Source organism: Psychrobacter sp. H29, assembly GCF_059073055.1.
Window position 1 is genome coordinate 3,056,590 of the sequence record NZ_JCACRY010000001.1, and the last position, 57,671, is coordinate 3,114,260.

At 43.7% G+C, this 57,671-nt stretch carries 48 protein-coding genes (2 of these 48 only partly in view); 29 read left to right on the forward strand and 19 right to left on the reverse strand.

Translation table 11 applies throughout. The features are described 5' to 3' along the window. Positions 1-949, reverse strand: partial view of a tRNA (N6-isopentenyl adenosine(37)-C2)-methylthiotransferase MiaB gene (gene miaB, locus AC5JP1_RS12550; RefSeq protein WP_493844344.1) — the 5' portion only. Its footprint begins 545 nt before the window's first position; 949 of the gene's 1,494 nt are visible here — the first part of the coding sequence; its start codon is at positions 947-949; its stop codon lies beyond the left edge, outside the window. A 347-nt stretch (positions 950-1,296) separates the two neighbouring features. On the opposite strand from miaB, the gene AC5JP1_RS12555 reads away from it, so the two are divergent. From AC5JP1_RS12555 to AC5JP1_RS12570, 4 genes are all read left to right on the forward strand, one after another. Further along, complete coding sequence (locus tag AC5JP1_RS12555) at positions 1,297-3,429, forward strand: lytic transglycosylase domain-containing protein (protein WP_493844345.1); 2,133 nt, start codon at positions 1,297-1,299, stop codon at positions 3,427-3,429. Positions 3,430-3,951: 522 nt separating this feature from the next. Next, a complete protein-coding gene (locus tag AC5JP1_RS12560) occupies positions 3,952-4,593 on the forward strand; it encodes a T2 family ribonuclease (protein ID WP_493844346.1) in 642 nt (213 codons plus the stop codon). A gap of 364 nt (positions 4,594-4,957) precedes the next feature. Beyond that, positions 4,958-5,947: a malate dehydrogenase gene (locus AC5JP1_RS12565; protein WP_443525722.1), complete on the forward strand. Its 990-nt coding sequence runs from the start codon at positions 4,958-4,960 to the stop codon at positions 5,945-5,947. 293 nt (positions 5,948-6,240) lie between these two features. Then, positions 6,241-6,480, forward strand: a complete 240-nt coding sequence (locus tag AC5JP1_RS12570) for a DUF2789 family protein (protein ID WP_319051398.1) — start codon at positions 6,241-6,243, stop codon at positions 6,478-6,480. A gap of 81 nt (positions 6,481-6,561) precedes the next feature. On the opposite strand, the gene ribF is transcribed toward AC5JP1_RS12570, so the two are convergent. Then, positions 6,562-7,629 carry a riboflavin biosynthesis protein RibF gene (ribF, locus tag AC5JP1_RS12575; protein WP_493844347.1) on the reverse strand — a complete coding sequence of 356 codons (1,068 nt, stop codon included), beginning with the start codon at positions 7,627-7,629 and terminating at the stop codon, positions 6,562-6,564. Positions 7,630-7,875: 246 nt separating this feature from the next. Here ribF and AC5JP1_RS12580 point away from each other — a divergent pair, with 246 nt between their 5' ends. After that, the gene (locus AC5JP1_RS12580; RefSeq protein WP_493844348.1) at positions 7,876-8,481 is read left to right on the forward strand and encodes a GNAT family N-acetyltransferase; all 606 of its coding nucleotides are present in this window, start codon (positions 7,876-7,878) and stop codon (positions 8,479-8,481) included. Between the two features lie 15 nt (positions 8,482-8,496). Here the strand turns inward: AC5JP1_RS12580 and AC5JP1_RS12585 are convergent, their stop codons facing one another. The 3 genes from AC5JP1_RS12585 to ampD all read right to left on the reverse strand — a co-directional run bounded on the left by AC5JP1_RS12585 (position 8,497) and on the right by ampD (position 11,586). Further along, the gene (locus AC5JP1_RS12585) at positions 8,497-9,135 is read right to left on the reverse strand and encodes a hypothetical protein (protein WP_493844349.1); all 639 of its coding nucleotides are present in this window, start codon (positions 9,133-9,135) and stop codon (positions 8,497-8,499) included. 145 nt (positions 9,136-9,280) lie between these two features. Next, positions 9,281-10,831 (reverse strand): murein biosynthesis integral membrane protein MurJ, encoded by a 1,551-nt coding sequence (gene murJ / locus AC5JP1_RS12590; RefSeq protein ID WP_493844350.1) that lies wholly within the window; start codon positions 10,829-10,831, stop codon positions 9,281-9,283. A gap of 149 nt (positions 10,832-10,980) precedes the next feature. Next, on the reverse strand, positions 10,981-11,586 hold the full coding sequence (ampD, locus tag AC5JP1_RS12595) for a 1,6-anhydro-N-acetylmuramyl-L-alanine amidase AmpD (RefSeq protein ID WP_493844351.1): 606 nt from the start codon (positions 11,584-11,586) through the stop codon (positions 10,981-10,983). Between the two features lie 240 nt (positions 11,587-11,826). Between ampD and AC5JP1_RS12600 the strand changes: the two genes are divergently transcribed. The 12 genes from AC5JP1_RS12600 to lpxC all read left to right on the forward strand — a co-directional run bounded on the left by AC5JP1_RS12600 (position 11,827) and on the right by lpxC (position 27,183). Further along, positions 11,827-13,929: an Lnb N-terminal periplasmic domain-containing protein gene (locus tag AC5JP1_RS12600; protein ID WP_493844352.1), complete on the forward strand. Its 2,103-nt coding sequence runs from the start codon at positions 11,827-11,829 to the stop codon at positions 13,927-13,929. A gap of 94 nt (positions 13,930-14,023) precedes the next feature. Continuing rightward, positions 14,024-14,863: an SDR family oxidoreductase gene (locus AC5JP1_RS12605; RefSeq protein ID WP_493844353.1), complete on the forward strand. Its 840-nt coding sequence runs from the start codon at positions 14,024-14,026 to the stop codon at positions 14,861-14,863. A 94-nt stretch (positions 14,864-14,957) separates the two neighbouring features. Continuing rightward, entirely contained in the window at positions 14,958-15,968 is a 1,011-nt protein-coding gene (locus tag AC5JP1_RS12610) for a hypothetical protein (protein WP_493844354.1), read from the forward strand. Positions 15,969-16,029: 61 nt separating this feature from the next. Then, complete coding sequence (pyrE, locus tag AC5JP1_RS12615) at positions 16,030-16,734, forward strand: orotate phosphoribosyltransferase (RefSeq protein WP_443525737.1); 705 nt, start codon at positions 16,030-16,032, stop codon at positions 16,732-16,734. Positions 16,735-16,798: 64 nt separating this feature from the next. Continuing rightward, positions 16,799-17,770, forward strand: a complete 972-nt coding sequence (gene gshB, locus AC5JP1_RS12620; RefSeq protein WP_493844490.1) for a glutathione synthase — start codon at positions 16,799-16,801, stop codon at positions 17,768-17,770. A 277-nt stretch (positions 17,771-18,047) separates the two neighbouring features. Beyond that, positions 18,048-19,133 (forward strand): undecaprenyldiphospho-muramoylpentapeptide beta-N-acetylglucosaminyltransferase, encoded by a 1,086-nt coding sequence (murG, locus tag AC5JP1_RS12625; RefSeq protein WP_493844355.1) that lies wholly within the window; start codon positions 18,048-18,050, stop codon positions 19,131-19,133. An 85-nt stretch (positions 19,134-19,218) separates the two neighbouring features. After that, positions 19,219-20,658 (forward strand): UDP-N-acetylmuramate--L-alanine ligase, encoded by a 1,440-nt coding sequence (gene murC / locus AC5JP1_RS12630; RefSeq protein ID WP_493844356.1) that lies wholly within the window; start codon positions 19,219-19,221, stop codon positions 20,656-20,658. A gap of 23 nt (positions 20,659-20,681) precedes the next feature. Beyond that, on the forward strand, positions 20,682-21,755 hold the full coding sequence (locus AC5JP1_RS12635; RefSeq protein ID WP_493844357.1) for a D-alanine--D-alanine ligase: 1,074 nt from the start codon (positions 20,682-20,684) through the stop codon (positions 21,753-21,755). Between the two features lie 432 nt (positions 21,756-22,187). Further along, the gene (locus tag AC5JP1_RS12640) at positions 22,188-22,991 is read left to right on the forward strand and encodes a cell division protein FtsQ/DivIB (RefSeq protein WP_493844358.1); all 804 of its coding nucleotides are present in this window, start codon (positions 22,188-22,190) and stop codon (positions 22,989-22,991) included. Positions 22,992-23,130: 139 nt separating this feature from the next. Then, positions 23,131-24,456 (forward strand): cell division protein FtsA, encoded by a 1,326-nt coding sequence (gene ftsA / locus AC5JP1_RS12645; RefSeq protein ID WP_493844359.1) that lies wholly within the window; start codon positions 23,131-23,133, stop codon positions 24,454-24,456. Positions 24,457-24,741: 285 nt separating this feature from the next. Next, positions 24,742-25,941, forward strand: coding sequence for a cell division protein FtsZ (gene ftsZ, locus AC5JP1_RS12650; RefSeq protein ID WP_443525746.1), 1,200 nt, complete (start codon positions 24,742-24,744; stop codon positions 25,939-25,941). A gap of 324 nt (positions 25,942-26,265) precedes the next feature. Next, on the forward strand, positions 26,266-27,183 hold the full coding sequence (lpxC, locus tag AC5JP1_RS12655) for a UDP-3-O-acyl-N-acetylglucosamine deacetylase (protein ID WP_493844360.1): 918 nt from the start codon (positions 26,266-26,268) through the stop codon (positions 27,181-27,183). A 298-nt stretch (positions 27,184-27,481) separates the two neighbouring features. Here the strand turns inward: lpxC and AC5JP1_RS12660 are convergent, their stop codons facing one another. After that, positions 27,482-27,997: a hypothetical protein gene (locus AC5JP1_RS12660; RefSeq protein ID WP_493844361.1), complete on the reverse strand. Its 516-nt coding sequence runs from the start codon at positions 27,995-27,997 to the stop codon at positions 27,482-27,484. 241 nt (positions 27,998-28,238) lie between these two features. On the opposite strand from AC5JP1_RS12660, the gene AC5JP1_RS12665 reads away from it, so the two are divergent. Continuing rightward, positions 28,239-28,967 carry a CHAP domain-containing protein gene (locus tag AC5JP1_RS12665; RefSeq protein WP_319051416.1) on the forward strand — a complete coding sequence of 243 codons (729 nt, stop codon included), beginning with the start codon at positions 28,239-28,241 and terminating at the stop codon, positions 28,965-28,967. Between the two features lie 154 nt (positions 28,968-29,121). Here AC5JP1_RS12665 and AC5JP1_RS12670 read toward each other — a convergent pair whose 3' ends face one another. Continuing rightward, on the reverse strand, positions 29,122-29,838 hold the full coding sequence (locus AC5JP1_RS12670) for a DOMON domain-containing protein (RefSeq protein WP_319051417.1): 717 nt from the start codon (positions 29,836-29,838) through the stop codon (positions 29,122-29,124). 209 nt (positions 29,839-30,047) lie between these two features. After that, positions 30,048-30,359: a YhbY family RNA-binding protein gene (locus tag AC5JP1_RS12675; RefSeq protein WP_319051418.1), complete on the reverse strand. Its 312-nt coding sequence runs from the start codon at positions 30,357-30,359 to the stop codon at positions 30,048-30,050. A 340-nt stretch (positions 30,360-30,699) separates the two neighbouring features. Between AC5JP1_RS12675 and AC5JP1_RS12680 the strand changes: the two genes are divergently transcribed. The 6 genes from AC5JP1_RS12680 (at position 30,700) to AC5JP1_RS12705 (ending at position 36,554) form a co-directional block, all read left to right on the forward strand. After that, positions 30,700-31,332, forward strand: coding sequence for an RlmE family RNA methyltransferase (locus AC5JP1_RS12680; protein WP_493844362.1), 633 nt, complete (start codon positions 30,700-30,702; stop codon positions 31,330-31,332). A gap of 399 nt (positions 31,333-31,731) precedes the next feature. Beyond that, positions 31,732-33,627, forward strand: a complete 1,896-nt coding sequence (gene ftsH, locus AC5JP1_RS12685; RefSeq protein WP_493844363.1) for an ATP-dependent zinc metalloprotease FtsH — start codon at positions 31,732-31,734, stop codon at positions 33,625-33,627. Between the two features lie 156 nt (positions 33,628-33,783). Further along, a complete protein-coding gene (folP, locus tag AC5JP1_RS12690) occupies positions 33,784-34,677 on the forward strand; it encodes a dihydropteroate synthase (protein WP_493844364.1) in 894 nt (297 codons plus the stop codon). Positions 34,678-34,810: 133 nt separating this feature from the next. Then, positions 34,811-35,092 (forward strand): FAD assembly factor SdhE, encoded by a 282-nt coding sequence (locus tag AC5JP1_RS12695; protein WP_443525756.1) that lies wholly within the window; start codon positions 34,811-34,813, stop codon positions 35,090-35,092. A 52-nt stretch (positions 35,093-35,144) separates the two neighbouring features. Continuing rightward, positions 35,145-35,594 carry a hypothetical protein gene (locus tag AC5JP1_RS12700; RefSeq protein WP_493844365.1) on the forward strand — a complete coding sequence of 150 codons (450 nt, stop codon included), beginning with the start codon at positions 35,145-35,147 and terminating at the stop codon, positions 35,592-35,594. A gap of 246 nt (positions 35,595-35,840) precedes the next feature. Continuing rightward, complete coding sequence (locus tag AC5JP1_RS12705; RefSeq protein WP_493844366.1) at positions 35,841-36,554, forward strand: YidB family protein; 714 nt, start codon at positions 35,841-35,843, stop codon at positions 36,552-36,554. Between the two features lie 131 nt (positions 36,555-36,685). Here the strand turns inward: AC5JP1_RS12705 and AC5JP1_RS12710 are convergent, their stop codons facing one another. The 3 genes from AC5JP1_RS12710 to trmB all read right to left on the reverse strand — a co-directional run bounded on the left by AC5JP1_RS12710 (position 36,686) and on the right by trmB (position 40,743). Next, entirely contained in the window at positions 36,686-37,771 is a 1,086-nt protein-coding gene (locus AC5JP1_RS12710; protein WP_493844367.1) for a regulatory protein RecX, read from the reverse strand. A gap of 46 nt (positions 37,772-37,817) precedes the next feature. Then, positions 37,818-38,861 (reverse strand): recombinase RecA, encoded by a 1,044-nt coding sequence (gene recA / locus AC5JP1_RS12715; protein WP_319051426.1) that lies wholly within the window; start codon positions 38,859-38,861, stop codon positions 37,818-37,820. A 1,042-nt stretch (positions 38,862-39,903) separates the two neighbouring features. After that, positions 39,904-40,743, reverse strand: coding sequence for a tRNA (guanosine(46)-N7)-methyltransferase TrmB (trmB, locus tag AC5JP1_RS12720; RefSeq protein ID WP_493844368.1), 840 nt, complete (start codon positions 40,741-40,743; stop codon positions 39,904-39,906). A gap of 195 nt (positions 40,744-40,938) precedes the next feature. On the opposite strand from trmB, the gene AC5JP1_RS12725 reads away from it, so the two are divergent. Next, on the forward strand, positions 40,939-41,868 hold the full coding sequence (locus AC5JP1_RS12725) for a pilin (RefSeq protein WP_493844369.1): 930 nt from the start codon (positions 40,939-40,941) through the stop codon (positions 41,866-41,868). 16 nt (positions 41,869-41,884) lie between these two features. Here AC5JP1_RS12725 and AC5JP1_RS12730 read toward each other — a convergent pair whose 3' ends face one another. From AC5JP1_RS12730 to gmk, 8 genes are all read right to left on the reverse strand, one after another. Then, positions 41,885-43,768: a monovalent cation:proton antiporter-2 (CPA2) family protein gene (locus tag AC5JP1_RS12730; protein ID WP_443525768.1), complete on the reverse strand. Its 1,884-nt coding sequence runs from the start codon at positions 43,766-43,768 to the stop codon at positions 41,885-41,887. Between the two features lie 80 nt (positions 43,769-43,848). After that, a complete protein-coding gene (locus tag AC5JP1_RS12735; protein WP_493844370.1) occupies positions 43,849-44,556 on the reverse strand; it encodes a hypothetical protein in 708 nt (235 codons plus the stop codon). A 680-nt stretch (positions 44,557-45,236) separates the two neighbouring features. Next, positions 45,237-46,406 (reverse strand): cation diffusion facilitator family transporter, encoded by a 1,170-nt coding sequence (locus tag AC5JP1_RS12740; RefSeq protein WP_493844371.1) that lies wholly within the window; start codon positions 46,404-46,406, stop codon positions 45,237-45,239. A 233-nt stretch (positions 46,407-46,639) separates the two neighbouring features. Beyond that, positions 46,640-48,928 carry a primosomal protein N' gene (locus tag AC5JP1_RS12745; RefSeq protein ID WP_493844372.1) on the reverse strand — a complete coding sequence of 763 codons (2,289 nt, stop codon included), beginning with the start codon at positions 48,926-48,928 and terminating at the stop codon, positions 46,640-46,642. Positions 48,929-49,087: 159 nt separating this feature from the next. Continuing rightward, positions 49,088-49,468 (reverse strand): RidA family protein, encoded by a 381-nt coding sequence (locus AC5JP1_RS12750; protein ID WP_493844373.1) that lies wholly within the window; start codon positions 49,466-49,468, stop codon positions 49,088-49,090. Between the two features lie 176 nt (positions 49,469-49,644). Beyond that, a complete protein-coding gene (locus AC5JP1_RS12755) occupies positions 49,645-51,843 on the reverse strand; it encodes a RelA/SpoT family protein (protein ID WP_493844374.1) in 2,199 nt (732 codons plus the stop codon). Between the two features lie 318 nt (positions 51,844-52,161). Continuing rightward, positions 52,162-52,422 (reverse strand): DNA-directed RNA polymerase subunit omega, encoded by a 261-nt coding sequence (rpoZ, locus tag AC5JP1_RS12760; RefSeq protein WP_319051436.1) that lies wholly within the window; start codon positions 52,420-52,422, stop codon positions 52,162-52,164. A gap of 173 nt (positions 52,423-52,595) precedes the next feature. Beyond that, on the reverse strand, positions 52,596-53,222 hold the full coding sequence (gene gmk, locus AC5JP1_RS12765; RefSeq protein ID WP_493844375.1) for a guanylate kinase: 627 nt from the start codon (positions 53,220-53,222) through the stop codon (positions 52,596-52,598). A gap of 375 nt (positions 53,223-53,597) precedes the next feature. On the opposite strand from gmk, the gene ispH reads away from it, so the two are divergent. From ispH to htpG, 4 genes are all read left to right on the forward strand, one after another. Next, positions 53,598-54,554, forward strand: coding sequence for a 4-hydroxy-3-methylbut-2-enyl diphosphate reductase (gene ispH, locus AC5JP1_RS12770; RefSeq protein WP_443525780.1), 957 nt, complete (start codon positions 53,598-53,600; stop codon positions 54,552-54,554). 56 nt (positions 54,555-54,610) lie between these two features. Further along, complete coding sequence (locus AC5JP1_RS12775; RefSeq protein WP_493844376.1) at positions 54,611-54,859, forward strand: hypothetical protein; 249 nt, start codon at positions 54,611-54,613, stop codon at positions 54,857-54,859. A 35-nt stretch (positions 54,860-54,894) separates the two neighbouring features. Beyond that, positions 54,895-55,710: a thioesterase family protein gene (locus AC5JP1_RS12780; RefSeq protein ID WP_493844377.1), complete on the forward strand. Its 816-nt coding sequence runs from the start codon at positions 54,895-54,897 to the stop codon at positions 55,708-55,710. A 558-nt stretch (positions 55,711-56,268) separates the two neighbouring features. Continuing rightward, positions 56,269-57,671 carry the 5' portion of a molecular chaperone HtpG gene (gene htpG, locus AC5JP1_RS12785; RefSeq protein WP_493844378.1) on the forward strand. The gene runs 571 nt beyond the window's last position, so 1,403 of the gene's 1,974 nt are visible here — the first part of the coding sequence; its start codon is at positions 56,269-56,271; its stop codon lies beyond the right edge, outside the window.

Below are 57,671 nucleotides of genomic sequence, written 5' to 3' on the forward strand. Positions count from 1 at the left end.
CACTCTGAACTGGTAGGTGCAAGTGCGATACCAGCTCTGGCAATTGTGCATAAGCGTCGATGATGTCATCGGTAAACTCAAGTGGATGACTGGTCGTATAACGAATACGCTCGACACCATCGACATGCGAGACATAATGCAACAGCTCAGCGAAACGGCAAATGCTGCCGTCGTCTTTTTCGCCGCGATAGCCGTTGACGTTTTGACCCAATAGGTTGATTTCACGGATACCCTGAGCGGCAAGGCTGTCAATCTCAGCCAAGACGTCATCGAGTGGACGTGATAATTCTTCACCGCGCGTATAAGGCACGACGCAAAATGAGCAGTATTTTGAGCAGCCTTCCATAATAGAGACAAAAGCTTTGTAGCCTTCTACTCTTGGCTCAGGCAAAAAGTCAAACTTTTCGATGCTAGGGAATGACACATCGATCGTGCCAATGCGGTTTTTGGGCGCGATCTCACGTTGCTCATGTGATTGATCATATAGCTCTGGCAGGCGGTGCAAGGTTTGCGGGCCAAATACCATATCGACGTAAGGCGCACGTTTTTGAATGTTATCACCTTCTTGTGAGGCTACGCAGCCACCGACGCCAATGACAAGGTCAGGACGTTTTTCTTTTAGCTTGCGCCAGCGACCCAATTCTGAAAAGACTTTTTCTTGCGCTTTTTCGCGGATAGAGCAGGTATTCATCAGTAGCACGTCGGCCTCATCGATATCATGAGTGACTTCCATACCATGTGAGTCGCCTAGCACGTCTAGCATTTTGCCAGAGTCATAGACATTCATCTGGCAGCCTTGGGTAGTGACGAAGACTTTTTTGGTCGTTGATTTTTCGACGGGTGCTTGGGCTGAACTTTGCTCTTTGAGTGCGGTGACAGCACGTGCAGTGACAGTCGTCTCAGCAACAGCATCGTCATCGATGCGGGGATTGAATACAGTAACACTCATAAGGATAAGTCCATGATTGACCAAAAATATAGCGGAGTAGCCGATTGACAGGTGGCGTATTTTATCACAACCTGGTACCAATGTGAAAAATTAGCATCGCCTATCAGTCGTCAATAAGACAAATAATTCACAGTAGTATCAATTATTTACTACTACGAATGAGGGTGTTTACCGAAATAAATACTCTTTATCACTTCTATGTTACACCGTGCTGTCCTATTTATTAACAAAAGGTAAAGGAGATAGTTGAAAGCACAATGAGTATAGTATGATGACTGCTATACCCTTGGCGGTACTTAGCGAACCGTTATTCAAATACTCGTAGAGAGACAATAAAGAGAGTCAGTATGACAAAGTTGCGTGTTGCTCATAGCATCAAGGATGAAGAATCTACCAGTCAAAAACAAATGTCAAAACGACTTACAGTGGGGACGTTACGCATGAGTGCACTCAGCGTGGCGACCGCAGTGAGCGCGCTTGGTGTATCGCAAGTTGCCTGCGCGGAGCTGACGTGGGGTGATAACGAGGGTTACCAACAAGAAAGTAACTACCAGCAAGATTATCAGCAAGACACCAGTATTGATTCATTTATGGGTGCCGCAATCGCTGCAGACCGCGGTGACGTGAGTGAGCTCTATAACTATGAGCAAGTCATGAGCGGTGGTTTATTTGCCATGTATCCTACTTACTGGCGTATGAATCTAGACTTGAACTCACAAAGCTCAGCGGCCGTTTCACAGTTTGTGCGTCAGTATCCAAATACAGTGATGGCTGAAAAATTAGTGGCTGACTATGCTGAAACTAAGGCTGGTTCTAATGATTATGCCTCGGTCAGACAAGTGGCGAATCTCATCACCAATGCAGACGCAAGCGAGCGCTGTGCGGTTGCGCTTGGGTTCAACAATGGCGGTGATACCATGCGCGCTATGGCAGCCAAGTCTGATGTCTGGCTGACTACCAAAAAGCAGCCCGCATTGTGCGATCAGTTAGCGATGGAGATGAATAATAATGCGCTGATTAGCAATCAGGATCGCGCCTCTCGTCTCAAGCGTATGCTACGCACTGGCAAAACAGGCGATATCATGGCATTGTCCTCACGCCTAGGTACTCCGATTGCTTATTCTGCGCTGAGCGAAATTCAGCTCAATCCATCATCATTTTTTAGTCGATTTGGCCGTGAACCTGCCAGCCAGACCAATCAATACCTGTATTTATACGCAATCGGCCGAGTCGCTGACAAATCTTATCGCGAGGCGGCGATCCAGTTAGAGTTTGATATTAGACAAGACAATCAGCGCTCAGTTAGACTATTAAATGACGAAACCCGTCGCTATGCGTATCGTACGCTTGGCGTCAAGCGCATGAACCACAATACAGATGATGGCTTTAATGCTGAAGCAGTGGAGTGGTTTCGCAATAGCTTAGACAATGATTTTAATTTTGAAGAAGCAGAAGACTATGCCATGGCGGCGATTCGTTTCGGTCGCTGGGATGACGTCGTAGAGTCCATCTCAAAAATGGATGGAGAGACTCAGAAAGAGGCGCAGTGGCAGTATTGGTTGGCTCGTGCTTATGAGCAATCAAGCGATAGTAGCAAGCGCAATACTGCCAAAAAAATGTATCAAAATATCGCAAAAAGTAACGATTACTATGGCCTAATGGCAAAAGATAGAATCGGTCAACGTTTCGATGCTAGCCGTCTCGGTGGTAGTAACCTGCCTAAAGTCAGTACCGCTGACCGCGCTCGTGTCATGCAAGATGGTAACTTTGCTCGAGCTTTTGCCTTGTACAATTCTGATGCTAGCCGAGGGTATGCCAACCGCGAATGGAACTGGGCAGTGAAACAAGCACGTGATAAGCGTGATGACAACTTAATCATAGCTGCTGCTCGTCAGGCTTATGATATGGGCTGGCTTGATCGAGCGATCTATGCGGTGGACAATACCGATAGAGTCGATAGCTTAGCGCTTTCGCATCCAATGCCGCATCAGAGTGCAGTGGTACGTTATAGCGAGTCAGCGGGCATTGATCCAGCGTGGGCTTATGGCATCATGCGCCAAGAGAGTCGTTTTGTGACCTCTGCGCGCTCAAACGTTGGCGCTAGTGGCTTGATGCAGGTTATGCCTGATACCGCAAAATACATCGCTCGTAATCTGGGCGAGACTTATAGTGCGAGCCGTGCCAATAGCGGTGATACCAATATCCGTTATGGCACATGGTACATGGGTGATATCTTAGGCAAGCTCAACTATCAGCCAGTATTGGCAACGGCAGGTTACAATGCCGGTCCCAACAACGCCAAACGCTGGCAGCCGCTCTATGGCTCTATCGCCGCAGATCAGTACGTTGAGTCGATTGCATTTCCTGAAACGCGCAACTACGTCAAGCATGTGATGGAAAACGCCACTATCTATAGTAGCCTTTTAGGTCGTAGTCAGCCAATCAGTCAGCGTATGGGTACAGTGCCTGCTTCATTTTAGCCAGTGATGTTATAAACAATAAACCACTAATAATTTTTTGTTAGTGGTTTATTTTTGTACACTAGATTGTTTGACCAGTGATGAATGACTTTATAGACTGTTATTTTATATGTAGTCGTTTATCAGTTGTTTCATACATAGTCATCTGACAAATACCTATCTGATCAGCGCGCAATTCTTGACGAAGGCGACAACGTTTACGTTTCTGCTATAGATTAAAAAAGACGTTTTGTTAACATTACTTTAGTTAGTGTCCATATTTTTTCAGCCTTACTCTGAAGTTGTGCTATGTTTGATGTTTTAGACACGGTGATTCGAGTAGTATTCTATGTTTTACCACTGCTAATTACCTTCAGTCTTATGATCAAAGATTTTTTCAAACTGTCCGTATCGTCGAGAGCTAACTATTCATTACCGACTCAAGCGCAGCCGTTATTACATATGAGAGCAAAAACAAACGCAAAAGTTAAAACATCCAATTCCTTAGAGCAGTTTCGTACGAATTTGATAGGCAGGCAACACATGAATAACATTAATACGACTGCGAGCTTCGGTGCCTTATTACTTATACAAGGCCTTATGCTGATGCCAGCACATGCTGCTAGCACGAATAAAACAGGTCAGCGCGTATTGATGATTGAGATGACGCCAGCATTATGTAGCATGCAGCCCACAAGAGCTCGCATGCGTCAGTGCTTAGAAGGATACTCATTGACAGTGTCAGGTTTAGATATGGGGTATGGCGAGCGCTGTGGCAACGGTAGCGAGCCGCGTTTGACCCCTCTACAACTAAAAGTCGTCAATCGTATCATGCCCGATACGACAGTACGCAGCCAGACATGGCAGCGTTACGGTGCTTGTAGTCCGCTCAGTGCGAGCAGTTATTTTCGTCAAATCACCAATTATGCAGGCGGGTTAAAGTTACCCAATGAGCTAAATACGGGTAACAGCTATACGGTTTCTAAATCACGGTTTATCAGTCAAATGACACGTCTGAACAGTGGCATGTCATCGAGTAGCGTTGATCTTATCTGCCAAGAAGGCAGTCGTCGTCAGTCAATCCTGACTGATATACATGTCTGTTATGAAGGTAGCCGTTTTGACTCTTGTCAAAATGTTGTAGATAATTGCGGTAGCCAATTTATCATTTCAGGGGGCAGATAGGCTTTTTTTGTCCATTTCTTATATGCATTTTTTAGTCTCATTCCCATTGCTGCTCGATCATGTTTGGCAATATTAAACGTCTGTTTTTGTCGAAATATCATCTCATCGAGCAACGATAAAACGTACTTCGTAGTGCTACAACCCTTTATCCATAGGCGCTAAGCCTATATCAGATTCCTTCCGTATAAAATGTAACAATATAGTCCCTGGTGGGTCTATTACTGTATCTAGACGGTCAATAGGCTGAAGTGCTACACTAGCTCTCGGTTTATACATGCTGTTCTGCAGCGAACAAGTCGATATCTAAAACGATAATCATCAATTAGAATCATAAGCTACATAATCATTAATTAGGGAGTATTCAATGTCAATGAAACAGCCTTTACGTGTTGCCGTCACTGGTGCCGCTGGTAACATCAGCTACGCGATGCTATTTCGTATTGCATCTGGCGAGATGCTAGGTAAAGATCAGCCAGTTATTTTGCAATTACTTGAAATCACGCCAGCGCTTGACGCCCTAAAAGGTGTGGTTATGGAGCTAGAAGATTGCGCATTCCCACTATTGGCGGGTATTGTTCAAACTGATGATGCGAATGTTGCATTCAAAGATATCGATTATGCTTTGTTAGTTGGTGCACGTCCTCGTGGTCCAGGTATGGAGCGTAAAGATCTGCTAGAAGCCAACGCTGCGATTTTCTCAGCACAAGGTAAAGCATTGAACGAAGTTGCTAGCCGTGACGTAAAAGTATTGGTAGTAGGTAACCCTGCCAACACTAACGCACTTATCGCTCAGCGCAATGCACCAGATCTTGATCCACGTAACTTTACGGCAATGACTCGTCTAGATCACAACCGTGCTATGGCACAGTTGGCTGGTAAGACTGACAGCACGGTTAATGACGTGAAAAAAATGATCATCTGGGGTAACCACTCATCAACTCAGTATCCAGATCTAACGGCTTGTACTGTAAATGGTAAGCCTGCGCTAGATCTTGTTGATCGTGACTGGTACGAAGGTACTTATATCCCAGAAGTACAGCAGCGCGGTGCAGCAATCATTAAAGCTCGCGGTGCATCATCTGCGGCCTCTGCTGCCAATGCTGCTATCGCACACATGCGTACATGGGCACTAGGCACTGATGAGAACGATTGGGTATCTATGGGTGTTTACTCAAATGGCGAATATGGTATCGCTGAAGGCCTTATCTACTCATTCCCTTGTACTTGTACTAACGGCGATTGGTCTATCGTAGACGGTGTTGATGTATCATCAGATTTCTCTAAAGAGAAAATGGCTGCCACTGAGCAAGAGCTTAGCGAAGAGCGTGATGCAGTAGCACATCTACTACCATAAGATGTAGCCTTTATATTGCTAGCTCAAGCTAGGTGATAAGTAGAAAAAACATAAAAAAGCCCTCTTAGATATGAGGGCTTTTTTTGTGCTTGTAATATTAAGCCAAATGGCAATAGGATAAGTGTGGGTAACCTCGTCTACAATTTCAAATGGCCATGTGCTGATTACCGTTAATACAATTGATAACGTTAGATAAACGTGGATTAACAGCTATTAGATCAAAGCTTGCTACAATAAACGTGTTAATTTGAATAATAACTATGATTTTACACGTACCATTTAAGGAGAAAAGTATGTTGGGTGAACCAGAATATAATATGAATGAGCTATTTGCTCAGTTAGGTTTAGAGAGCTCTGATGAAGCAATTGATAAGTTTATCGAAGATAATCAATTAGCAAAAGAAGAAAAGTTAACAGAATCTGATATTTGGAATGACAACCAACGCATGTTTTTGCAAGAAGAATGGAGCAAAGATGCGGTATGGGTAGAGACAATTGATGAATTAAATGTTCGTCTGCACCCTGATGCTTAATAACGCATAGAATCAATATAAAGAACCCCACGATACGGATAGTATTGTGGGGTTTTTTCGTAGATAAAGTATCATCAAATATTATATTTGATGATTACGCCATTCAAGTAAATCAGCGACATCTTGGTTAATACCATTTTTCAGTGCTTCCAAGCCATCGTAGCGACGCTCACCATGCAAAAAGTGCAAAAAGCGCACTTCTACACGCAGTCCGTATAGATCAGCCTGCAACTCTGGAAAATGTACTTCTAGTCGCCAGTCATCACCTTTATCAACCGAAGGCCTTTTGCCTATATTGGCCGTGCCAAATAAGCTATGTGGACGTAAGCCTGCTACACCTGCATTACCATCAGTGGCAAGAGTAGCGAGACCATCAGGTATGACATCACCATTGTCATCCAAGCTCACAACATCCACTGCAAAAATCCCGTGCAGTGCAGGTTTTAGTCGCTGCAAATCGATATTTGCTGTAGGGAAGTCGATCGTTCGACCGATTTGGTCACCACGAACAATCAGCCCTGTAATAGCGTAATCACGCCCAAGCAATCTGTTTGCAGTATGAATATCGCCTGCTAATAACAAGTCACGAACACGCGTAGAGCTTATCCGTACATCGTCATCGCTCTTACTATCAATATCGCTGCTGTCAGTACTGCTATCAGTGACCGTATGCAAGTTAGTCACATCCAAACCATAACCACGCAAAAACTGACTATCACCAGTACGATCATGTCCGAAGCGAAAGTCGTCACCCAATACCAATGCTTTTACATTGAGACGCTTGGCCAGTATATCTGCGAATGCCTGCGCTGAGAGTGAGCGAAAATCGGTATCAAACCCTGCCACAATCAAGGTCTCAACCCCATACTCTGCTAGTAGTGCCTGTTTTTCTGCTAGATTGGTCAGACGTGCAGGGGCTTTGGCCGGCGCAAAAAACTCACGCGGTTGCGGCTCAAATATCATGACTGCTGCGGTAAGGTTTTTAGTGCTTGCGATATCACGCGTTTGTGCCAGCATCGCTTGATGACCAAGGTGGACGCCATCAAAATTACCGATACTGAGTACACAAGGCGGCAACTCTACTGAGCTATCGCCAGTAGATGCGGCGCTTGGTGAGGCAATCAGTTGCTCAAGAAAATAGGTTTTCATAAGTTTTCAGCTATGATAAGGCCAGATAAAAAACGAAAAAACACATCTATGCTCAAAATCGATGTGTCTAAAACTAGCCATTATAAAGTAAAATAGCCACACTAACATCCTATAGTCTATGGATAATGCAAGTATGGCCTACCTAGAACGCCTGTTTTCTATGAGTCTAAAGGTCTGCACCTTTTTGTGTTACCCGTGTGACTGTGATGAGTAATGCCAAAAAATATAAATAAATATGGAGATCTTATGTCTGATGTTGCCTTGAACGCTACTACAACTGATTTATCAATACATCAGCTAACCGATCAGTTTGTTGTGCAGCGTGCGAGTAGAGAAGATCTAGCAGAAGTCTTAGCAATCTATAATCAAAGTATCCCTGGTAAGCAGGCCACGGCAAACTTAGCATTAGTAACGCTCGATGAGCGTACAGCCTGGTTTGATGAGCATTTACAGAGTTGGACAAGACCGATTTATGTAGTAAAGGCATTGGCTGAACGAAATCATCAGGAAGAGAGTGCAAAACCACCCATAGTTGCATGGGGTAGCTTTAGTGATTTGTATGCGCGTACTGCGTATCATATTAGCACTGAAATCAGTATTTATCTGAATAAAGACTACCAGGGCAAAGGGTTGGGTAGTCTATTGACACACTGGATGTTGACGCAAGCGCCAAGTTTGGGGATTAACAATATCGTTGCGCTTGTTTTCGCTCATAATAAGCCAAGTTTAGGACTGTTCCATAAACTTGGCTTTGAGCAATGGGGATATATGCCAGAAGTGTGCGATATGGATGGGTTTATCGCTGATGTTGTGATGCTTGGCAAAAAAGTAACCTCAGATGACAATGTGTAAAAAGCCTGAATCGCCTTAACCCAAAATCTTCCATTGGCCTTCTATCTTTTGTAGCTGGTAGGTCAATGGCGCAGGTTCGCTCTGTCCTTTTAGCATCAGCTCACCTGTGATAGTAGCACGAGTTTTGTCGTCATTATATTGGGTGTCCGTGATAGTAACGCCTTCAACAGTTTGCTGAAATGCTGATTGAGTATTGGCAAGCTCTTCCTCAAAATTTGCCATATCGACTTGGTAGTATGATACGGCATCTTTTACCTCACCATAATACAAACTGTTCAATGCTTTTTTGACCGTGTCCTCTGGCGTGCCCGCTTGAGTCGGATTGGTTACTAGGCTTTTTTGTGCGGTTGAAGCAGTAACTGGGTTAATATTGTCATCATCGATCATGGTTTCATTTTCAGCATCATCTGATACTACTGCCGTATCGCTAGCACTACCCACTGTATCTTCTTGTTCAGTCATGCTCTCGTCTGAAGTATCTGAAGTATCTGCGGCAGTCGCTATCTCTTCGCTATCTGTAGCGGTTTCAGTATTGTTAGTAGTATTTACGTCGGCAGAGTCATTATTACTACAACCGCCCAGCAGTAGTCCAGCGCTCAGCACGCCAGTGATCAGTAAAAACGGTAAGCGCTGAATAGGCTGTTTTGTTGTCATATCAAACCTCAAGTGTCGTTTATTTATCAATAACCAATTATGACAACTAACCGTCGCACGCATTGTCATTTCTCATGAGAGGCTTGTTTTGGTTTGGTAAGCCAATTATCAACTTGTCTGGAGTTTGGTTTATATGCACGGTGGCCTATCCATGTTTTAGCTGGCGAGGGCGGAAGCCTGTTGCCAACAATACCACGCCATAGACGAGCGCTCCCACGACACACATAACTATGAGGGCAATGATACGTTGCCACTGAGCATCATCGGTGGGGAAGTAGGGTAGCATGAGATAAAGGACGCCAATCATAGAGGCGGTCGCAATGGCAAACTGTGTAAACAGTTTTTTCCAATGAGGTCCAAAACGGAAAATATTGCGTTTGTGTAAGAAGTAATACAACAAACCTGCGTTTACGAACGCAGCACCAGTCGTAGCTAGCGCTAAGCCACCATGTAATGGTATCTCTAAAAAGTAAAATATCCCAATAAAGATCACACTAAAGACCATATTGGCAATGACAGAGATGATGCCGATTTTTACGGGGGTTCTGGTGTCTTGACGTGCAAAGAAAGCCGGCGCAAAGATTTTGATCAACATGAATCCTAATATACCACCTGCCATGCTACGTAGGGCGAGCGAGCTCATCTGTGCATCACGTAAGGTAAACTCACCGCGTAAGAATAGCGCCTGCATCAATACATCTGCGAGCACAAATAGTGCAGCCGAAGCTGGAATACCTACCAAGATGATTAGGCGAGCTGCCCAGTCGATGGTCTTTTTGAAATTGACATCGTCTTTTTGTGCTTCGCTTTTGGATAGACTCGGTAGTATGACCGTACCAATCGCTACGCCAATTAATCCCAATGGTAACTCGCTCATACGCTCGGCAGCGTAGAGCCAAGAGACCGACCCACCAATCATTAACGATGCAAAAACCGTGTTTAATAATAAGTTAATCTGGGTAACCGACACACCAAAGATAGCGGGCAGCATCAATTTCAAAATACGACGAACGCCTTCGTGCTGAAAGTCAATCTTGGGCGCGACCAGTAGTTTTTGTTGCCAGAGCTGCGGCAGTTGTATCAAGAATTGGAGTAAACCTGCGATTGCCACAGCATATCCAAGCGCCATAATGGGGGTATCAAACATGGGCGCAAAAATCAGCGCAGCACCGATCATACATAAATTCAATAGCACAGGGGCAAAGGCAGGTGCTGCAAAACGGCCATAACTTTGCAAAATACCACTCGCAAAAGCCGTCATAGAGATGAATAGCAAATAGGGAAAGGTGAGGCGAAGTAATTCAGCAGTGATAGCAAACTTGTCGGGCTGATCAGCAAATCCAGGGGCAAACAATGTGACTACCCAAGGCGCGATCAAGATGACCACTACTGTCAGCATCGACAACACCATCAGTAGTGCGCCTGAGGTGCGACTGACTAAAATCTGTACCTGTTGTAAGCTGTATTTTTCTTTGTACTCAGACAGTACAGGTACAAACGCTTGGCTAAAAGCTCCTTCGGCAAACAGTCGTCGCAAAAAGTTTGGGATTTTGAAGGCGACCAAAAAGGCATCCATCAACCCACCAGCCCCAAAAACGCCTAACAATACAATATCGCGTACCAAACCCAAAATACGAGACAACATGGTCATGCTACTGACCACCATGGTTGAACGAAATAACCGACTTTTTGCCATGAGAACCTATCTTGCCAATGTGTTTATAGGGTTGTGTACGAGGTTGTATACTGATTTGCTACTGCAAAAACTGACGAATTATAGCACTTTCATCACTGAGATAAATGGATTGGGTATGGAAATCATTCTTATCACAGGGGGACACTGCTTTAAGGTGATTCGGCAACCAGCTGCCGCAACCTTACCCATTCAAAATAATCACCAGGATCCGTTTTGCGTCCCGGCGCAATATCACTATGACCTGTCAAATGTCGCTGTGTTTTTGGGTAGGCGTTATAGATAGTCGCGACTACCATTGCAAGCGTCTCATATTGAGTAGAAGTGAAGGGCACAAAATCTGACCCTTCAAGCTCGATGCCAATGCTATAATCATTACATTCAGGTCGTCCCAAGTAACTCGACCGTCCAGCATGCCACGCACGTTCGTTGAAATTGACAAACTGGGTGATAGCGCCATCACGTTCGATAAACAGGTGTGCTGATACTTCTGCCCCTTTAATCGTCTGAAAGTAAGGGTGCGCATCCCAGTCTAGTTGATTGGTAAACAACGCTTTTACATAATGTAAGTCATTAGAGTCACAAACCCCAAATTCGTTCGGTGGTAGGCTGATATTGTGAATGATAATTGCATCGACATTGACATCTTGTGGTCGACTATTGTAGTTCGGTGAAGTCAGCCACGTTGCTGCGGATAATAACCCATCTTTGATAGTCATTGGCGGCGTAGATGATGTGGCGTTTGATAAGGTGGGCATGACGCTCTCTTTTTGTAATAGTATTCATAGTAGTGTGATAGATGACCTATCGAATAGCCGTCAGATATCTTTTTATCCAGTTGGCTTAGATGATAGTCGGCTATATATATTATCGGCATTCCTCAGCCAGTAGATCTTAGGCACGCTAATAACGTGTAAATAATGGCGTCTAAGTAATAACGTATGAGGGCTTACCTCATATCCATAGAACTAACGTTCGTGTTTGGAGACTATAATCTGATGAGACTTAACCCGCGAGCACCATTATCCTTGGCAGTAGTAGCGTTACTACTCTCTGCACCCGCACAGGCATTTTTGCCAACGCCTTTATCTGTCATAGAGGAAGATCTACAGTCATCTGAATTACCCACTACTGACTCAAATGCTACTGTACCTATCCAGATGGCATATCCGGATGAGGCTGTGCAGGGTGCTCAAAATGACATTAACTCTGGTTCCAATACAACGACAGAGCAGCTACTTTCAACATGGCGTAAGCAGGTAAAAACTGACAATTTAGCACAGCATACAACATGGCGACGTATGTTGTACTTCTATGATGACCAAAACCGCATTTTTGCAAAAAAGCAAACGAAGAGTATGGTTGATGATCCAAGCTTCTTTTTGAGCACGCGCGGTCAGCAAGATGCAGCAGCAGAGCTAGATGCTACGCTCGTAGCTCTTGCAAAAGAAACGACATCTCCTATCCATAGTAACCAAGTCACTACTGAAACTCATATTCAAGCGAATAACGATTCTATTCTGTGCCGTTTTCCAGCGCGAGTGGCATGGCTAAAAGAAACGTTGGTTATTGATGATGCGCGTCTATCGGCTGAGTGTCCAGAGCTGGATGATTGGATGTCGACACTGGCACCTGAGCAGCTATCTATTGTATTTGCTGAGGAGTATTTGGACAACCCACTCTCTGCTTTTGGTCACACGCTACTGCGTATCGATTCAAAGTCGAGCGTAGCAGACCCCAATCAGATCAGTCAGGCGTATGCACTCAACTATACGGTTGATGGTGATCCAGATGATAGCTTTCCAGTTTATGCGACCAAATCTATGATAGGTCGTTATGACAGTGCTATAGAAATTGATCATTATCCAGAAAAATTGGCAAAGTATCTACAAGACGATGAGCGTGATACGTGGACGTATCAATTGAACCTCACGCCTAGTGAAGTACAACAGATCATGCGCCATGTGTGGGAAACCAAAGGGCTAAAAATGCCGTATTACTTTACTACGGACAACTGTTCCTCTGAGATTTTACGACTTATCGACGTGGTTCGCCCGCAGCAGAGTCTATTGAGCCAAATGGCTTATGTTGTCGTTCCCTCCGATGTGGTTCAACTATTGGATAAGCAAAACCTTTTGGCAAGTACCATGTACACACCTGCCGATAATACCTTGCGACAAGCGCAGATCAATAAGAAAAACTTAAGTTCTAGGCAATTAGGCTATCAAGACAACGCCAAGCAAATGCTTGACCAAATAAAGTCTGCAGAGCTCAATGCTATATCGAGTATGTCAGACGACAATCAGGCATTACTCAAGCGTCAAATCGAGCCATCGGATAATAATCCAATAGATAGGCATCCACTACAGCTTGGCACTATCGGTATAGGGCAACGCGGCGATGACGACTATGTTGATATTGGGTTTAGAGCTGGGTTTCATGATACGCTTGACCGTGCTTCAGGGTATCCGCAGTTTTTTAATTTAGAAGGTTTGGCGGCGACAGTGCGTCTATATGACACCGATGATAACAAGCCCAACCAACCAGAGCGTGTGGTTCTACAAAATGCCACTTTGATTCGAGGACGCTCTTTTAATCCTGTCAATTCTGCCAAAAAAGGCAAGACTTGGGGCGCAAGTATCGAGGCGACACGAGTGAATGATGGGTCACAAGATGCGGGCACGGACCATTTGGTTGGTAGTGTGGGTTATGAGACAGGTTGGTCTTGGGCATTTGGCACACCTAGCACGGGTACTGGTGAGATGCCGCCGCAGCTATGCTATACGTTTTTGGCGGGTACCGCGCAAGCAGGGCGAGGTCTTAATAAAGGCTTTCGCGTAGGGGCTGGTGTCAATGCAGGCTGTCGTTATCAGATTAACAATCAGTTACGTGCACAAGCTGAATTACAATTACCATATTGGTATCATGGCAACAGCGCTGAGTCTGACGTTCGAGGTCATTACTGGCAGCCGATATCAAGCCTTGGGCTACAATACGATATCGATAAAAAACAAGCCTTACGTATCAATGCCAACTACGACTGGCAGGAGCGCGTCGATGCTAATGATGACATACAACTGTCGTACAGACGATACTTTTAAACTTTAGGTTAGTTAAGTATTGATATAAAAAAAGTCAATTCCAAGCGCTGTAGTGGTTATATTGGTAAGGGTTACACTAAAAGGAAAACGCTGCATGAGCACGCACAATTTACTAATTATTGGACAGGGTGATATCGGCCTACCAGTCACTAATGCCCTTGCACGAGAAGGTTTGTCTGTGACGGGACTTGCGCGCAGTGAGCGTCAGCATTATGATTTGGTGGATAGCGCTAATTTTTTGCAAGCGGATGCATTGACTTTAACCGCGGAGCAGTTAGACCCATTTACCCACATTGCTATTATTGTCACCCCCGATGAGTATTCAGCTAGCGGCTATCACGATAGCTATTTGGCGATTAACCAGCATCTGGCAACCTTTGCCTCAAAACTAGTCAACCTTGAGCGTGTGGTATTTATTTCCTCTACTGGTGTCTATGGACAGGATAGTGGTGAGTGGATTGATGAGCATACTGTACCCATCACGCCTGCGCGCGATGCATCAAAGGTTATATTGCAAGCAGAGCAAGCACTGCAGCAGGGCTTTGATGATAAGGCGATTATTATCCGTCCAAGTGGTATCTATGGGCGCGCGCGACTTATGCGTCTACGCAAAGCTCGCGAACCACAAAAAGAGCCAGTAGCCGCCGCGCACTGGAGTAACCGTATTATGGACCGTGATTTGGTCACTATTATCTCCAATGTATTGAAGATAGACGCGCCAAAGCCGCTTTATATTGCGACAGACTATCGGCCTGTGACTACCTTTGAGCTTGGCGTTTGGCTGAGTGAGCAAATCGGCGAAACAGCACCTGCTGTTGATGATAAAAAGTCATCAGTGACAGGAAAACGCTTGCACAGCAATATTCCGTTAGCTTGGCTTGAGTACGCTGACTGGCAGATAGGGTATCGTGATATTTTGGATCATCAACAGTAAGTTCTTAAGGACATTTGAATGCTTTCAAATATAATATAGCCGTTTTGTTCACTCGCTCTTACTTGTTTTATATTTTATAGTCTATGGAGATTTCATGACCCAGCCTTCTACTTCTGATAACCGCTTATCTAATGCTAATAGTGCAGCAGAAGGCGGTAAGCTTGCAGAAGGTCATGTCCAAAAAAAGGCTGAGCAATCGTCCCTGCTAGCTGACTCGCAGCAGCCTGCGATTGTCCATCCCAACTTTGATCCCAAACGATCGCCCCTTGACCCTGCTCGCCCCCTAAGTGATATTCCTGAGCCTGCGCGTCGCCTAGATGGTCAACTGCGTCGGCTTTATGGTAACTCGACGCGTTTTTATCAGCCGACTGAGTCCAGCTTGTCGAAGTGGGAGCTAATAGCGTCAGAAGCGTTGGCCGAGCATTTGTCACTACTTAGTGCAGCACAGCTCATCGAGCTACCTGATAGTTTTTATCAGAATCACAGTGAGCAGCCATTAGTATCACCGTTATCGGGTATAACATTACTAGATATGTCAGACATTCAGCAGGCCATTCGCGCCTATCCAAAGCTGCATCGCTATGGGTTTGCACCTATTGATAGTGCCGCAAAGACTGAGCCAGATAACGATAGCAGCGCTAATGAGCCTTCAGCCTCTCTACGAGCGTTGGTGAAGCGTTACAATCCTGATGAGCTGTTGAGTAGTATGTATGCAGATGACTGGCAAGTGATTTTGCATCCACAGCAGTTTGAGACAGGTGAGGGCAGCTTGGTCACGGATATTATGGCATGTAGCGTCGCTGTCCATGTGCTCAAGCAATGCACTACTCGCAAAAGTATCAATCACAGTTATAGTGCCGCGCAAATCTGCCAATACGTGCGCAGTTATTTGCTTAGTCAAATCGTCTGTGAGCCTGCGCAGCAACATGCATACCGCCAGATTCGAATATTTGCAGGACACATCATTGCTGCTGCATATCATTTGGGCTGGGAGATACAAGTACGCGCAGATGGTCAGAGCTACTTTAACCTCTCGTCGCGTAGTGGTTTACTAACTCGCTATGCCAATATGCAGGATTATGAAATCAACGGTTGGTCAAGTTGACCAATAATGCGTACAATAATGCCAGTTTTTTGCCCCTCTTTTTACTGATAGGAATGTAATAATGCCTCACGCACCATACCAGCAAGATACCATGTTTTCATCTCATCAATTTATTCAGTTGGCTTTAGATAACCATGTGCTAAAGTTTGGTGAGTTTGTCCTCAAATCTGGTCGCATCAGCCCGTATTTTTTTAATGCAGGTCTGCTTGCGACTGGCGAGATGTTGTCGCTGCTAGCACGTGGTTACGCAGACGCGCTAGCAGAGCAAGTGCGTGCAGTAGATGACAAAAACGATGAGCAAGAGTTGGTCATCTTTGGTGCGGCTTACAAAGGTATTCCTTTTGTCGCGGCGACCGCGCAAGCGTTGTGGCTACACCATGGTATCAACGCCAAATGGGGTTATAACCGCAAAGAAGCCAAAACCCATGGTGAAGGTGGTAATTTAGTGGGTGCAGATGTGACTGGCAAAGCGGTATGGGTACTCGATGATGTCATTACAGCAGGCACAGCCATGCGTGAAGTGGTCGAGATCTTGGAGCAGGCAGGAGCGAGTGTTGCGGGTATTATCGTTGCGCTTGATCGCAAAGAAAAAGGTCAAGCTGAACACTCTGCTATCCAAGAGCTTGCGGCGACACTAGAAGTGCCTGTACGTGCATTGGTTGATATCGATGACTTGATCAGTTATTTGGCAAGTGATAAAAGCCAGCATAAAGACGCGACCCAATTAGCTAAAATGCAACATTATCGTGAGCAGTACGGCGTATAGTTGAGCACTGAGTTTATTTCATATCAACAATATAACGTAAGTGAGCCTTACTATGAGTCAAGCAATGAACCAACAAAACCAGAAGAAACCGCTAAAGATCCTCGTTATTATGGATCCTATCGAGCGGGTCAATTATAAAAAAGACACCAGTCTCGCTATGATGTGGGCAGCTCAGGACCGTGGACATCAACTTGGTTACTGTCAGATTCATGACTTGTGGTTGGACCGGGGGCAGTTGATGATCGACACGCAGCCGCTTACCGTGAAGCGCGATCCTACAGATTTTTATACATTAGGTGATAAAGCAACAGGTCCGGTCAGTGATTACGATGTGATTTTGATGCGTAAAGATCCACCGTTTGACATGCGCTTTATCTACGCCACTTATATGCTTGATCATGCAAAAGCGGCAGGCGTGCTCGTGGTCAATGATCCACAAGCCATCCGTGATTGTAATGAGAAGCTATTTGCGACATGGTTTAGTGAATATATGAGCCCAACGATTGTGACCAGCAAGCAGGCGCATATTCGTCAGTTTATCGCTGAACAGCAGGATGTCATCGTCAAGCCATTAGATGGTATGGGCGGTACCGGTATCTTTCGTCTAACTGCCGATAGTCCTAATATTGGCGTAACGATTGAGGTGCTAACGGAGCTTGAGACGTTGCCAATTATGGCGCAGCGTTATCTACCTGAGATCAAAGACGGTGACAAGCGTGTGCTAATCGTTGATGGGGTCGTGGTCGATTATAGCTTGGCACGTATTCCAAGCAAAGGCGAGACGCGAGGCAACCTAGCAGCGGGTGGTAGCGGTGTGGCCATGCCATTGACTGATATCGAGCGCCAAGTGGCAGAAGTTGTGGCACCGATTGTCAAAGAAAAAGGTCTGATGTTTGTTGGTTTAGACTTAATTGGTGGGCGCATCACTGAGATTAACGTCACTAGTCCAACATGTGTACGTGAGATCGACGACCAATGCGGTACAGATATCGCAACCGACTTTATCATGGCGATTGAGAATAAATTTACGGTATAGTTGCCTCCAGTTCAAGACGTATTCTGACGATATAGCATCCATGTTTTGGGGTGGAACCAGTCATTGCTTCTTGATGGTTCATCAGTAATATATAGTACTCAGTCGTGCAAGCTCACGACTGAGGTTTTTGTTGTTTTTGCTGCACAAAGTACTGTATACAAGCCAATGATTTCCTCTATACTATGCGGGCTTTTGCCATGTCATTATTTCTGGTTAGTGGCATCGTAGCAGCAAGATAAACTCTTCATATAAATAAAGCAAAGATAGGCAGGCGTTCATGAAAACACCGCAGATATTGATGATGGCAGCTGGTACTGGCGGGCATGTTTTTCCAGCGCTTGCAGTAAGTGATGAGTTGACCCGTCGCGGCGCGGTGATTCATTGGTTAGGCACCCCAAATGGCATGGAAAATGGTTTGGTTGAACCGACAGGTTATCCTTTTCATGCCATCAATATGCAGGGACTACGCGGTAAAGGCGTTGGCCGAATATTAAAGCTACCTGTCACTCTGCTATCAGCGACGATGGCTGCTGTAAAAATAATTCGCAGTAATCAAATCGACGTGGTCGTTGGGTTCGGTGGTTATGTGAGTGCACCGGGTGGTCTGGCTGCACGTCTGACCAGTACGCCGTTGATTATCCATGAACAAAACGCTATTGCTGGTATGAGCAATCGCTACCTGTCTAAGCTGTCTGCAAAGACACTGCAAGCCTTTGAAAACACCTTTGCCAATAGTGAGCAGGATGCTAAGCTTGAGACCGTTGGTAACCCTGTGCGTAATGCTATCACTGGGGTTGCAGAACCGGTAGTACGCTACGATGTGACTGATAATGCACCGCTTAAACTATTAGTTGTGGGCGGCTCACTTGGTGCGCAAGTATTAAATGATACGGTACCGAAAGCGCTGGCTTTACTAGATAAGCCCTTCGAAGTCCTTCATCAATGTGGACGCAACAACGAAGCTGCCACGCAGGAGGCTTATAGCGAACAAGATTTAAGCAAGCATCAATTTACTGTACAGCCTTTTATCAATGATATGGCCGCAGCCTACAACTGGGCAGATGTCATCGTTTGCCGTGCTGGTGCATTGACAGTGACCGAAATCCAAAATGTCGGTATTGCCGCTATATTTGTACCACTGCCGCATGCCGTTGATGACCATCAAACGGCGAATGCTCGCACGTTGACCTCACATGATGCGGCAATCTTATTACCGCAGTCTGAGCTGACCGCGGCGCGTTTGCATGATGAGCTTGCGGTACTCAATCGCGACAACTGCCTAACAATGGCAAAAAAGGGTCATGCCTTAGCCAATCGTAGCGCAAGTCAGCAAGTCGCTGATATTATTTGGCAAGCGCTGTAGTTTACGCCTTGCCACTCGTTGTTTTTCATTTACCACCTTCTACTGTTCTTTAATTTTTATTATCCTTTAATAAAGAGAAAATTTTATGTCTACCTCTGCCAAAGCCTTGCCTAAGCGTTTGATTGAAATACCAGAAATGCGCCGTATTCAGCATTTACATTTTATTGGTATTGGTGGCTCAGGTATGTGCGGTATCGCTGAGGTAATGAAGAACCAAGGCTATCAAGTCAGTGGTTCTGATATTGCAGAGAGCTTAGTCACTAAGCGTCTACAGCAGATTGGTATCGAGATATCAATTGGCCATGATTCCAAAAACATCGCCAACGCTGATGTGATTGTCGTCTCATCAGCAATTGATCGCAGCAACCCTGAAGTGAAGGCAGCGCTTGAAGCGCGTCTACCGGTAGTACGCCGTGCCGATATGCTTGGTGAGCTGATGCGTTATCGTCATGGTATTGCAGTTGCAGGCGCTCATGGTAAAACGACAACGACTAGCCTATTGACTACGATGATGGCAGAAGGGCAGTTAGATCCTACTTATGTGATTGGCGGTAAGCTAAATGCTTCTGGTAAGAATGCAGCGTTAGGTAGCAGCCGTTTCTTAGTAGCAGAAGCTGATGAGTCTGATGCGTCATTTTTATCATTGCGCCCGATGGCCGCGATCGTGACTAACATTGACCAAGATCACATGGAAACTTATGAAAACAGCTTTGATAAACTAAAAGCCGCCTACATTCAGTTTTTGCAGAATATGCCATTTTATGGCTTAGCAGTGGTATGCGGTGATGATCCTGAGTTGTATGCGATGATCGATGATATTGGTCGCCCTGTATTGACTTTTGGACTTGAGCCCTTTAACGACGTACAAGCCATCGATTTGGTAACTGAAGGCACCAAAACGCACTTCACTGTATTGCGCCGTGACCGTGAGCCGTTGCGTTTGACGCTGAATATTCCTGGTACGCACAACGTCTACAACGCGCTTGCCGCTATCACGATGGCAACTGATGAAGGGGTAGATGATGCAGCGATTGAACGTGCGCTACAGAAGTTTGAAGGGGTAGGTCGTCGTTTTGAACAGCATGCTTCTGTAGATATCGATGATGGCAATGTCTTATTGATTGATGATTATGGTCATCATCCAAAAGAAGTCGACGCCACTATCAAAGCCGCTCGTCAGAGCTTTCCTGATCGTCGTTTAGTGATGTTGTTTCAGCCGCATCGTTATAGCCGTACTCGCGATTGCTATGATGACTTTGTTGATGTGTTATCAAGTGTGGATGAGCTACTACTATTGGATGTTTATTCAGCAGGTGAGAGTCCGATCACAGGCGCTGATACCAAGTCATTGGCACGCAGTATTCGTCTGCGCGGTGAAGTTGAGCCAACGATTATTGACAAAGACAATCTAGCCCCTGTTATGCAGCGTTTATTAAAAGCCGATGATATGCTTATCACGCAAGGTGCAGGTAACGTGGGACAGATCGCTGTCGACTTGGCCGCTAATAACCTTTATATCAAGTAAGCTAATACTTAGGAGCTGTCCTCATGACGACTAATAATAAAGACAATACAAGCAATCATAATCAAGCCATTATCAATCCAGAGATGGCGCTAGCCGCAGCTGCACAAGTAAAACAAGATAACGTTGATACTACGCCAAACGAAACAGACAATAAAACTTCTGTCGCCGCAGTAACCAGCCACGTAAAAGACGCTAAGCAGTTTGGAAAGGTTGCCGTCATTTATGGTGGCAGTAGCAATGAGCGCAGTGTGTCTTTGGATAGTGGCGCTGCTGTCCTGCAAGCACTTCAGAATCAAGGCGTCGATGTGACTCACTTCGATCCAAAGCATCAAGATATCACAGAATTACGTGAGTACGATCGCGTGTTCAACGTGTTACATGGTCGCGGCGGCGAAGATGGTCTGTTGCAAGGTGTACTGCAATGGTTTGATATACCGCAGACAGGTTCAGGTATTTTGGCATCGGCATTGGGCATGGATAAAGTCCGTACCAAGCAGCTATGGCAAGGTTGTGGTTTATCGACTGCACCTTTCTCATTATTGACGGCCGATACGGACTGGCAGCAAGTGGTCAACATGCTGGGGCTACCGCTTATCATCAAACCCGTTCACGAAGGCTCAAGCATTGGTATGACAAAGGTCAACCATTTAGATGAGTTGCCTGCTGCTTATGCCACCGCAGTACAGTGCGGTGATGCAGTGATGGCTGAGCGCTGGATCACGGGTCGTGAGTTTACGATCGTGATCATCGATGACGAAGCTTATCCTGTCATCCGCCTTGAGCCTGCCGACATTACCAACTTCTATGATTTTGAAGCAAAGTACAATCGCAATGATACCAGCTACTATATTCCTTGCGGATTGACTGCTGCCGACGAAAAGCATCTACAAGATTTAAGTCTTGCTGCATTTCGTGCAGTGGATGCAAAAGGTTGGGGGCGTATTGATGCCATGCAAGATGAAGCAGGCAATTTCTGGCTACTAGAGATTAACACAGTGCCTGGTATGACTAGCCATAGCTTGGTCCCGATGGCAGCCAAAGCACGCGGCATGGACTTTGATACATTGTGCTGGCACATACTATCGCAGACAGTATAGTTATTCGCTGTTTAAGTCATTTGCGGTTCTATAGTTAGTTGTAGTTATATAGTCGTGTTTTTATCCCATACTACTAACCGTTATTAGCGTGTTCAACGTGTTGCTAAAGCTGCTATATCATAGCTTCATGTAAACTTGTGTAAATTCAAGGCTGCTAACGAGTGTTAGGCTATTGTTTGACTATGAAATACGTTAATATTGCAAGAATGGATTTAGTTTAATAATATTTATCTCTGTGATAGAGATAACTCATAAGTTATTCATAACCTAAGAAAAATGTTACGTTTAAATAAGAATAATTGCAGTGTACGAGTCGTTTTATTGACAGACTTTGATAATATATCGAATGAATAGGCTTCTGCAAAGTGTATGCAGATTTATATCAATAATGAGCATGATCAGTTTTATGCAAATATAGGGACAAAGGTCGTTATGGCTCAAACTGTCAACGAGGTAACTGACTTGATGAGTGATAAAGCCGGTCGCCCAGTATCTAAAATCCAGATACCGAATTCGGTCAGATATCTTTTTATGATATTGGTAATAGGATTGCTAGTACTGATATTGATAATGGGTGGCAAAGCACTGCGTGATGCACCGCCAGCTGAGATTCATGTCAGTAACCAAGGATTGTCTAGCGCCCAATATAACTCGTTGCAAACGGTGATGGATCAGCAAAAGGTCAGTAGTTTTTTTACTTCCGATCTACAAGTGTTGCGAGATATTACGACGGGTTTGGCCTGGGTTGATCAAGTGAGTATCTCTCGTGACTGGCAACGCGGTATTGTTGTTACCGCTTTACCGAAGCAAGCGGTCGCCAACTTTGGTACAGAACGTCTGGTCGATGCAAAGGGCGCTGTTTTTGTTCCCGCTGATAGTAACGATTTGACTCAGGAACGTTTTGCTACCTTACAAGGTGAGATGACTCAAGCACCAGTTATTATGCAACAAATGCAGCAGGTCAACGATTGGTATACACCACTTGATATGCAAGTTGCCGATATTATCTTATCACCAAGAATGACGTGGTTGATTCGTTTTGATAATGGCTTACGCGTTATTGTTGATAATGAAAACACGGCGCAGAAGTTACTGAATCTAAGCCAGCTACTTGGCAATCAGTTAAGCGGACGCCGTGATGAGATACAGTCTGTAGATTTACGTTATAAAAACGGCTTTACCATAGCTTGGGATATGTCAGCATCACCTGTTGAGGAATCAGAACAACCACAGTAGCACTAAGCAAAGCAATAGTAGGATCAATGAGAGGTTATGACCTGATTTGAAACTATTTGTCTTAAACGAATAATATATGTACAACATCATAGCGTGTTAATAACGCTTTTTTTAACGATTCAACAGGAGGACATAGTATGTGCTCCTGTCTAGCGATAATTTGTCTGGTACCATGAAAAATAATGAAAATCTGGTTGTTGTCCATTTAAGTGCCACGGCAGTATATGTCGTTATTGGCAATGTTGTCTCTGCAAAAGACATTCGTATTTTGGGCGTGGGGAAAGTTAAGAACAGCGATTTTTATCAAGGTCAAATAAAGCATCGTGAACGTCTACAAGGTGCTATCAAGCAAGCTATCCAAGAAGCTGAAGATACTGCTAACTGCCGCGTGCATAGTGTGTGGTTAACCTTAGCGACGCCTGAATTATCTAGTAAAAACAGCGCAGGGGAAGTTAGGGTAGAAGATGACGTCGTGCGCGCCAACGATATGGTACAGGCATTGTCTAATGCCAAATCACGCGATCTACCATCTGATTACTACCTTATGCATTGTTGCCAGCAAGGTATCTACGTCGACGATCAAGATTTTATGGTCGATGACGTCATTGAGATGATGGCACACAACATTACTGTGATGTATCACATGATGATGATGCCAGTCGCTAGCCGCCAAAACATCCAAAAATTATTGCAAAGTTGCGACGTCGGTATCGACCACATTGTATTTGATGCGGTGACCAGTGCTGAATATAGCTTGATGAGTGAAGAGCGTCAGCAAGGCGTGTGCTTGGTGGATATTGGTGCCAGCACGACCAGTATCTGTGTTTATAAAGAAAATAAATTAATCTTTACCCATTGTATTGCTACTGGCAGTCACGAAGTAACGATGGATATCTCAGCTGATTTTGGCATATCAATGATCGAAGCTGAACGGTTGAAAAAATCTCACGGAACTGCTGACGCTACCAGCGTTGACCCTAGCGCTTTCTTCTTGTTTAAGCCGCAAGGGTCTAGTGATGAAATCAATATCGGTATCTATAATCTAGCACGCATTATCGAAGCACGTTATGTGCAGATATTTACAGAAGTGGCCCGTCAGTTACATGAAGCGGGTTTGATAGGCTATATAGATAAGGGCATCGTACTAACGGGTGGCGGTAGTACAATCAAAGGCATGATACCTTTTGCCAAAAGACTGCTAAAAATGCCAGTCGTATTGACCAATACTCATCCTGCTATCAGTGCCTATAACCATTTTGATAATGATGAATCATTTAAGCAGCTTAATAGTCAGGTGAACGACCGTGCTTATCAAACGGCTTTTGGTACACTATTATATAGTCAAAGCGAGCAGTTTCGCCGCAGTGAAAAAAGCGAGCCTGATACGATCCAAAAAAATCGAGTCACAGGTGTCTTTCAAAGCGCAGGGCAACGCTTCGCTAACGTGTTGAAAAAAATACTATAGTAGTATTCTGAATATAGTCCTGTTTTATGAGTTATTTAGTGTTTAAGCAGCTCACAAGACATCAATGAGTAACTTGAGAAAAGATTAAAGTGATACTGATAATAATACGCTAAGCAAGAAAAGTAATACCTTGAGGTAATGACATATTATTGTCTATGCTGAACTATTTGATCTATAGCCCTGTTCTATTTAAATACATTTATATATAGTATGTCGATAGCGCGCCATATGAGTGCGTCAATACGTATCGACCTATACGCTATCTGCAACTGGAGAATCTTTTTTATGTCAAAATACACCATGCCAGATGATAATCAGCTTCAAAACAACGGCCAAGCAAGCTTCACTGTATTCGGTGTTGGCGGCGGCGGCGGTAATGCAGTTGAACATATGGTACAACAAGGAATTAGAGGTGTAACGTTCGTCTGTGCTAATACAGATAAGCAAGCGCTAGATCGTCTAACTGCACCGCACAAGCTACAGCTTGGTGCCAAAACAAACCGTGGTCTAGGTGCAGGGGCAAATCCAGAAGTGGGTCGTGAAGCTGCTGAAAGTGAAGAAGAATCTATCCGCGCATTGCTCGAACATTCAGATATGGTGTTCATCACCGCTGGTATGGGCGGCGGTACTGGTACAGGTGCAGCGCCAGTTGTTGCACGTATTGCAAAAGAAATGGAAGTGTTGACAGTAGCTGTCGTAACCACACCATTTAAGTTTGAAGGCGGTAAGCGCATTAAAGCTGCTAAAGCAGGTATTGAACAGCTTACTAATTTCGTTGATTCAATTATCACTATTCCAAATGATAAGTTGATGAGCGTGTACGGTAACATCTCTATGCAAGATGCCTTCAAAAAAGCAGATGATGTGTTGTTGCATGCTGTGCAAGGTATTGCAGAGACGATCGCTAGCGAAGGTATGATTAATATTGACTTTAACGATATTCGCACAGCAATGACTGCTAAAGGTCATGCAATGATGGGTATCGGCCGTGCTAGTGGTGATGATCGTGCACGTCAAGCCACTGAAAAAGCCATTAGATCACCATTACTTGACGATTTACGTCTAGAAAATGCCAAAGGCCTACTGGTTAACGTCATTTCTTCCGAGTCATTATCATTGGATGAGATGAGCAAAATTAGTATCATCGTTGAAGAAATCACTGATATCGATGACGCTCATATTTTCTATGGTTCTGTGATTGATGAAAAAATGGGCGATGACTTGCATGTCACCGTCATTGCAACAGGTTTGACTTTGGATGAAAATGCAGGTCAAGAGCCAGAAGTGGTTGAGCAACCGGTACCTTCTGTAAATAGCACGCAGCCTGTCGATCCTAATGTGCATACCAGTGCATTGAACAGCCAGAAGCACTCGCAAGCTCAGATGCATCAGGATACTGCTCCTCGTCCAAGTACGCCTCAAGAGCAAACAAAGACGAAGACCAATAGTATCCAAGACTATCTGAAGCGCCAACAAAATAAATAGTCTTAACCTCATACAAAGAAGCCAGCGTTTAGACGCTGGCTTTTTTGTGCCTATATATAAGGACTCGTATATAAGGGAACGATAATAAAGGTCGTCGTACGATAAAATGTTTCAAACTATAAAAGTATGTCCAAAAACTATTACCTTAAATCCTTAAATTGCACATAAAAGTTATAGGAATAGAGCTACAACAAGGATAGTAATAGGGACGATAAGTGTTATCAATCAAGGAGATAAGGAAATTAACGCTTTTTATTTGTAGCGAATTAGGCGTAGGTAATGGTACACTATGTCAATTGTAACAAAATATGTGAGAAAACAGCCATGAACCAAAGAACCATAAAAACAGCGATAGCCGTTACAGGTACTGGTCTACATAGTGGTCAGCCTGTTGACTTAGAGTTCCATCCACAGCCGGTTGATACTGGTATTGTTTTCGAGCGCTCCGATATTGTAGGTAGCGAGCCTATCCCAGCAGATGCATTTTTGGTACACGATACTATGATGTCCTCGAATCTAGTATTCGGTGGGACGCGAGTAGGTACCGTAGAGCACTTGCTTAGCGCGATTGCTGGACTTGGGGTAGATAATTTACTCGTTCGTGTTTCTGCCTCTGAGATACCTATCATGGACGGCAGTGCAGCGCCTTTTGTTGCCTTATTACTTGATGCAGGGTTTTGTGAGCAAGAAGCTTCAAAGAAGTTTATCAAAATCATCCGTCCAGTCCGCGTAAAAGTAGATGATAAGTGGGCAGAGCTGCGCCCTTATGACGGGTTTGAATTGAATTTTGAGATTGACTTTGATCATCCTGCTATCGATAAAAACTTCCAACACGCACAGCTACAGTTTTCTACACAGAACTTCATTGAGCAATTGAGTGAAGCCCGTACTTTTGGCTTTTTGCGTGATATAGAAGCCATGCGCCAAAACAATCTGGCTCTAGGTGGCAGTATGGACAATGCTATCGTTATTGATGACATGAATATTCTTAACGAAGAGGGCCTACGTTTTAACGACGAGTTTGTTCGTCACAAGATTTTAGATGCATTAGGGGACTTATATTTGATTGGTTATCCGATTATAGGACGTTTTAATGCCTATAAGTCTGGTCATGCATTAAACAATTTGCTAGTACGTGAGATATTATCTGATGAAGATAACTTTGAAATTGTAACTTTTGATGACAATGTAACATGCCCGATAGAGTATTTACCGCTGAATGGTTTAGCGGTTGAAGGATAAATACAGGAATATACACGAAGTATCGAAACATTTACGTAATATTACATAGTGACGTTATGATTACATTGATATAATATGTCATATTTTGAATATATAGTCTAGATAATTTTTTAGTTTTCTTTCTAAGGCACTGTATACAAAAGCTGTAGGCAAATAAAAAATCATCTGTTGGTTCCCTTTTAGATATAAGTGGAACTGGCAGATGATTTTTTTTGTGTAATAGATTACAAAAACCCAGCGTTATCCATGCCATTATGCGTTTTTGTTTACATAACTTTACATTGTAATATTTATATTTTTACTCATTTATCAAACGCAAAAGCGCTTTTTTGAGGTTTTTATCAGTGGTGACATGCTCTGCAGCCTGTGATATAGTCCTTCTTGTGTTTTGGCTAAGAGCCTGATTTTCATTGGCTTTACAAGGTTTTGATAAGGTTGCTGATAACACTGATGCTTGTTTAGAGGAACGATTATCAGTAGATATTTTAGCTACTACAACGCGGATTTGCTTGAGTTGTTTAAATGTAATTGACTGCTCTGTTAACACTTGCAAATAAGCGTTTTGTAAATAGCGAATATGATTGGCCGCTGTCATTGAGCCTACACTGAGTATTAACTGCTCAGAGGTTAAGCCTACGACCCAACAGGTATTGAGGATTTCCTCAGGTAAACAGTCTACCAGCAGCTCTTTTACCTCATTGGTCGCCTCTATATACAGCCGCATGTTATCAGCAAGAGTTTGAGGTAGTGCGCTACCAGCAAAAGCTTGATGATCTATAAGCTGGGCAAGCCGATTAGGCTGTTTTTTTGACATCGCAATGACTCATCTATTAGGTGACAAATTCGATATTCAGAACAGACATGCTAGAAGCAGTATATAGCATAGGGTTTATGAGACAGTTGACTAAGCAAGGTACTGGTATTAGTCACTATAAAAGAACGAGCTGTTGTGATCAGGATTTTATCACGTTTATCTGATAATTATATCCTCTAAATTAATCGATGCTTTGTCACGGATGACGAGCAGACTTGTATTAACAATAGGTAGTAAATTTATGAAACAAGCTTTATTAATTTTGTCAGTATTGGGAATGGGCATAGCACAGACGAGTGGTGCTGCCGAAACAACCTTTCAACCAAATAATACCTTGAGTCATACCATCACAAATATCTCTACTTCTGCGAACTACGGTTCTAGTCGCAACATCTATAGCACTAATAGCGGTGCTCATGTATATAGCAACGATGAGATCAGTCAAGCCATTGATAACCTAAGCGCTCATGCTAAACAAAAAGAATATCAGCTTGCCTCATTGACGAGTCGTTTGTCTTACGAGCAGCGTCAGCAGCAAGCGAGTCGCGTTCCTGATCGCAACTCTGCTCCTGCTATCGCAGCGGCAAATGCGTCAAGAGTAGCCCTATCTAGAAGCTCTGGCTATTGTGCTCGCTATGTACGTAAAGCATTACAGTCAGCAGGCTATGAGTTTACGCCGAACCCTTCAGCGTATCAGTATGCCTCTCGTGGCACGCTAGCCCAAGCAGGATTTACCAAAATCAGTAATGATATGGCACCTCAAGTTGGCGATGTGGTTGTCTACAACCGTACGTCAAGTCGTCCACATGGCCATATTCAGATTTTTGATGGTAATGACTGGGTATCTGACTTCCGTCAAAACAGCATCAGCCCATACAGCGGTAATTATAGCTACACGACATGGCGTGATTCGCAGTATGTCGATGACGCATCTAACCGTGGTATCTACCTTGCGATGGCTGATAAATAAATATCGGTTAAACAGATCTAAAGTTTTCTCCAAACTCAGTAATGCTCTTTATGACATTGCTGAGTTTTTTTTGTGCTTTAAATAAGTGCACCTAAGGATAAATGTATCTAGTAATAAGTGTGTCTGAGTGAGTACAACCCATAGCATCATCACGTTAAAGCTTAAATTTTGACCAATAGTCATGGTTATGAAAATCAGGTGGAGAGGCGTGCTGAGAGGCAAAATATAAACTGTGCTCACCAAACTGCAAAATAACACAAGGATGTATCTGCTCAACGGTTATATTGGCAACGCTGTATTTATGGTTAGGTAATTCAGTTATAGGAATAGAAAAGCGACGTTCATATTGATAAGACGAATTTACTAGTGATAGCTCGCTCTTTATAGATGTTTCTGGCTGACTGACACTATCAGACCAGTTGATAGCTACGCGTGTGAGTCCGTCAGTATCGTATAGCGGTGTTGGTGGTAAGGTAGCAGGGTTACGATAGCCTTTAAACTTATAGAGTGCATAGCGACCATCAGGACTGGCATTGACTTCAATATAAGGCGCTGTTTGCTGACGTATCGTTGACTCTTTACCACTGATGGAGCTGCCAGTAATAAAACACTCAAGGCAGGTCTCTTCCCATAGATAGTCAGTAAATTTTACTCGGGCTTGCTGCCAAACTGGCCACGCCAATTGACTTGCTAATACGTGACTGGGTAAGGTGATTTGATAAGTTAAGCGTAATTGTAGTACGGGCTGATTAATAATATCAGCGATTACTTTGATATCGATACGCTGCAGATCATCAGTAGTTACGCCTAGCAGCTGTGCATCTTGCTCTAATGACTCTGTCGCTATACAGAGAGTAAAAGATTGATTCATTGTCTATAAAACTCGATAGTAATTATAAAAGAGTAATGAAAATGACGGCTACTAAGCATTAGTATCAGGTGCCAATTAAGTCTTCAGCTACCAGCAAATATAAAAGCCGCGAGCAAGATACATCGCGGCTTTTATATTTGCTGTCATTATTTCGAGCGTATTTTGATATTTTCAAAATGAGAACACACCCTAGTTATCAGCTCATCATCTTATTGCGCATGACGTGCTAAGTTAGACAGTTTTGGGTTTGCATTTGGGTTTTGACGTAGCAGTAGTGCCATACGGCCAATAGAGTGAACCAAAGACGCATTGGCTGCTTTGGCGAGCTGAGCACCAACGACGTCACGTTCTTCTTTGGTACCAGCAGGCAGTTTTACTTTGATAAGTTCATGATCTGATAAAGCGCGATCAATCTCTTCAGTAATGGTCGGTGTGATACCTTTGTTGCCAATCATAACGATAGGCTTTAGCTCGTGACCGATGCCTTTTAAGCGTTTGATAGTAGCGTTATCGAGTTGCATAGAATTCCTAGGTGTTGGTAAAAATAAAAAGGGTACTGTCAGAAACAGTTATTGATCATTATAGATAATATGAGACCGTCTTGCATGAGATCCGCAGGATTTTGCACGATTTTACGTGACGGAAATGTTAAACTGAATGTTTGGTTATATTATAAACGCTACTGCCTTATAAAACAGTGTTTTAACCAATAGAATTTAGTCAGTTTGTCACCAATCATGAATAAATGGCTTAATCGATGATACATTTAAAATAATCAACGTCTTATTGAGTTTAGATTGCTAGTCATAACGTAATTGAAAAGAGTATATTTGAGTTTGCCAAGTCATAGGAGCAGGTATTTTGGCCACGCGTATCGAAAACAAAAAACTGTCAAAGAGCAGCAGTGCTTGGATGAAAGAACATATCGACGATCATTATGTACAAAAGGCTCAAAAAGATGGCTACCGTGCCCGTGCCGCTTATAAATTATTAGAGATTAACGAAAAAACCAACCTGATTAAAAAAGGCATGACGGTTGTAGATTTAGGTAGTGCGCCTGGCAGTTGGTCTCAAGTAGCGGGACAGTTGGTTGGTGACGACGGTATCTTGATTGCCTCTGATATTCTGGCGATGGATGCTTTGCCTAATGTTACCTTTATTCAAGGTGATTTTCGTGAAGCTGAAGTGTTTGACGCCATTATGGCAGAAGTAGGCGATAGGCAAGTCGACTTGGTATTGTCTGATATGGCACCCAATACGGCTGGGAATAGCGCTATCGATCAGCCGCGTATGATGTATTTATGCGAGCTGGCAGTGGACTTTGCTTTATCAACCTTACCAAAAGGTGGCGCACTTATTATGAAAGTGTTTCAGGGTCAAGGTACACAAGAATTACGCAAGCAGATGCAGCAGGATTTTAGTAAGATTCGTAGTATAAAGCCAGGGGCTTCGCGACCGCGATCAAAAGAGATGTTTTGGATAGCGATTAAATAGTTTTAACATCAATGAGTTGCTACTATTGTAAGCGAGTTAATCAGTCACCATAAACTATCATTATGGTCGTATAAAAAGCGCTACATTCATTAACTGAATAATCGTGAAACCTGCTTGAATTATGCAGGTTAGCGCCATATATCATGGTATATTACCTTTGTTTTTAGCATACGTTTTAGACAAAGTCGTCTGATAATAAGCGTCTTATGGGCTCATCTGCGATAGATTAGTGTTCATCTTATATTGAGTATCTATGAGAACCGTATTTAAGCTGTTCTTTAAGTACCAAAATTTAAGTCAAGGTTTTTGGTATCAGGAAGTTTATCAAAAATGAGCAATACGTTTATAGACGTCACGTGTTTAGTAAACACACCAATAAGTAAGGGATGGGAATAACTAGTGAGCGACATGGTAAAAAATACCTTATTGTGGCTGGTGGTAATCGGCGTTTTAGTGCTGGTGTTTAGCGGCTTTGATCAATCATCTGAGCCAGATAACCTTAACTACTCTGAGTTTGTGACCGCTGTGTCAGAAAACCAAGTAGCCAGTGTCGAAATTGACGGCGAACAGATCACCGGCGAAAAGAAAAATGGCTCATCTTTTGAGACCATTAGACCGGCTGTGTCAGATGACCAGTTGATGCCAATGCTACGTGAGAACCAAGTCGAAGTCCAAGGGACCGCACCAAAGCGCCAAAGCGTATTGATGCAACTACTGATAGCCAGTTTCCCAATTTTACTGATTATTGGTCTGTTTTTATTCTTTATGCGTAATATGCAGGGCGGTGCAGGCGGTAAAGGCGGCGGTCCGATGAGCTTTGGTAAATCAAAAGCGAAAATGCTGACTGAAGACCAAATCAACGTGAACTTCGAAGACGTGGCTGGTTGTGAAGAAGCCAAAGAAGAAGTCGTTGAAGTGGTCGATTTCTTACGTGATCCAGATAAATTTACTAAGCTTGGTGCGACGATTCCTCGTGGTATCTTGATGGTGGGTCCACCAGGTACGGGTAAAACGTTGCTAGCAAGAGCCATCGCTGGTGAAGCCAAAGTACCGTTTTTCTCAATTTCAGGTTCTGATTTCGTTGAGATGTTCGTAGGTGTTGGTGCATCACGTGTACGCGATATGTTCGAACAAGCGAAAAAGAGTGCACCTTGTATCATCTTTATCGATGAGATTGATGCAGTCGGTCGTCATCGTGGCTCTGGCATGGGCGGCGGTAACGACGAGCGTGAGCAGACATTGAACCAATTATTGGTTGAGATGGATGGTTTTGAAGGCAATGAAGGCGTTATCGTTATTGCTGCAACCAACCGTGCTGATGTGCTTGATAAAGCATTATTGCGTCCAGGTCGTTTTGACCGTCAGGTTCAAGTGGGCTTGCCAGATATCAAAGGTCGTGAGCAAATCTTGAAAGTACACTTAAGAAAGTTGCCGAACACCATCAGTGTAGACGCCAGTTCTCTTGCTCGTGGTACACCAGGATTCAGTGGTGCACAGCTTGCCAACCTTGTAAACGAGGCGGCATTATTCGCAGCACGTCGCAACAAGACCAGCGTCGACATGAATGACTTCGAAGATGCCAAAGACAAGCTATACATGGGCCCTGAACGCAAGTCTATGGTAATACGCGAAGAAGAGCGCCGTGCTACCGCTTATCATGAAGCGGGTCATGCTTTGGTTGCGGAGCTGTTGCCAGGGACAGATCCTGTGCATAAGGTTACTATTATGCCGCGTGGTTTTGCCCTCGGTGTGACTTGGCAGCTGCCTGAACATGACCAAACCAGCATGTATAAATCAAAAATGCTAAGTGACATTGCTATTTTATTTGGTGGTCGTATCGCCGAGGAAGTCTTTATCAACCAGATGTCAACGGGCGCTTCAAATGACTTTGAACGTGCAACCAAAATGGCGCGTGCAATGGTAACGAAGTACGGTATGTCTGACGCACTTGGTATCATGGTTTATGAAGATGATGACAATTCACAAGGATACTTTGGTGGCGGTGGCCGTACGATCTCAGAAGCCACGCAGCAAAAGGTTGATGACGAAGTACGCCGTATGCTAGAAGAGCAATATGACATTGCTCGTGAATTGATTGAAGGTAACCAAGATAAAATGCATGCGATGGTTGATGCATTGATGAACTGGGAAACTATTGATCGTGATCAACTGCAGGACATTTTAGCAGGAGAAGATCCACGTCCACCTAGAGTGTATCAGCATAACGAAGTGAACTTGTCGAAGAACGATATCAAAACTACTGGGACTACACCGCCACCACTACCAGCGATGTAAATGTAAGCTACTCTGTATTTGACAAAAAAGCCCTTTATGATAAAGGGCTTTTTTTATTGTCATCATTTTATACAGGTTTTAGGACAGCATAAGATTTACTGGTATCATAAGCACAGACAAAAGCAGCTAAAAAAGATTATTAATTAGAGATCGGTCATGTCATTATTTCAGCCTTTACCCAGCTATAAAATCACCAGTCGCGACAAAACACTGAATTTGTCGCAGCCTCATATCATGGGTATCCTCAACGTCACACCAGACTCATTTTCAGATGGTGGGCAATTTAACGGTGTAGATAAGGCTGTTGCGCATTGTCAGCAGATGATAGAAGAGGGCGCGACTATTATTGATATTGGCGGTGAGTCTACTCGTCCCCATGCAGACACTGTCGCGACTACTGAGGAGCTACAGCGAGTCGTGCCAGTGGTTCACGCAATCCGGCAGCACTGCGGTGATAGTATCTGGCTATCTATCGATACCAGTAATCCAAAGGTCATGCAGGCAGCTTTTGATGCTGGCGCTGATATTTGGAATGACGTCAGAGCACTAAAACGTACTGGTGCAGCAGAGTTGGCAGCGACTCTTGATATACCTGTTATGCTAATGCATATGCGCGGTGAGCCAACCACAATGAATAATCTGGCACAGTATGACGATGTGATAGGTGAGGTGAGTGCAGAATTGACTGCTCGCATTCACGAAGTGATAAGCTCTGGTGTCAACAAAGATAACATTATTATAGACCCAGGCTTTGGTTTTGCCAAAGATTATGAGCACCACTGTGCATTATTGAGTCAATTAGGTAAACTGCAGGCGTTACAGTTACCCATGATGTTTGGCATCTCACGTAAGCGCTTCTTAGCAGAAGTGTTGACTAACAGTGGTGCCCAAGCAGTACAAACGACTACCGCAATCGAACGTGATGCGGTCGGTATGGCTGCTGGGATATTTGCGTTACAACAGGGAGCAAGTATCATCCGTACGCATAATGTAGGAATGATGCAGCAAGCAGTGGCATTGTGGAGTCAACTATCAGAATATCCTCACTAGCGTCGCCCGATAAGCCGAGACGATGGATAAGGTGTGCTACTGTGATAAATATTTATATACTATATCTAAAATCTATCTCTTACTGACTATTGAACCGATTATTAAAAACCACTTAAAATATGAGAGTATCTGTATGACCAATATTATCCAACCAGAACCAACCAATGAGCAGCGCCGTATTATCTACCAGGCTCGCCGCGGTTTAAAAGAATTAGATTTTTATATCGATCCTTATGTTAAAGAGCTGTACCTAACAGCAGACGCTACTGAGCAAGAGACCTTCGCTCAGATGCTCACGCATGAAGATCCTGACTTGCTCGATTATTTTACCAATCAGAATCGACCAGAAGAGGATGATATCTGGGCGTTAGTGAATAAGATAAAAACTTGGCGCCATACCAAAGATTTGGTGTAGAAGTAGCGCAACTGATGACTCTAATATTTGACGTTTTACATAGCATACTCATATGACGCTGGTAACCTCACTACGCATTGATACCGCTATTCAAACTGCCAGCCGTTTACGGTGGTTACTTTATGCCAGCCTAATCGTCTTAATGATGGTATTGGCATGGCTGGCATCTTTGGTATTGTGGCAGTATGTACTTATTTTGGTAGTCTCAGTAGCCGTTGCCAGTTATCTCGTTATGTCCCGTCCGACACCGTTACGCATCAGCCAGCCGCCGCTAAGACAACATCTTGATAAACAGTGGCAGCTGTTGATTCGCACGGGTCGAGGTGATGAGTTGTGGCATGCTCAATTACTCACTGTACATCGCTACCCATGGGTAATTATTATTAATTTTAAAATAACAGAGCCTTATCGAAAGCCTTTATCGATAACAGTCTTCCGTGACCAAGTAAATAGTGAGAACTGGAGGGCGCTCAATGTTATAGCCAATACCGTTATGGAGTAAACTTCATAGGGCTTTATCAAATTTTTACGTCAACTTGACCCTCATATCCATGAACTTACGAACACCTACATGTCATAACAAAACACCTATCTTGCTGTTCCAAGACATTTGCTATATTAATAAACAAGCATAAAGCATATAAACCAACCACTCGACGTCGCAGATTTTATACATGTAAAAAGCACGTATCTGTCGGCTTAGGTGGTGGTTTTTTATTATAATTAATATGACAAAGAGGAATAAAAAATGAGTTTATTAGGGAATTTAGTGAGTCAAGTTGCCCGTAGCGCGATGAACCCAGATGACGCTCAGCGTAATCCGGTAAACCAGCGTGTCGAACCACGTCGTACAGGTGGCTTAGGTGATATATTAGGCAGTGTGCTTGGCGGTAGTAGCCAGGCTGGTGGTTATAATCCGCAGCAATATGACCGCAAGCCAGATAATGGTCTTGGTTTAGATGACATTATAGGTGGTTTGGCAGGCGGTAACCAACGTGGTAGTGTGAGCTCAGGCGCTGGTGGGTTAGGCGACATCTTGGGTAGTGTATTAGGTGGTCAACGTAGTAGCAGCGGTTTTGGTGGTAAAGGAATGCTTATCGCTGTTCTTATGCCGATGGTACTAAGCTGGATCAAGCGTAATGGTGGTATAGGCGGTGCACTATCAAAAATCACTGGTATGGGACACGGCGCTCAAGCACGCTCTTGGATGAGTACGAACGAGGCCAACGACAATCTAGACCCAAATGAAATCAATCGCTTGTTTGACGAAAGCGAAATCCAGCAAGTGGCCGCTCGTACAGGTGCCAACGAAACAGAAGTACGTCAAGGACTTGCTGAATTATTACCTGAAGTAATGAACCAGCTAACCCCTAATGGCAACCTGGACAATGAAGCGGAAGCAAATGAAGAAATCGATCAAATCATTGGTCAACTGTCTAACCGTCTTGGCACGCTGAAGTAATTAACGACATTAGAACTACTTAAGCGGTAAATTTTTAAACCATGACTATAGAGCACATCTAATGATGTGCTCTTTTTTTATTTAGAGCGTATTACCAATATGATAATTAACGATAGGTCATAGAGAATTAATCAAAAGCGTTCAGCCAAAGTATCTATTGTGTAGTTGAGTGCTGCGAAACAGACATCGGTATTGAACCCTCTATATTGCAAAAATCGCAGTTGTTTTGCTTTTTCCTTTTGCTCAGTAGGGACGTTGTCACCGTATTTTTTGGTACGTGCGATGACAGCCAGTTTGAGCCAATCTATTCCATCGACTATATTGTCTTCACTGTCCTCTACAAACTCGCTAAACTCATCCGATTCTGCATTTGCAATATCGATCAGCTCATCGATATTGCCTGGCATAGCGATTTTCTTGCGGTAGAATTCTTGCTTGATGCGTCCGCGCCCTCGACCTTTGCGGATATTTTCACGTATGAGCATAAGGGTGGTGCGGTAATCACTCTGATAGCCTTTCTCTTCAAACTCATCGAGTAGGGCATCGACTTCTTCTGGATTTTGCTCCTTATCGATCAGTTTCTGCTTGAGTTCAGCTTTGCCATATTCGCGGCGCGATAAATAATAAAATGCCAGCCAACGCAATCGGCTTTCCGCTTTGATCGCATCGATTTCTGCTTGTTTTTGTTCAGGTGTACGTAAATAAGCCTTAAGTGCAGCTGGTATATTGTCGTTTTGACTGTCCGTTTCGCTATTGTTTGAAGGGTATAATTCGTTCTTATCCTCTAAAACGTTTGAGGATAGCTCAACGTTGTTATCTATAGCAGAGCGGTTATTGGTTTCATCATTATGAACGCTATACTTAACTTCTGCTAGCATCTCCTTAATCGTTTGCGCTTCAGGCGGTTGATAAGCGGGGGCATCACTTGGCTCAGCAGTAAAATTAGCTGCTGGATGGAAACGCTTTTTACGTTTTTTAGATTTGGAGATTTTTGTTGTACTAGAGGAGGGCGCTTCGAAAAAAGCGTTATCGATAGTAGAGTCATCGAGAGATGAGCTGTCTATCTTTGAATAGGTAGAGCGCTTGCTAGATTTGCTTGGCTTTTTAGGTAAGTTTTTAGCAGTATACTTGATTGGTTTTTTTCGTTTGCTCTCGGTAGAGCCAACTGAGTCGGAGTCCGACTCAGTTAGAATATCAGCCAATGTTTTAATTTTCATAATCAATCATAACTATTTATAGCAGTTACCGATAATGGTTAGACCGTTATTGTACGGGCTCAGGAGCCGGCTCCGCATCCTTTGTTTCACTGCTTTTTTTCTTACCGAGTTTTTCATCACGAATCTTATCTTCGATTTCTTCGGCGATAGCAGGGTTTTCTTTCAAGAACAGTACAGAATTGGCTTTACCTTGACCGATTTTTTCATCGCCGTAACTATACCATGAGCCTGCTTTGCCAACAGCACCAATCTCGACACCCAAATCAATGACTTCGGCCAAATGATTGGTACCTTCGCCATAAGTAATCTCAAATTCTGCTTGGCGGAACGGCGGTGCCATTTTATTTTTGATAACTTTGACACGGGTTTGGTTACCGATGATCTCATCACCGTTTTTGACTGCACCAATACGGCGAATATCCATACGGACAGAAGCGTAGAACTTAAGGGCATTACCACCAGTCGTGGTTTCTGGGCTACCAAACATCACACCAATTTTCATACGAATCTGGTTAATAAATACTACCATGCAATTAGAGCGTTTAGCATTACCCGTAATTTTGCGCAGTGCTTGGCTCATCAGACGTGCTTGTAGACCCATATGTGAGTCGCCCATCTCGCCTTCAATCTCCGCGCGCGGAGTCAAAGCAGCTACTGAGTCAATAACAATCATATCGATCGCCCCTGAACGTACCAGCATATCAGTGATTTCAAGCGCCTGCTCACCATTATCAGGTTGCGATAATAGTAGGTCATCAGTATTTACCCCAAGCTTACGTGCATAAACAGGGTCAAGCGCGTGCTCAGCATCGATAAAAGCACAAGTGCCGCCTTGTTTTTGACACTCTGCAATAGCTTGTAGGGTCATCGTGGTCTTACCTGAGCTTTCAGGACCATAAATTTCAACGATACGACCTTTTGGTAATCCACCTATACCAAGCGCGATATCTAAACCAAGAGAACCTGTCGATACCACATCAGCATCAAGAATGGCTGATTCATCACCCAGATGCATAATGGTGTTTTTACCAAATTGCTTTTCAATTTGACCTAATGCCGCTTTGAGGGCTTTGGCTTTATTGTCGTCCATATTGGATTCCTTGTTTTCGATAATTGATTTGACGCTATAGATAAAACACTTATAGGGTTGAGCACTATAATCAGTGTGCATTCTATGTCACTAATGAGGGGTATACACAGTCATCAGTGTTTGGGTATCTAGCAAAATAAATAGGTTGTCACACGCATGGTATGAGTAGTAATATCGAAGATATCGCTCTACTATACAGTAAAATTAAATAACGAGAGAAGTAAAAATAAGTTTGTAATTACGAGCGCTACAGTAATTTTTAAGCTGTATTATAGCTATTAGCCATTGTAGAAGACGCTGTAGTGCTACTGATTTGATAGAGTAATTATAACAAAATTTAAGCAGTATATTGAGGCGTGAGCAATGCTATACGACACTATATGTCGTGTGAGTAGAGATAAATATTTATAAAAACAGTTCCTGATGTAAAATGATTTTGGACCTGATAAAAGCCATACTTGTCAATAGACCAACGAGTTGTCCACAACAAATAATGCGCTTATTTTTATTGATTGTGAAACATTATAAATAACTAAAATTTTTTTAAAAATATTTAAAATAATTTTTTATGCCTTTATATTTAATTTAAGTTGTTGATTTTAAATGATTTTAAAATTGTACAAAAAGTGAACGATTTTATCTTATCCTTTAAGTTATCTAGCTATAAACTTGTCAAGTGGTGACTTATACACAGGGTTATCCACAGCTTATGGGGAGAACTCTCCAAGCCCTTATAGTATCTATGCTTGCGTGAATAGACAATATTTTAAAAGCGCTCAATCGTATCTATTAAGAATCAACAAAGACTGTTTTTCAGTAGTAGCCTATGTCTTAAGTGATATGTTTCACATAATAATAATTTATCTTTTTTCACGTACTATCATACTATAGGCCTTTAAAGTCAGCGGTGTGACTCGGTAAAGCCGATTAATAAACTATTAAGCATACTTATAGGTATGATGGCAAGCTTATAAACAGACATAAAAAAGCGGCTAAATAACGTAGCCGCTTTTTTGGACATCACTAGATCAGATGATTTGTATTAGTCTTTGATATAGATCAAATCCCAAACACCATGACCGCGCTCGAGACCACGTCGCTCGAATTTGGTCATTGGGCGAAAGTCAGGACGGTCGGTGAAATTACCGACGCCTGCTTTATTGGTTAACCCTGAAAAACCATCTAGCACCTCAACCATCCAAAAGGCATAATGCTCCCAATCAGTTGCCGTATGGAACCAACCGCCTTGCTTTAGACTGCGTGTCAGAATAGTCATGCGCTCAGGACTGACAAAACGGCGTTTGTAATGGCGTTTCTTTTGCCATGGATCTGGGAAATAAAGCTGAATACGATCAATATGGTTTTCTGGCAGTTGTTTGAGCAGTTGAATAGCATCGCCATTGATGATTTTGACATTGCTCAAGTCTTGTGTGCCTGCCATGTAGGCACATTTACCAATACCAGGCTCATGCACTTCGATACCGACAAAATTGCGAGTAGGTTCTGCTGCTGCCATTTCAATAAATGAATCACCCAAGCCAAAACCAATCTCTAAAGTAAGCGGTGCGTCAGTACCGTTTGGACTATCAGCGAACAGCGCTCGCAAGTCATCTATACCGGTAAGGTCGCCATCACCAAAACTGTTATTAACCAGATATTTAGAAAATTCTGGTGCAGTCAGAGCCAGCTCGGCATTTTTATTCATGTGCGTGCGACGCTTCATAAATGTATTGACGATGCGGATATGTTTGTCAGAAGTAGGCTCTGCCTCTTGGTGAGCACTTGTATCAGTATTGATAGAATCGCTGGTGCTATTCAGAGTGTGCTCATCAGTAGTATCGGTACTATTGATGGTGTCGTTGATATCAGAATGTTGACTCATAGGGTTACTAGGGCTTAATTAGGTGGGTAGTGTCTGCTTATTATAAGTTAAATCTATACAACTGTGAATGTGCAATGCGACTTTAGCGCATTCACTGTTTGGTTAACCAGTTTTTCTATCTTATACGTGGGTTTTGGCGTTATTATAGAGCTATCGTTGATAGATAATTTTTTAGAATAAGTAGAGCGTATCGTTATGCTATTTATTGAGACGGATTCACCGCCACCGTTTTACCAAGATTCATTGACACCTGCTAAGCGTAAGCAGCTAGATAAATGGTACATCGGTAGTCGCACTCAGCGCTATTATCTCAAACGTTTTGAGCAGTTCGATCAGCAAGGATACCTATCACCAAAATGGCATTGGGCTGCGTTCTTTATCACTTTTCCTTGGTTGTTATATCGTAAACGCTACATGGATGCGATTGTCTATAGTGTGGCAGGGTGGTCGTTCATTCAGCTTAATGTGGCTATTGTGCTCGTGGCATTTGAATTTGTAGCGATGTCTTATGTACCAGATGCTTATCAAATGGCCACCCGTATTGGCATTGCAGCCGTTATTTGGCTGTTCTGGTCTGCGATGGTGGCGCGCTGGACGGATGCATACTATTACCGAATGGCGCGGCGTGAGATTGCTGATGCGATTAACGACCATCCGCGAGACGATGCTACACAAAAAGCGCATCTAAAAAAAGAGGGCGGGGTTAGTTTATTTGGCTTAGCATTAGGGTTCGGTTTTTTCGCCTTTGCATTGCTGGTAATTAAAGTACAGTTTTTGCCTATTATCGCCAAGCCAAAAGAGAATGAGGTGCTATTTGAGGCTTACGACATTGCCAAAACTGCCCAAAACCGCGTGGCACTGATTTATCAGCAGACAGGGCAATGTCCAATAGGTTTGCCGCTGAGTACTGACGATCAACAAGTGCGCATGAGTGTCGATAATCGAGCTGCTGGTGTGCTGGATACCGACTGTGCAGTGACGGCGACGATTCAAAACGTAAGGTTTCCTATACGTTACCTGAACGAACAGACATTGGTCTTTTATCATATCCCAGACAGCGATAATTGGGGCTGCACAAGTTCACTGAACAAGAAACAAGCCCCCAAAAGCTGTACGTCTGACTAGGAACTGAACATCGCTACTATTTAGAGTCAGTTGCGATATCGTCTGATTTATCAACTGGTGTCGCCTGACTCTTTAATGCCTCGTAAAAATCTGTCAGATCCATTTTACGCGCTTTGCCAATATCTTCATCAAACAAGCTCTCCAGCTCTGCCATCGCCGATTGTGCTGATTCAATCATACTGGCTTCGTCATCATAGATCGCTTGCTGACGCTCAATCAAGTCATCATCATAATCACGGAACGTTCTTACGGTTTCTCGTGCTTTTTCGGGAGAGATGCCGAGCAGCTGCAGTGATTCACGTGACATGTCAAGAGATGACAGATAAGTCTCACGCCAAATGTGACGCACACCCACTTCGCGTAAGCGGTAGTAGTGCTGACGATCGCGCGCTCTTGCCAATATAATCAACTCAGGGTAGTTCTTGCGTAAATATTGAGCAGTGGTGATAGAGCGCTCCAGATCATCAATCGCCAAAATAAATACACGCGCTTTTTGAATACCTGCCGCTCGTAGAATCTCAGGGTTTTTTGGATCACCATAATAGACCTGGTTACCGAATTTTCGTACAAAATCGACTCGGTTTGCAGAGCGTTCAATGGCGGTAAACTCAATATTGTGCATACGAAGTACGCGACCAATGATCTGACCGACTCGGCCAAAGCCTGCAATAATCACTTGGTGCTCATGATCAGGGATGGTGTCGTATTCGCGACTAGGTTTGCTTTTAGCAAATAATGGCTCACCTATTTTTTCTAATAACAAAAACGCTAGCGGAGTGAGTGCCATCGAGATGGTTACTACAAGATTTAAGGTATTGGCCAGCTCAGGACGTAAGACATTTTGGGCCGTGGCAACGCTGAATAGCACAAAAGCAAATTCACCGCCTTGGGCGAGAGTCACACCCAGTCTGATACTGGTGGGCCAGCGGTTACCTGATATTTTTGCGATAGCTGCAATCACGGCAAATTTGATAAACATCAAGGCAAGCGCACAGCCAATGATAAATATGGGCTTGGCCAAAATAAGTTTGACGTCAGTCAACATACCGACCGACATAAAAAATAGCCCCAGTAGTAGACCTTTAAAAGGCTCGATACTGGCTTCTAACTCGTGACGATACTCAGAGTCAGCCAGCAATACACCTGTCAAAAATGCACCTAACGCCATTGATAGACCAATCTGCCCCATCAAGATAGACACACCCATGACGATAAATAATGCGACCGCTGTGAGTAACTCTGTTGCACCACTTGATGCTACAAATTTAAAGAAAGGTCGAACGACATAGCGACTGGCAAAAATAAGACCAGCAAACACCGCAAATACTTTGCCAAAATAAAGCAAATCGTAGCTCTGCTCACGCACCCCTGACAAAAACGGAATCACTGCCAATAATGGGATAACGGCGATATCTTGGAACAATAGAATAGTAAAGGCTTCTCGGCCATGGGTGCTTGATAGCTGCTGTTTTTCAGTCAGTATCTGTAGTACAAATGCAGTAGAAGAGAGCGCTAAACCAAAACCAACGATAAAGGCAGTATCTAGCTGTAATGAGAAAAAGTGATGCAATAGTCCCATCAACAACGTACCAGTCAGCCCAACCTGTAGACCACCAAGGACAAATATAGAGCGGCGTAGTGCCCAAAGCCGTGAAGGTTGCAGCTCGAGTCCGATAATGAACAACAGCATGACCACGCCAAACTCTGAAAAGTGCAACAAGCTCTCAGCATCACCCGCCACATCCAATCCACTGGGACCCAATATGAGTCCTGTGATGAGGTAACCTAAGACCGTTGCTATACCAAAGCGTTTACCAAGGGGGACAAAGAGCAGCGCTGCTCCTAAGAAGATAGTGGCTTGTAACATTAAGTTTGGTGAGCCGGCGGCGGCAGCGAACATCTGGAATCCTCAGAAATTAGGACAAAATAAGCAATTTAAAACGGGCGTAGTTGGCAATAAGTCGCGAAACACTATCGACACTATTGTTTTTTACGGTAAATTTTCCACACACCATTGTCTGCAAGCGGGTTGTTATAAGCATCATTGCGACGTTTACGCGGTGTTTGCCTGCTATCGACAATCTTAAAATCAGGCAGGGCATGGACGATAAGACCAGTACGATAAAAACGTACGCGTTCAGGCTCTAACATCTCACCTTTACTGTCGCGGCAAAAAACATAAGCACGCAGATCGATAAATTCACGATGAGCGACTAAACGTGCTTCATCGTCGTTATCTAGCACCGCTGTCATGCGGGCAACTTCATCATCAGTATAGGGTCCACACTTATCTGTAAGTGCACCGACTGAGCCAAAGCTTTTGGACTCTTTGGCACGCGTTTTGGTTAAATGAAGGCGCTGAACATGATAGATAAACTGCGGTATCTCAAGGCTGGCTGGTAGCGGTAGATAATCAGGTGGCATATTGGCTGCGGGATAAAAATCCTTGGCGCGTTCAAGTAGGTTTTGCCAGCGCTGCTGATAAGCTTGTACCTCGGCTAAATTACCTTCATAGATAGGCATGTCACGAATCTGCCGCAAAATATCAGGCGGAAACTGCTCATGACGAAAATTGGCAATGTCTTCTTGCAACGTCGATAACAAAACTTTGGCGTGTTTTTTGCCGTCTTTTGACGTGGGATCATCGATATAGTCTGGGGCGACAAAGGGTGCTGAGCGTCTAGACATAATGTTGTATCATCAATTGATCGTGAATAAGGTTTTCAGTCTTAAGTATACAGAATTTATATCAAAAATATGGTTGCAAGACAGAGTTTTTCATCGCTTTTAACATGCCATTACAATCATAGAGTCAAATTTTATAGAAACACCAGCTTAATAGAAGCGTAGGCTGGTTGGAAATTTAAGTGAGATATAATTTTTATTGCTTCATATGTTTTTATTTTTAATATCTTACAAAACGATAAATATTACTACCTAATCAAGCAAATCTGGTCAAGCAAATTATCGCGACTGCTGTTTATGCGTAAGTACCTAGCAGGCTCGGATATGTCTCCTAAGCGGCGTAATCCATTACATACTATTAGCAAAATATCCATCAGCATCTTTTGCATGGGATTAATACTTTCAGTTAGGTTTTGGTTGCTGATGATGTCAAATATGGGGTCAGGTTATCTACCCAATATCTGTAATGGTTGTTTAGATATTTGGATTAGGATGACGCTGCTCATAGTGGGTATCAGTCTTTGGCTAGTGACAGTGGCAGTATCAGGGCTTGGTTGACTTTACACCTGCAACGCTTTTGTTGTCGCTGGATCAGACGAAACCAGTAGCATAGAGACTAGTAGCTTAGAGACCAGACCTAACTTAATGAATTAGATCTGAATGAAAGTGAATAAGTTATGCTGTTAGTGATTATGACCAATATGACTGTTACCAGTAGGTGATCGTCCCGATATATCGCACACGAGTGCTTCACTATGTGAGCTGTTTTGTGGATGTGATGAGCTCTCTACTTGAATGGTCGCATGATGAATACCAAGTGTCGATAAGCTTGTCTCAAGACTAGCAATCAAGATGCTCGACTCATGAATGCTCATTTCTCCATCGACCACGACATGGCAAGATAAAGCATTTAAGCCACTAGTAATGCTCCAGACGTGTAAATCATGTACTTTTTGTACTTGAGGATGTGCGAGTAGTTTTTGTTCGACATCGACTAGTGAGATGTTGGCAGGAGTGCCTTCCATCAATATATGTACAGAGTCACGTACGACGCGGTAACCACTAATTAATATAAGGAGAGCGACGATTATGGATGCTGCGGCATCTGCCCATACCCATCCAAAACCCATCATTAGTAGCGCTGCAATAATGGCAGCGACAGAACCTAATAAATCGCTCAATACATGCAGATACGCACTTTGCATATTGAGATTAACTGGTTTTTTATGATCAGCTGGTTTTGCCTTGGTATCTGTAATTTTGGTATCTGTGGCATCTGTAATATTGGCATCATTGCTCTTGTGGCTGTGCCCATGTGACGCTTCACCATGGCTACCGCGATGCATCAGCCATGCAACTAAAATATTAATCAACATCCCTATGGTAGCTATGATCAGCATGCCTTGGGTTGCAATTTCTGGCGGTGAGTTAAAGCGTTTGATTGCCTCGTAAAAAATCATCAAAGCAATAATAACGAGGGTGGCGCCATTAAAGGTAGCGACTAGTATTTCAAAACGTTTATAGCCAAAAGTTTTTTGATGGGTGGCTGCTTTTTCACCGATTTTGAATGCTATAAGAGTAGCGCCAAGTGCTATCGCGTCACTCAGCATATGACCTGCATCGGATAGTAGCGCCAAGCTCCCAGTGAGCCAGCCACCAATAGCTTCGATGAACATATAGCCAGTAATGATAATAAAGCTAAACAGTAAGGTGCGTTGATAGCCTTTGGTATCTTGCGATGTTGGTCTTTGCTCTAAGCGGGCATCATGGTCGTGACGGTGTTGATGGTTGTCATTATTGTCGTGATTTTCATCGTCATTGTGATTATGCACTTCAGGACTATTCTGACTCATAGCAACACTCAAATTAACTAGAATTTAGGTTAAATGAACAGTATCAACTGTAGATCAAGCAGGTGTGGGGTTTCTATCGCAGACCGTCTAATAACTATTATAAATTTAACATAGCTATGTATTGGAATCTGTTACGACGACGTAAACACAGTGGAAAAGGCAGAAAAACAATGTAGATAGAGGGAGGCTCCACGATGCTGCCTGATAAATAGACAACACCATAATGTTTGAGGTTACCAGCCGACGGGATCGATATCTAACGTTAATTTGAGGTATTTCACACTCGGTAGCGTCAGTACAGGCTGCCACCACTGGTTTAATACACGGTGCAACTGTTGCCGGTCTTCAGCCAAGAGCAATAGCTGTGCATGATAGCGACTGTTTTTTTTACTCATTGGCGCATCAATAGGACCAAGAACAGCGAGATTGTGCGCACTGGGCAGATGCGCAATGGCATCTTTGAGGGCTTGAGTAGTGGCTGCCAGAGTTTTGCCTTCACAGCGTATCAGTGCAGCATGACTATGAGGAGGTAGCCCCATCATTTTGCGCTCTTGCAATAGCTCACGAGCAAATGATAGATAACCATCTTTTACCAGCTTTAATAAAAGCTCATTGTCAGGTTGCAAGGTCTGAATCAAGACGCGACCAGCTTTATCACCACGACCAGCACGCCCTGCCACTTGTATCATGAGCTGTGCGGTATGCTCTGGTGAGCGAAAGTCTGCCGATAGAAATCCGCGATCAGCATTCGGTAAGCAAACTAGGGTGACGTTGGGAAAGTGATGACCTTTGGCGACCATTTGTGTCCCTACCAATATGGCAGGGTTACCTTTATTGATTTGCTCGTAGATATTCTCCCAGCTGTCTTTTCGCCTTGTGGTATCACGGTCGATTTGGATAATCGGATAGAGCTCTTTACTGGTTTGAGGATTGGCAAAGATGGCATGTAGGTTTTCGCTCAGCCTTGTCGTACCCATACCTTTAGCATCTAAGTTTTGACTGCCGCAATCAGGGCATGTCGTTGGGATATAAGCTTGCCAGTCACAGTGGTGGCACTTTAGATAAGAGCTAGCTGCATAGCTACTGTGCTGAGACTGACTATTATAATGGACGGTTAGATGCGCATCGCAGCGAGGGCAGTCTGCCTGCCAACCACAAGCCTCGCATAACAAAACAGGAGCATAGCCGCGGCGATTTAAAAATATCAGTACCTGATCGCCCGCTTCTAGCGTTTGCCTGATGGCACCAATCATGGCGTCTGTCAGTCCTGTATCATAGCGCGCACCATCATCTTGGGCTTGCTGATGCGTGCTTTGCAGGCGCGCATCGATCAGTTGCATGGTTGCAGGCTTGGCATTACCAGGACGAGTGAGCAACTGATACTCTGTCAGCTTGCCCGCATCAACCAATTTCAGATGCTCAAGAGAGGGCGTTGCTGTACCGAGTATGACTGGAATTTTGTTTTGTAGGCCACGATAGAGGGCGACATCAGCAGCATGATAGCGCAAAGTGTCTTGCTGCTTGTACGAGCCATCATGTGCCTCATCAACGACAATAAGCCCCAGCGCTGCAAATGGATATAGCACCGCTGATCGCGTACCGATAATGATTTGTGCATGACCTGTGCGGCAATCTTGCCAACCTTGGAGACGATGCGTATTGGTCATACCTGAATGTAATAAAACAATATGAGCGGCAAAGCGACTGGCAAAACGTGCACGTGTCTGCGGTGTGAGTCCAATCTCAGGCACCAAAATAAGCACTTGCTTGCCTGCTTCTAATACCGCTTGCATTGCTTGTAGGTAGACTTCAGTTTTGCCGCTACCGGTGATACCATTCAACAAAAACCCAGTATAAGTCTCAGACTCATGGGCTGCAACAATAGCATCGACGGCAAGTTTTTGCTCGTCATTTAGATCAAGTGGCATCTTGGCTAATTTAACAGGGGAAGGGGGCTTTTTTGGCTGAATATAGCGCTCGATAAGTCCCTTGTCTTCTAGCGTCTTTAAAAATGCCCGCTGCATACCTTCTAATAGCAATACGTCTTCACTTGCCCCATGCTGACCATGTAGCTTGAGCATATCAAACTGCTGTTTTTGTTTTTTTGCATTGGCATGAAAGTCATCATCAGTAATATGCGGCAAAATGCGCCAATGGGTAATCAGTAAATCTAGTGGCTTACCCTGACGAACGAGACTTGGCAAAATAACGGCTAAGACATCACCAAGTGGATAGTGATAGTAGCGTGCAAGCCAATAGGCCAGCTTGAGCATACTGGGATCTAAAATAGACTCCGTATCCAAACACTTATTGATAGCCTTGATTTTGCTAACCGGCACACTGCTTTTGTCCTCAGAGACATGGGCAATGACGATACCAATCAAGGTCTGACGACCAAATGACACTTCAACGCGGCTACCGATTTGCGGTAACGAACTGTCTGGTGACGCAAGCATATCTGCTGGCAGGCTGTAGTCAAACACCCGATAAAGGGGTACGGGTAGAGCAACTTGGACCAACATAAACGGTTTCGCAATATTGTCAGGTTAATGGGGGATAAACGGCAGAGACTAATAAGCTTAGCATGATGCTAAGCTTATTATGGAACGATTTATGGCGTGCTAATTAGGTAGAATCTGCATCAGCGCTGTTTAATATTGAGCACTGTTTGATATTCACTATTAGTCAATATATAGGATAGACTCGATTTCGACCACACCACCTTTTGGTAGGGCAGCGACCTGTACAGCAGCGCGGGCAGGATAAGGCTCGCTTAGGTTAGCCATAAACACTTCATTTAAAACCGCAAAATCACTTAAGTCAGTCAAAGAGACGTTGAATTTGACCACATCATTTAAGCTACCACCAGCCGCTTCACAGATTGCTTTGATATTCTCAAACACTTGCTCCGCCTGTGCCTTGAAGCCTTCTCTTAATTCCATAGTCTCAGGGTCAAAACCAAGCTGACCTGAGATATAAACGGTGTTACCGACCTTAACCGCTTGTGAATAAGTACCTACTGCTGCAGGTGCGTTGTCTGTTTGAATGGTTTGACGAGTCATATGATGTCCTTTTAATATTTTATGGGTTTGCTGCTAAAAGCGCAGTAGCATCACGTATGATTATTTTAGAAGATGCTAAAGGCTCAATGTTAGGCGTTCATGTCTATCTAGCGAGTATCCAACAATATTTCTCTAACAAGTATCTGAAAAATAGTATCGATAGATAGACTTGACTATTATAATTGATATAGGCGTATGATGTTAGGGAAGCCGAGCAATGAGCGCAGTTCACGAATACCTTGAGCCAGATGGTTGCGACTACGTACAACGATATGGACGATAGTATCGCTATTACGTACGTCAACGGTTTCAACACCCATATTTAATTGACGTAAATGATAAATGACTTCACTAATTTGCTCATCACTGAGCGCGATAGAGAGTTTTAGATAAGCAGGGAAACGAATTTTGCCACTATTTTGTATATCACTATCATCTGTATCTCCCTGCATTACCGCGGTATCATTGCGCCAGCGCAGCTGGATAACCTGATAAGGATTGTCTTTACGAATGTCATCAAGCGAGAAGCACTTGTGTCTATGAACCACCAAACCGTGGCGTGATAAATGCCCAACGATCGGGTCACCATAAATCGGATGGCAGCAGTTAGCAAAATCAAGTTCGACCCCAGATGCATTGGCAATCAATTGTTGCGGCTGAGTCATATCATCGTTGTGCGCTTGAGCTTGCAGGCTGCTCACTTCGTCGCTAAATAGGCGAGTGACGACCAGTTGCGGCAGTAATGTGCCAGAGCTGATTTGTTCAAATAGAGCGTTCTTTTCGGTTAGTCCGCGCCATTCCGTCAAATCTTTCCAGTCATTGTCTGTCAAATCATCGAGTGTTTTTTGATAGGTTTTGAGGGCACGATCTAACGCTTGACGACCGTGGTGCTGTTTGTCAGCGGCAGACAAGTCTTTGAACCAACGTAAAATCTCTTCGCGTGCTTTATTGGTGACCACAAACCCTAGCCACTCTGCTTTTGGTTCAGAATGGCTGTTGACTTCGATTTCAACCGCTTGTCCGTTTTTTACCACCGTACCGAGTTTTGCAGGTTTACCGTCGATATTGGCACCAACAGCGACGTTACCGATCATAGGCCCGACGGCATAAGCAAAATCAAGTGCGGTTGCACCTTGTGATAGCTCGTAAGCTCGGCCTTTTGGACTATAACAAATGATCTTACTAGAATGTAGATAATCCATTAAGTCATTAATAGTGGAGACTGCTGCTGAGAAATTGGGACTGTTTTCGTTCAAGCTGTCTTCATCGACCAAGTCTTTCATATTACGTAAAGAAGCTTGGATAACCGACTGGCTGACGTCGGAGGCGTGCTCTGCACCAATAACACCAAGCCTTGCTGCGCTTTGCATTTGCTTGGTCAAGATAGTGACTTTGACGACATCGTTATCGCGCTCATAGATAAGCGTAAGCGATTGATTACCACCCGGTAGCGGCCTACGAATATTATCAGCAATGTGCGTATCGTCGATTTGATACTTTTTAATCAAATAATAAGCCAGCTTGTCACAGGCTTCGATATTATCGAGGACAATCTCAAACGCATAGTGACGTAGTAGGGTATTGATCTCACCGCGGTTGCGGAAAAACTGACGATATATCACCACACGATTGTCCAAAACTTTGACCAGCCCGTTAAGGTCTAAGTTGTTGAGGACGATACTTAAATAGCGGTGAATGGCTTCTCTTTGAAAATTACGTCCAAGTCCATGCTGTAAGAGCTTATCAGACAGTTTGTTATACATACCAGAATCAAGATTACGGTAGCACAGCACCTCGATATAGTCGGCAATATCATTGAGACCCATTAATCGTGCAAATGGGACATAAAAGTCCAAGGTTTCTTGTGCGGTTGTGCGCTGCTTTTCAGGGCGTACCGCATCAAGTGTAGACATATTATGTAAGCGATCAGCAAGCTTGATAATCAGTACACGTGGGTCAGCAAGCGTCGCGGTCAATATTTTATGAAAAGTGGCCGCTTTATTTTGTTGCTTGTTGTGAGAGGATGATTTGAGCTTGGTCACGCCATCGACCAGTCTCGCTACTATCTTGCCGTAGCGCTGCTCGATTTGTTCGTCACTCACGTCAGTATCTTCGACCGTGTCATGCAAGATTGCGGCGATGATGGTGTCTCTATCTAAGCGAAAGCCTGCCAATATCTCAGCCACTGCGATGGGGTGAGTGATATAAGGTTCCCCTGATTTACGCTTGTCTTTGATATGCGCAATATCACCGAACTCACAGGCATCAATAATGTCACGGCGCTCAGCGGCAGTGAGATAACCTACTGAACGTAGCAGGTTATATTGAGCATCATCAACGAGATGATGACTGAGTTTGGGTAGGGTTTGACTCATAAAATAACAATCCTATTTTCCATTACCTACTTATTTGACCATTTCTCGAAGCAAATGATGATGAAATATCGACCTACCGTATGAATCGTAAATAAAAGTAGGCCACTCTCTAATTAATCGCAAATTGCATTCAATGTCAACTGATAAGCGAGTAGGCAAGATAAAAATCCAAAAATTTTCACTTAGTGGTCTATTCTAGAAGATAAATGGTTACCAAAATCGCGAATACAATAGAGTCACAACCAAAAAACCACAGCCTATGCTGTGGTCTCTATTGCTGATCAAGATATATAGCTGTCTTATTTAGAAGCTACAATCCTAAAAGCTATGATCGCCTGACAATGCTAAATCTAATGAGCTAGTAGCAAAATTATGCTCTGGCTGATTTAGAATATCACGGGTGATTTTGCCAGCGGCAATTTCACGTAGCGCCAATACGGTAGGCTTGTCATTGTCAACATCTACCAATGGCTCAGAAATGCCCTTTGCCAATTGACGGGCACGCTTGCTTGCGACCAAAATTAGCTCAAAGCGATTATCAACATTATCCAAACAATCTTCAATCGTTACTCGTGCCATAAATAGCTACCTCGGTTGTTTTTATTAGTCACGGACTTTGACCGCCACTCAATAAAAATAATATCAAATACATAAAGGGGGATAGCTACATATTATAGCATTTTTTGCTAAGCTGCGTAGTTGCTTTTTATATGATCTTATTGGACAAGCAGCTTTAGTCGCTGCTGCTAAGTTTACTCCGCTGCAGGCTTGTTTAGCAAGTTGCTAATCGTACGATGATAACGCTGCTGCTGACGAGCAAGCGTTTGCCTATCAGCGATAATAAGTGCTTTTAGCTCAGCCAAAGCCACTTCAAAATTATCATTAATAATCACAAAATCAGAATTGACGTACTGTGCCATTTCATGAACAGCACCAGCCAGACGTCGTTCTATAACTTCGCTGGTATCTTGTGCGCGAGTTGATAGGCGCTGACGCAAGGTATCAATACTAGGCGGCAAGATAAAAACAGTCGTCGCATCAGGGAATATTTTTTTGACTTGGGTGGCGCCTTGCCAGTCAATCTCCAAAACCACATCGATACCTGCCGCAAGCTGGGAGCGTACGCTCTGCTCTGAGGTGCCATAGTAGTTTCCGAATACTTCTGCATGCTCTAAAAATTTATTTTCGCCAATAGCTTGTACGAAACTATCCACATCTGTGAAATGATAGTGATGTCCATCAATCTCACCTGGGCGCGGGCTGCGAGTCGTGTGCGAGATACTGACGGTTAAGTCGTTAGTGGTCGCCAGTAGTTGCTTCACCAGCGAGGTTTTACCTGTACCCGAAGCGGCAGTAATAATAAATAATGAACCTGTCATACAATTTGTCCCAATAGAATATGTGCTAACAAATGGAATGTGTTAATAAAATAAAAAAATGTGCTAATCACAGACTAAAAATATTCCAGTCAGCAGAAAAGGCTGGAAAAAAGAAAAACCGCCATCATGTATGGCGATATAAATCATAATAGTTGTCTCATTATAAACGGCTTTTGTGTGAGTGAAAGCGAGTTTTGCAATATGCGATCAGTATGTCGATATTTATAACTAAAATATTGCGATGAGTGTACTGCTATTTTTGAGGGCAATAAAAGCAAATTATGCTAAAGTAGAGTATTGAAATTGCCCCAACTTTTGAATGAAAGCTTTGATGCATAAGCTTTACATATAAATTATCCAATGATAGGCCTTCTTATGCAAATTTATCTTGCCAATCCTCGTGGGTTTTGTGCTGGTGTAGACCGTGCGATCGCGATTGTTAACGAAGCGTTGACCCGTTTTGAGCCGCCCATCTACGTCCGTCATGAAGTCGTACATAATAAATTTGTCGTATCAGATTTAGCCAATCGGGGCGCAGTATTCGTCGAAGAGCTTCACGAAGTGCCAGATGGTTCGGTGGTTATTTTCTCTGCGCATGGGGTCTCTAAAGCGGTGGAAGATGAAGCAGGTCGCCGTGATATCACTGTATTTGACGCGACTTGCCCCTTGGTGACAAAGGTACATATTGAAGTGGCCAAGTTTGCCCAAGATGGCATGGACGCGGTTTTGATAGGACACGCTGGACACCCAGAAGTAGAAGGCACTATGGGCAGGTTCAATGCAAAAAATGGTGGGCAGATCCATCTTGTCGAAGATGAAAGCGACGTTGCAGCTTTAACTGTACAAGACGCCAAACGCTTGGCATTTGTAACTCAAACGACGCTATCGATGGATGATACTGCTCGCGTGATTGATGCGCTGCGTGACAAGTTCCCGAGTATCCAAGGACCTCGAAAAGACGATATATGTTATGCCACGCAAAACCGCCAAGATGCGGTAAAAGATCTTGCCAGTCGCTGCGAAGTGGTCTTGGTTGTGGGTTCGCCAAACTCTTCAAATTCCAATCGTTTGCGTGAGCTGGCTGAGCGTATGAATTGCCGTGCTTATTTAATCGATAATGCCAGTGAAATGAATCGCAGTTGGTTAGATGGTGTGCAGAGTATCGGTGTTACTGCTGGTGCGTCAGCGCCAGAGGTGCTCATTCAAGAAGTGCTGCAGCAGCTGCAAGACTGGGGTGGCGATCTTCCTAGTGAGCTATCCGGTATTGAGGAGAACGTAACGTTTAGTTTGCCAAAGGCCTTGCGCATTCCTGTTACCCAAGTTGGTAAATAGTCAGTCGTTAAACAACAAGTATTTGCGTGAAATATTATTGATATGGATAAGGCCGCATGAAAGAACCCAAAGGCAAATTTGTATTGGCAGAAGCCACGCTCGCTGACGTCAATAAGCAATTAAAGCTCAACATGCTCGTGACGGTTGCGGTGGTGTTTGTACTGTTCATGAATATTATAAAATTCATGGCAGAAAAGAGCTTTTTTTATGCGGCACTTGCAGTCGTTATGATCTGTTTATTGTTCTTTATACAAAAAGCTCGCGGTATTCTTTTGTCAAGAAAACAAGAGCTGACCCATAAATAAAAGTTTTACAAGAAAGTGTTAAATATAGGATAGCTATGACTGCTTATTACAAATTTATCAAACGTGAACAACAAGAAAATGGTACCAGTGTGGCGCACTATCAGCCAACCGAGCATGCACAAGGTGCCTGGAATGAGCATGAGCAGCACATGGCGCCAGCGACAGGTCTCCTGACTGCTGAGCTCAAAGGTTTTGCACCGCAGCCCAATACTCGCATAGCTCGCGTAAGTCTGGATATATTGGGCTTGATACCGCTTGATGACTTTACCATTACCACTCGCTGTATTCGACCGGGCAAAACCATTGAGCTGATAGAGGCGGTAATGAGCAGTCGTGGTCGTGATGCTATCATTGCACGAGCATGGCGACTCCTGACTCAAGACACCAGTGAGATAGCAGGACTAGAGGATCAAGTTTCAGTGCATCAGCCTGAGGATTTGCCCGTTTGGGACGAGATGAAAGGCTGGCCAGGCGGCTTTATCGAAAGCGTACGCCTAGTAACCACAGAAGATCGTCGTCCTGGACGCGGTATGGTATGGATCACCAATGACGTGCAGATGGTAGAAGATGCGCCAACCGATGATGTGGTGCATCTATTGGGTATGGTGGATACTGCGAATGGTGTTGTCCCTAGATTGGGTCTAGGACTGTCTAAACTAGAATGGATGTTTCCTAATACTGACTTACAAATACACATGCATCGCGAACCCAAAGGACGCTGGTTGGGTATCGAAGCAGTACAGCAATACGGTGATGATGGTATTGGTCTTACCAGTGCAGTATTACACGACGTGTATGGACCTTTTGGTCGCAGTGAGCAAATACTCACTATTCGTCCGATACCGCGCTAACCGTTAGATAATTTTTTAGATAACTGTGTAGTCGGTTTACAAATAAAAGCACCAGTACAAGCTCATCTTTTGTCAAAGATATGGACCATATAATTTGTAAAACGAAACGATAATATACAATCAATTAATTATACAAATAATTGAAAACCCGTTTTAATAGTATCCAAGAAAACGATATTAATCGACAGGGAGGGTGCTATGAACACGCATATTCAGTTTTCAAAAAAACTAACGACGATTTGGGATTTATTGATAGAAGCTTATTCAGAATAGTAACTTGTATCTGCACGACTTGTGTCTACATACGGGCACTTGCGTGAGCAGATAGTTTTTAAACAGCGTTTTGATAAACAAGCAGAACACCGCCTTGATAAATATGGGCGGTGTTTTTTATTGAATAAGACTTCTGTGCTTGAATTTTTTTTTGCTGCCCCTATTAGTATAGACAGTCTAACGGTAATGCACACGGCAAGCTGTGAGCTAAACTGTGAGCATTGTTAGAGCAGCTATAGTCAGTTATTTGATAATAGGTCTTTCATAGAATTTAAAGGAGTTTTTATGAGTGAAGCAACTCAAGCTGAAGGTCTGAATCCAGAACTAAAAAAACATACGTTTGAAGCAGAAGTGGCGCAACTACTGCACTTGGTAACGCATTCATTATATTCTAATGCGGATATTTTTGTCCGTGAGCTCGTCTCTAATGCATCCGACGCTTGTGACAAATTGCGTTTTGAAGCGACCAATGATGACAGCCTTTATGAAGATGACGGCGAGCTGAAAATCCGCATTGCTGTTGATGAAGCCGCGAAAACCATTACCTTTACCGATAACGGTATTGGTATGAACGAAACGGATGCTATCGAAAATTTAGGTACGATTGCCAAATCAGGCACCAAGGCATTTTTGGACAAACTGTCTGAGTCACAAAAACAAGACGGTCAACTGATCGGTCAGTTTGGTGTTGGTTTTTATTCAGGCTTTATCGTTGCAGACACTATTAGTGTCGAGTCACGCAAAGCGGGCGAGCCTGCGGATAAAGGCGTGCGCTGGGTGTCAGATGGTACAGGTAGCTTTACTGTTGAGCCTATTACCAAGGACACGCGCGGTACGGCGATCACCCTGCATCTAAAAGAAGAATATAGCGAGGGTGAAGACAACTACCTAGACCGCGGTAAGATTAAGCGTCTCGTGAATAAATACTCTGACCATATCAGTCTACCGATTCAGATGCGCAAAGAAATCTGGCAAGAAGACGTAAAAGAAGACGAAAATGACAGCTCTGATGATCAGGTGCCTGCCGGCGGCGAGATGGTACTCACTGATGAGTGGGAAACCATCAACAAGGCCAGTGCATTATGGACGCGCTCAAGCTCTGAGATCGAAGACGATGAGTATGTCGACTTTTATAAAAATATCTCTTATGACATGACTGATCCACTTGCTTGGACGCATAACCGTGTAGAGGGCCGAGTACAGTATACGCAGCTATTGTATATCCCTGAAAAAGCACCAGCTGATTTATATACTCGTGAGCAGCAGCATGGTCTCAAGCTCTATGTGAAGCGTGTCTTTATCATGGATGAAGCTGAGCAACTGCTACCGATGTACTTGCGTTTTGTGAAAGGGGTTATCGATTCAGCAGACCTACCTTTGAATGTGAGCCGTGAGCTACTTCAAGAGTCACGTGATGTGAAATCTATCCGTGATGGTAACGCACGTCGTATCTTGACCTTGCTCGCAAGCCTTGCCAACAGTGAAGACAGCGACAAGCAAGAGAAATTTACTAAGTTCTATGCAGAGTTCGGTGATGTGATCAAAGAAGGTCTAGGCGAGGATGCAGGTAATCAAGAACGTATTGCCAAGCTATTGCGTTATGCAACCAGCACGCAAGATGGACTCGAGACCAGCTTTGAAGATTACAAAGCTCGCATGAAAGATGGGCAAAAAGCCATCTACTACCT

Bases quoted from the DNA above. Each gene is read 5' to 3' on its own strand.
- AC5JP1_RS12555 (WP_493844345.1), top strand. From the start codon at position 1,297: ATGACAAAGTTGCGTGTTGCTCATAGCATCAAGGATGAAGAATCTACC.
- AC5JP1_RS12560 (WP_493844346.1), top strand. From the start codon at position 3,952: ATGAATAACATTAATACGACTGCGAGCTTCGGTGCCTTATTACTTATA.
- AC5JP1_RS12565 (WP_443525722.1), top strand. From the start codon at position 4,958: ATGTCAATGAAACAGCCTTTACGTGTTGCCGTCACTGGTGCCGCTGGT.
- AC5JP1_RS12570 (WP_319051398.1), top strand. From the start codon at position 6,241: ATGTTGGGTGAACCAGAATATAATATGAATGAGCTATTTGCTCAGTTA.
- ribF (WP_493844347.1), bottom strand. From the start codon at position 7,629: ATGAAAACCTATTTTCTTGAGCAACTGATTGCCTCACCAAGCGCCGCA.
- AC5JP1_RS12580 (WP_493844348.1), top strand. From the start codon at position 7,876: ATGTCTGATGTTGCCTTGAACGCTACTACAACTGATTTATCAATACAT.
- AC5JP1_RS12585 (WP_493844349.1), bottom strand. From the start codon at position 9,135: ATGACAACAAAACAGCCTATTCAGCGCTTACCGTTTTTACTGATCACT.
- murJ (WP_493844350.1), bottom strand. From the start codon at position 10,831: ATGGCAAAAAGTCGGTTATTTCGTTCAACCATGGTGGTCAGTAGCATG.
- ampD (WP_493844351.1), bottom strand. From the start codon at position 11,586: ATGCCCACCTTATCAAACGCCACATCATCTACGCCGCCAATGACTATC.
- AC5JP1_RS12600 (WP_493844352.1), top strand. From the start codon at position 11,827: ATGAGACTTAACCCGCGAGCACCATTATCCTTGGCAGTAGTAGCGTTA.
- AC5JP1_RS12605 (WP_493844353.1), top strand. From the start codon at position 14,024: ATGAGCACGCACAATTTACTAATTATTGGACAGGGTGATATCGGCCTA.
- AC5JP1_RS12610 (WP_493844354.1), top strand. From the start codon at position 14,958: ATGACCCAGCCTTCTACTTCTGATAACCGCTTATCTAATGCTAATAGT.
- pyrE (WP_443525737.1), top strand. From the start codon at position 16,030: ATGCCTCACGCACCATACCAGCAAGATACCATGTTTTCATCTCATCAA.
- gshB (WP_493844490.1), top strand. From the start codon at position 16,799: ATGAACCAACAAAACCAGAAGAAACCGCTAAAGATCCTCGTTATTATG.
- murG (WP_493844355.1), top strand. From the start codon at position 18,048: ATGAAAACACCGCAGATATTGATGATGGCAGCTGGTACTGGCGGGCAT.
- murC (WP_493844356.1), top strand. From the start codon at position 19,219: ATGTCTACCTCTGCCAAAGCCTTGCCTAAGCGTTTGATTGAAATACCA.
- AC5JP1_RS12635 (WP_493844357.1), top strand. From the start codon at position 20,682: ATGACGACTAATAATAAAGACAATACAAGCAATCATAATCAAGCCATT.
- AC5JP1_RS12640 (WP_493844358.1), top strand. From the start codon at position 22,188: ATGGCTCAAACTGTCAACGAGGTAACTGACTTGATGAGTGATAAAGCC.
- ftsZ (WP_443525746.1), top strand. From the start codon at position 24,742: ATGTCAAAATACACCATGCCAGATGATAATCAGCTTCAAAACAACGGC.
- lpxC (WP_493844360.1), top strand. From the start codon at position 26,266: ATGAACCAAAGAACCATAAAAACAGCGATAGCCGTTACAGGTACTGGT.
- AC5JP1_RS12660 (WP_493844361.1), bottom strand. From the start codon at position 27,997: ATGTCAAAAAAACAGCCTAATCGGCTTGCCCAGCTTATAGATCATCAA.
- AC5JP1_RS12665 (WP_319051416.1), top strand. From the start codon at position 28,239: ATGAAACAAGCTTTATTAATTTTGTCAGTATTGGGAATGGGCATAGCA.
- AC5JP1_RS12670 (WP_319051417.1), bottom strand. From the start codon at position 29,838: ATGAATCAATCTTTTACTCTCTGTATAGCGACAGAGTCATTAGAGCAA.
- AC5JP1_RS12675 (WP_319051418.1), bottom strand. From the start codon at position 30,359: ATGCAACTCGATAACGCTACTATCAAACGCTTAAAAGGCATCGGTCAC.
- folP (WP_493844364.1), top strand. From the start codon at position 33,784: ATGTCATTATTTCAGCCTTTACCCAGCTATAAAATCACCAGTCGCGAC.
- AC5JP1_RS12695 (WP_443525756.1), top strand. From the start codon at position 34,811: ATGACCAATATTATCCAACCAGAACCAACCAATGAGCAGCGCCGTATT.
- AC5JP1_RS12700 (WP_493844365.1), top strand. From the start codon at position 35,145: ATGACGCTGGTAACCTCACTACGCATTGATACCGCTATTCAAACTGCC.
- AC5JP1_RS12705 (WP_493844366.1), top strand. From the start codon at position 35,841: ATGAGTTTATTAGGGAATTTAGTGAGTCAAGTTGCCCGTAGCGCGATG.
- AC5JP1_RS12710 (WP_493844367.1), bottom strand. From the start codon at position 37,771: ATGAAAATTAAAACATTGGCTGATATTCTAACTGAGTCGGACTCCGAC.
- recA (WP_319051426.1), bottom strand. From the start codon at position 38,861: ATGGACGACAATAAAGCCAAAGCCCTCAAAGCGGCATTAGGTCAAATT.
- trmB (WP_493844368.1), bottom strand. From the start codon at position 40,743: ATGAGTCAACATTCTGATATCAACGACACCATCAATAGTACCGATACT.
- AC5JP1_RS12725 (WP_493844369.1), top strand. From the start codon at position 40,939: ATGCTATTTATTGAGACGGATTCACCGCCACCGTTTTACCAAGATTCA.
- AC5JP1_RS12730 (WP_443525768.1), bottom strand. From the start codon at position 43,768: ATGTTCGCTGCCGCCGCCGGCTCACCAAACTTAATGTTACAAGCCACT.
- AC5JP1_RS12735 (WP_493844370.1), bottom strand. From the start codon at position 44,556: ATGTCTAGACGCTCAGCACCCTTTGTCGCCCCAGACTATATCGATGAT.
- AC5JP1_RS12740 (WP_493844371.1), bottom strand. From the start codon at position 46,406: ATGAGTCAGAATAGTCCTGAAGTGCATAATCACAATGACGATGAAAAT.
- AC5JP1_RS12745 (WP_493844372.1), bottom strand. From the start codon at position 48,928: ATGTTGGTCCAAGTTGCTCTACCCGTACCCCTTTATCGGGTGTTTGAC.
- AC5JP1_RS12750 (WP_493844373.1), bottom strand. From the start codon at position 49,468: ATGACTCGTCAAACCATTCAAACAGACAACGCACCTGCAGCAGTAGGT.
- AC5JP1_RS12755 (WP_493844374.1), bottom strand. From the start codon at position 51,843: ATGAGTCAAACCCTACCCAAACTCAGTCATCATCTCGTTGATGATGCT.
- rpoZ (WP_319051436.1), bottom strand. From the start codon at position 52,422: ATGGCACGAGTAACGATTGAAGATTGTTTGGATAATGTTGATAATCGC.
- gmk (WP_493844375.1), bottom strand. From the start codon at position 53,222: ATGACAGGTTCATTATTTATTATTACTGCCGCTTCGGGTACAGGTAAA.
- ispH (WP_443525780.1), top strand. From the start codon at position 53,598: ATGCAAATTTATCTTGCCAATCCTCGTGGGTTTTGTGCTGGTGTAGAC.
- AC5JP1_RS12775 (WP_493844376.1), top strand. From the start codon at position 54,611: ATGAAAGAACCCAAAGGCAAATTTGTATTGGCAGAAGCCACGCTCGCT.
- AC5JP1_RS12780 (WP_493844377.1), top strand. From the start codon at position 54,895: ATGACTGCTTATTACAAATTTATCAAACGTGAACAACAAGAAAATGGT.